General features: G+C 31.1%; 31 protein-coding genes (2 of these 31 cut by a window edge). 15 read left to right on the top strand and 16 right to left on the bottom strand.

What is annotated here, in order from left to right; all coding sequences use genetic code 11:
- Nucleotides 1-153, bottom strand: partial view of a bacillithiol biosynthesis cysteine-adding enzyme BshC gene (bshC, locus tag KV700_RS00270; protein ID WP_218598671.1) — the 5' end (the start) only. The gene continues 1440 nt to the left of window position 1, outside the view; only the first 153 of its 1593 coding nucleotides appear in the window; it begins with the start codon at nt 151-153; the stop codon falls past the left edge of the window.
- Between the two features lie 199 nt (nt 154-352).
- On the opposite strand from bshC, the gene KV700_RS00265 reads away from it, so the two are divergent.
- Complete coding sequence (locus tag KV700_RS00265; protein ID WP_218598670.1) at nt 353-2830, top strand: M14 family metallopeptidase; 2478 nt, start codon at nt 353-355, stop codon at nt 2828-2830.
- 65 nt (nt 2831-2895) lie between these two features.
- Here KV700_RS00265 and rimO read toward each other — a convergent pair whose 3' ends face one another.
- From rimO to KV700_RS00250, 3 genes are all read right to left on the bottom strand, one after another.
- Nucleotides 2896-4248: a 30S ribosomal protein S12 methylthiotransferase RimO gene (gene rimO, locus KV700_RS00260; protein WP_218598669.1), complete on the bottom strand. Its 1353-nt coding sequence runs from the start codon at nt 4246-4248 to the stop codon at nt 2896-2898.
- 165 nt (nt 4249-4413) lie between these two features.
- Nucleotides 4414-5229: a 1-acyl-sn-glycerol-3-phosphate acyltransferase gene (locus KV700_RS00255; protein WP_218598668.1), complete on the bottom strand. Its 816-nt coding sequence runs from the start codon at nt 5227-5229 to the stop codon at nt 4414-4416.
- 53 nt (nt 5230-5282) lie between these two features.
- The gene (locus KV700_RS00250) at nt 5283-5909 is read right to left on the bottom strand and encodes a CoA pyrophosphatase (RefSeq protein ID WP_218598667.1); all 627 of its coding nucleotides are present in this window, start codon (nt 5907-5909) and stop codon (nt 5283-5285) included.
- A gap of 93 nt (nt 5910-6002) precedes the next feature.
- On the opposite strand from KV700_RS00250, the gene KV700_RS00245 reads away from it, so the two are divergent.
- A complete protein-coding gene (locus KV700_RS00245; RefSeq protein WP_218598666.1) occupies nt 6003-6272 on the top strand; it encodes a hypothetical protein in 270 nt (89 codons plus the stop codon).
- Here the strand turns inward: KV700_RS00245 and KV700_RS00240 are convergent.
- From KV700_RS00240 to cysS, 5 genes are all read right to left on the bottom strand, one after another.
- On the bottom strand, nt 6269-6580 hold the full coding sequence (locus KV700_RS00240; RefSeq protein ID WP_166387325.1) for a DUF6787 family protein: 312 nt from the start codon (nt 6578-6580) through the stop codon (nt 6269-6271). The two genes, KV700_RS00245 and KV700_RS00240, sit on opposite strands and share 4 nt — an antisense overlap.
- Nucleotides 6581-6620: 40 nt before the next feature.
- Nucleotides 6621-10385, bottom strand: a complete 3765-nt coding sequence (locus KV700_RS00235; RefSeq protein WP_218598665.1) for a beta-propeller fold lactonase family protein — start codon at nt 10383-10385, stop codon at nt 6621-6623.
- Between the two features lie 97 nt (nt 10386-10482).
- On the bottom strand, nt 10483-11328 hold the full coding sequence (lgt, locus tag KV700_RS00230) for a prolipoprotein diacylglyceryl transferase (RefSeq protein WP_166387321.1): 846 nt from the start codon (nt 11326-11328) through the stop codon (nt 10483-10485).
- Nucleotides 11329-11475: 147 nt separating this feature from the next.
- Entirely contained in the window at nt 11476-11709 is a 234-nt protein-coding gene (yidD, locus tag KV700_RS00225) for a membrane protein insertion efficiency factor YidD (protein WP_166387319.1), read from the bottom strand.
- A 112-nt stretch (nt 11710-11821) separates the two neighbouring features.
- The gene (gene cysS, locus KV700_RS00220) at nt 11822-13300 is read right to left on the bottom strand and encodes a cysteine--tRNA ligase (RefSeq protein ID WP_218598664.1); all 1479 of its coding nucleotides are present in this window, start codon (nt 13298-13300) and stop codon (nt 11822-11824) included.
- 177 nt (nt 13301-13477) lie between these two features.
- Here cysS and KV700_RS00215 point away from each other — a divergent pair, with 177 nt between their 5' ends.
- Together KV700_RS00215 and KV700_RS00210 are read left to right on the top strand one after the other, a co-directional pair.
- Nucleotides 13478-13804, top strand: a complete 327-nt coding sequence (locus KV700_RS00215) for a multidrug efflux SMR transporter (protein WP_166387316.1) — start codon at nt 13478-13480, stop codon at nt 13802-13804.
- A gap of 163 nt (nt 13805-13967) precedes the next feature.
- Complete coding sequence (locus tag KV700_RS00210) at nt 13968-15122, top strand: MFS transporter (RefSeq protein ID WP_205860449.1); 1155 nt, start codon at nt 13968-13970, stop codon at nt 15120-15122.
- 54 nt (nt 15123-15176) lie between these two features.
- Here the strand turns inward: KV700_RS00210 and KV700_RS00205 are convergent, their stop codons facing one another.
- From KV700_RS00205 to KV700_RS00190, 4 genes are all read right to left on the bottom strand, one after another.
- A complete protein-coding gene (locus KV700_RS00205) occupies nt 15177-15761 on the bottom strand; it encodes an MCP four helix bundle domain-containing protein (protein ID WP_218598663.1) in 585 nt (194 codons plus the stop codon).
- A 105-nt stretch (nt 15762-15866) separates the two neighbouring features.
- Nucleotides 15867-18422, bottom strand: a complete 2556-nt coding sequence (locus KV700_RS00200) for a DUF559 domain-containing protein (protein ID WP_218598662.1) — start codon at nt 18420-18422, stop codon at nt 15867-15869.
- Nucleotides 18423-18611: 189 nt separating this feature from the next.
- Nucleotides 18612-24743 carry a T9SS type A sorting domain-containing protein gene (locus KV700_RS00195; protein WP_218598661.1) on the bottom strand — a complete coding sequence of 2044 codons (6132 nt, stop codon included), beginning with the start codon at nt 24741-24743 and terminating at the stop codon, nt 18612-18614.
- Between the two features lie 238 nt (nt 24744-24981).
- The gene (locus KV700_RS00190) at nt 24982-25203 is read right to left on the bottom strand and encodes a hypothetical protein (protein ID WP_166387309.1); all 222 of its coding nucleotides are present in this window, start codon (nt 25201-25203) and stop codon (nt 24982-24984) included.
- Between the two features lie 912 nt (nt 25204-26115).
- Here KV700_RS00190 and KV700_RS00185 point away from each other — a divergent pair.
- The 8 genes from KV700_RS00185 (at nt 26116) to KV700_RS00150 (ending at nt 51247) form a co-directional block, all read left to right on the top strand.
- On the top strand, nt 26116-37923 hold the full coding sequence (locus tag KV700_RS00185) for a cadherin-like domain-containing protein (protein WP_218598660.1): 11808 nt from the start codon (nt 26116-26118) through the stop codon (nt 37921-37923).
- 789 nt (nt 37924-38712) lie between these two features.
- Nucleotides 38713-39660 (top strand): T9SS type A sorting domain-containing protein, encoded by a 948-nt coding sequence (locus tag KV700_RS00180; protein WP_218598659.1) that lies wholly within the window; start codon nt 38713-38715, stop codon nt 39658-39660.
- A gap of 453 nt (nt 39661-40113) precedes the next feature.
- Complete coding sequence (locus tag KV700_RS00175) at nt 40114-40272, top strand: hypothetical protein (protein WP_218598658.1); 159 nt, start codon at nt 40114-40116, stop codon at nt 40270-40272.
- A gap of 215 nt (nt 40273-40487) precedes the next feature.
- The gene (locus KV700_RS00170; protein ID WP_166387301.1) at nt 40488-41699 is read left to right on the top strand and encodes an RsmB/NOP family class I SAM-dependent RNA methyltransferase; all 1212 of its coding nucleotides are present in this window, start codon (nt 40488-40490) and stop codon (nt 41697-41699) included.
- An 82-nt stretch (nt 41700-41781) separates the two neighbouring features.
- Entirely contained in the window at nt 41782-43989 is a 2208-nt protein-coding gene (locus KV700_RS00165) for an endonuclease (protein ID WP_218598657.1), read from the top strand.
- A 33-nt stretch (nt 43990-44022) separates the two neighbouring features.
- Nucleotides 44023-46086, top strand: a complete 2064-nt coding sequence (locus tag KV700_RS00160) for an endonuclease (RefSeq protein ID WP_218598656.1) — start codon at nt 44023-44025, stop codon at nt 46084-46086.
- Nucleotides 46087-46244: 158 nt separating this feature from the next.
- Nucleotides 46245-49928, top strand: coding sequence for a phosphoribosylformylglycinamidine synthase (purL, locus tag KV700_RS00155; protein WP_218598655.1), 3684 nt, complete (start codon nt 46245-46247; stop codon nt 49926-49928).
- 92 nt (nt 49929-50020) lie between these two features.
- Nucleotides 50021-51247: a threonine/serine exporter ThrE family protein gene (locus KV700_RS00150; protein ID WP_166387293.1), complete on the top strand. Its 1227-nt coding sequence runs from the start codon at nt 50021-50023 to the stop codon at nt 51245-51247.
- A gap of 85 nt (nt 51248-51332) precedes the next feature.
- On the opposite strand, the gene KV700_RS00145 is transcribed toward KV700_RS00150, so the two are convergent.
- The 3 genes from KV700_RS00145 to KV700_RS00135 form a co-directional block, all read right to left on the bottom strand.
- Nucleotides 51333-51794, bottom strand: a complete 462-nt coding sequence (locus KV700_RS00145; protein WP_166387291.1) for a hypothetical protein — start codon at nt 51792-51794, stop codon at nt 51333-51335.
- A complete protein-coding gene (locus KV700_RS00140; RefSeq protein ID WP_166387289.1) occupies nt 51785-52348 on the bottom strand; it encodes a hypothetical protein in 564 nt (187 codons plus the stop codon). Before KV700_RS00140 ends, KV700_RS00145 begins: the two co-directional genes overlap by 10 nt.
- 287 nt (nt 52349-52635) lie before the next feature.
- Nucleotides 52636-53382, bottom strand: coding sequence for a DUF2807 domain-containing protein (locus tag KV700_RS00135; RefSeq protein ID WP_218598654.1), 747 nt, complete (start codon nt 53380-53382; stop codon nt 52636-52638).
- Nucleotides 53383-53687: 305 nt separating this feature from the next.
- Between KV700_RS00135 and KV700_RS00130 the strand changes: the two genes are divergently transcribed.
- From KV700_RS00130 to KV700_RS00120, 3 genes are all read left to right on the top strand, one after another.
- Nucleotides 53688-54521: a helix-turn-helix domain-containing protein gene (locus KV700_RS00130; protein WP_218598653.1), complete on the top strand. Its 834-nt coding sequence runs from the start codon at nt 53688-53690 to the stop codon at nt 54519-54521.
- Nucleotides 54522-54772: 251 nt separating this feature from the next.
- Nucleotides 54773-55567 carry a pentapeptide repeat-containing protein gene (locus KV700_RS00125; RefSeq protein WP_218598652.1) on the top strand — a complete coding sequence of 265 codons (795 nt, stop codon included), beginning with the start codon at nt 54773-54775 and terminating at the stop codon, nt 55565-55567.
- Between the two features lie 349 nt (nt 55568-55916).
- Nucleotides 55917-57671 carry the 5' portion of a long-chain fatty acid--CoA ligase gene (locus KV700_RS00120; RefSeq protein ID WP_166387281.1) on the top strand. The gene runs 21 nt beyond the window's last position, so 1755 of the gene's 1776 nt are visible here — the first part of the coding sequence; the start codon lies at nt 55917-55919; its stop codon lies off the right edge, out of view.

Raw genomic sequence — 57671 nt, 5'->3', positions numbered from 1 at the left:
TGATTTTTGCTTTTCCTCTATCTGATTATGAAAGCCAGAAATATCAGGAAAATTATTATAAAATGGTTGTATAGACTCTTTTTTCTCTAAATAATCTAGCATTGTAGAAGAGAAAAAACCGGTTTTTTTAAAAGGTATCTGTGTTACTTTCATCTTAAAGAACACTTTTTTGGCAACAATCAGATTCTGAAGTAGAATTCATTTAGTTTGATTAATTTTCGATAAAAATACGAATAATTTTTTCTTTGTCATAAACACCAATCCAATCTAACAAAGTTTTAACAAGATAAAGAATCAATCTACTGAAAAACAAAAAAATATATTCTTACTTTTGACTCTCAAACGCATCTTTATGAAAATTAAACTACTTTTTATCACTGCTTTTTTAACACTTGGAAGCATTTATTCTCAATCTTTACAGTCTCCATCTGAATTTTTAGGGTATGAAATTGGATCTCGCTTTACTAGAAATTATAAAGTTGTAGATTATTTTAAATATGTAAGCACTAATTTATCTAATGTAAAATTAGAGAAATATGGAGAAACCAATGAACACAGACCTTTGTATTTAAGTTATATTTCTTCCGAAGAAAACATAAATAATTTAGAAAATATTAGAGTCGCTAATCTTACTCAAACTGGCATTATTTCTGGGAATTCTAAAAATAACAAAGCCATTGTTTGGCTAAGTTATAACGTTCATGGAAATGAAGCCTCTAGTACAGAAGCTGCCATGTTAACACTCTATGAATTGGTTACTAAGAAAAAAACATGGTTAGAAAATACAGTGGTAATTATAGATCCATCTGTAAATCCTGATGGACGAGACAGGTATGTAAATTGGTATAACCAAGTAAAAAGTACTCCTTTTAATACCAATCAAGATGCAAAAGAACATGCAGAACCTTGGCCTTCTGGAAGACCAAATCACTATTTATTCGATTTGAATAGAGATTGGGCTTGGGCAACACAAGTAGAATCTGCGCAACGTATAAAAATATATAATAAATGGATGCCTCATGTGCATGTAGATTTTCATGAACAATATATTAATAGTCCTTATTATTTTGCACCTGCGGCGGAACCTTTTCATGAAATTATTTCTGATTGGCAACGTGAGTTTCAAACAGAAGTAGGAAAAAATCATGCTAGTTACTTTGATAAAGAAGGTTGGTTATATTTTACCAAAGAAAGTTTCGATTTATTATACCCAAGTTACGGAGATACCTACCCAACTTATATGGGCGCAATTGGTATGACATACGAACAAGCAGGTCATGGAATGGCAGGTTTAGGTATTAATACAGATGAAGGCGAAGTGCTAACCTTAAAAGACAGAGCTATTCATCACCTCACTACTGGTTTGTCTACTGTAGAAATTTCATCTAAAAATGCAGAAAAATTAAATACAGAGTTTAGAAAATTCTTTAAAAACACAACTTTAGGTTATAAAAGTTATGTGTTAAAAAATGAGAATGAAGACAAAACTAATCGTTTAAAAGCGTTATTAGATACACATGAAATTAAATACGAAAACGCAAAAATCGGAATTGTAAAAGGATACGATTATACAACTCAAAAAGAAGCAAAAATGAATGTTTCTGCTAACGATTTAGTAATACACACAGATCAACCAAAAGGAAAAATGGTAAAAGTTTTGTTTGAACCTAAAGCAAAATTAGTAGATTCTTTAACCTATGATATTACTGCTTGGTCGTTACCGTATGCACACGGATTTAAAGCGATTGCTTCTAAAACGAAAGTAAACGCTACTATTGGTAAAAACGAAAATGTTATTACCAATTCTATTGATAAAAATGCGTATGCTTATATTTCTAAATGGAATAGTTTAGACGATGCTACTTTTTTAGGAGCTTTATTACAAGCTGATATTACGCCACGTTTTTCTGAAAAACCTTTTTCTGTTGAAGGTAAATCGTACAAAAGAGGAACTTTAATTATTTTAAGAAACGACAATAGAAATGATAATTTTGATACTAATTTAATAGACATTGCAAACAAACACCAAAGAGAGTTAACGAATATTTCTACAGGTTTTGTTTCTTCTGGAGTAGACTTTGGGTCTTATTCTGTAAAACCAATTAACCAACAAAAAGTAGCGGTTTTATCTGGTAAAGGAACTTCTTCTTTAAGTTTTGGTGAAGTTTGGCATTTCTTTGAAACACAATTAAAATATCCAATAACCAATATCAATTCTAATAACTTTGGTTCTTTAGATTATTCAAAATACGATGTTATTATTATTCCTGACGGACGATATAATAGTATTTTAACAAAAACTACTTTAGATAAATTAAAAACTTGGACACGTTCTGGTGGTACTTTAATAGCCATTGGAAATGCTTTAAATAGCTTTGCTGATAAAAAAGAATTCTCTTTAAAAAAGAAAATATCCGAAGAAAAAATAAAAGAAACTAACTTAACTCCTTATGCAAATAGAGAGCGAGAAGATGTTGCCAATTTAATTACCGGTAGTATTTTTAAAAGTACTTTAGACAATACACATCCGCTAGCTTTTGGTTATGGAAATTATTATTTTTCTTTAAAATTAGGTGGCACTACGTATGAGTATTTAAAAGAAGGAAATAACGTTGCTTATTTTGATGAAAACGTTAAGAATGTATCTGGTTATGCAGGAAGTAAAGCTGTAAAAAACGTACCAAAATCAGTTTTATTTGCTGAAGAAAAAATGGGTAGTGGAAGCATTATTTATATGGTAGACAACCCTTTGTTTAGATCGTTTTGGCAAAACGGAAAACTATTTGTTGCCAATGCTGTTTTCTTATTAAATTCTGATAAATTAAAGTAGCATCATTTTATTTTAATAACATAAAAAAACCACTCATTAGAGTGGTTTTTTTATGCTTTATATTATTACTTCCTTTTTTGATTTAAAGAAACTGGTTTCTCTTGTTTTACGGTTGGTGTACCGTATAAATCGTAATCTCCAGCTTCATGAATTTTGATATCTATAAATTCACCAATTTTAATATAATGTTCTTTAGCATCTACAATAACATCGTTATCTACGTCTGGTGAATCAGATTCTGTTCTTCCGTAGAAAAATTCTCCATCTTTTCTGTCGAATAAACATCTAAATGTTTTTCCTATTTTTTCTTGATTCAATTCCCAAGAAATTTGAGATTGAATTTCCATAATCTCATTAACTCGTCTAAACTTTACGTCTGCAGGTACGTCATCTTCTAAAACATAAGCACCTGTATTTTCCTCATGAGAATATTCAAAAGCTCCCATACGCTCAAAACGCATTTCTTCTATCCAATCTTTTAACTCTTGAAACATTTCTTCTGTTTCTCCAGGATACCCCACAATTAGTGTAGTTCTAATGGCCATTTTAGGAACCATTTCTCTAAACTTATGAATTAACGCCGTTGTTTTTTCATGTGTTGTACCACGCTTCATAGATTTTAACAACTCGGTATTAATGTGTTGTAAAGGAATATCTAAGTAATTACATACTTTAGGTTCGCGTTTCATCACTTCTAAAACATCCATAGGAAAACCAGTAGGAAAAGCATAATGCATTCTAATCCATTCAATTCCGTCTACTTTAGCCAATGCTTCTAACAATTGTGCTAAAGAACGTTTTTTGTAAATATCTAATCCGTAATATGTTAAATCTTGTGCAATTAACATTACTTCTTTAATACCTTTTGCGGCTAATTTTGTTGCTTCTGTAACAATATCTTCAATTGGTGTAGAAACGTGTTTCCCCCTCATTAAAGGAATTGCACAAAAAGAACAAGGTCTATCGCAACCTTCTGCAATTTTTAAATATGCATAATGTTTTGGAGTCGTCGTTAAACGTTCACCTATTAATTCGTGTTTATAATCTGCTTCTAATGCTTGTAAAAGATTTGGTAAATCGTGCGTACCAAAATACTGGTCTACATTGGTAATTTCTGCTTCTAAATCTGGTTTATATCGTTCACTTAAACAACCAGAAACAAAAACTTTATCAATTTCACCAGCTTCTTTTCTTTTGGCATAATGTAAAATGGTATCAATAGATTCTTCTTTGGCTTTACCAATAAACCCACAAGTATTGATTACGACAATATTTCCATCATCATTTTCATCTTCATGAACAACATCTTTTCCGTTGGCTTTTAATTGCCCCATTAATACTTCTGAATCGTAAATATTCTTAGAACAACCTAAAGTAACAACGTTAATCTTATTTTTTTTGATGGTTTTTGTACGCATATCATTTTTTTCTGACTGCAAATATACAGCTTAATTAGGGTTTATCTATATAGTTTTTATATGGTTATTAATTAAGGTTTCTAAGAATCTTTAATCTTGTTTTTTTTGCATAAAAAAACCTCGAAAAATCGAGGTTTAATATGTATTATTTTCTAATTGGATTTATCAACTCCAAAACTCTCTTTTCTTATTCAATTCTTCTTCTTCTACTGTTAATGCCTCTAATTCTTTTACAGACAAAACCTTTAAAAAAGATTTGTGTTGTTCTATAGCAAACTCTATCTTAGTTACTATGTCTGCCACACTTTCATTTTCGTAATCTATATCTAATGGTTCTTTTATAACCATAGATTGCAAAACATTACGTTTTTTTATACTTAAGCCTTTTTTATCAAAAGAACGTCTAAAACCATCAATTACAATTGGTACTACAACTGGTTTGTAGGTTTTAATAATATGTGCTGTACCTCTTCTAATTGGTCTAAAAGGGGTTGTTGTACCTTGCGGAAAGGTTATTACCCAACCGTCTTTTATAGCTTTTCCTATATTAGAAATGTCAGAATTTTTAACTTGTCTTTTTACATCTTTACCTCCACTTCTCCATGTTCTTTCTATAGAAACAGATCCCATGTAAGCAAATATTTTAGGTAATATACCAGATCTCATAGTTTCTCCTGCCGCAACAAAATAAACATTTAACTTCGGTTTCCAGATATAACCAATATTCTTTATAGAATCATCTCTACCACTTAAAGTAGCATTAAAAACATGATACATAGCAGCTACATCTGCAAAATAAGTTTGATGATTAGCAATAAATAAAACTCCTGAATCGGGTAAGTTTTTAAGGTTATCAGACCCTTCTATCTGTAAATTATTAAATTTACGATATCTACCGTGAGACACAATTCCAAAAATTCTTATAAGCCATTTTTTTAAGAATAAAATGTGGCCAAATGGATTCCTTTTAAATAAAGGCATTCTATATTCGTTTTAGTTATTTTAACAAACTTACAAAACAATTAAGAAAGATGCTATTTAAAGAGTTCTTTAATTTCAGAAAGCATCATAGCTGTTGCTCCCCAAACAATATAACCTACTAATTTAAAGCAAGGTACTTCTACATTATCCATATAAGAAGTATTCATTTTTATAGCCGTAAAATTCGTTTCACATAACAAATCTCTTAATAAAACTTCAATTGTTTGCTCAACTTCATAATTTAAATTAAAATTTGGTTGTTGATTTGCATACCCTAAAAAAGGCGTTGCCAAAAAATTACTTGGAGGAATATATACATCTGTTAATTCTCTAATTATTTCAATAGATTCCTCAGCTACTCCAACTTCTTCAAAGGTTTCTCTTAGGGCTGTTTTTAAAAGATTTGAGTCTGTTTTATCTTTCTTACCTCCAGGAAAACTTATTTGTGCAGAATGTATACCTTTATAACTTGCTCTTTGAGTTAATAGAAAACAGGTTTCATTTTTTAAATTTGGATAAAACAATGCCAACACTGCCGCTTTTCTTGGGTTATTCTCAGTAATTTTATCAGCATCATATTTTAACCGAATTTTAGGTGCTAATTTAAATTGTGCATTTAAACCTCCTAACTCGGTTGTTTTAAGTTGTGTTATTTTATTTTTGAAATCGTTAAAATTCACTTATAAAAATTTAATTTTAACAAAATTATTCATTTCAACTTTAAATAAACCCTATTTGGCAAGAATTTTGAATGATTCTATTAAAATACAACTATGACTAAAAAATACAAAAAACTAATTTTAAGCATCTTATTAGACCTTATTGGTATCATTCCAATACCTTTTATAGATGTACTTTGGGCTCCATTATCTAGTTATTTAATGACCAAAATGTACAAAGGTAAACAAGGTAAAGTTGCTGCTATAGTTAGTTTTATTGAAGAAGCACTCCCTTTTTTAGATATTATACCAACATTTACAATAATGTGGTTTTATAACCATGTAATTAAAAAGGAAGAAGTAGAAGAAATTATAACGTTTTAATTTCCTTTTTTAAATAAAAATCCGAGTCCTAATCTGCCTAAAAACTTTTTTTCGAAAGCCCAGAAGAATTTAAATTGTCCGAAAAACCAACCTACAATTGGAAGTGTAGCTTGGTAAATAGGAAAAATTAATAAAATTCTTAAAGGCCAAAATACCCAAGGGTTTGTTGTTTCTTGAGACAAGCCGATATAACTTGTTATAGGTTTAGCTACCCAAGTAGCAAAGGAACCGTTTATAGAAAATACTAAAATAATTGCTACAATAGACCAATTATTTTTTACTCCCCAACGTTGTTTTAATTTCTCCATATTTTTGCGAAATTACAATTAGGAAACCAATTAAGGAAATTTAGTAGACACTAATTTTTTTACTAAAACTTCCCTTAGAATTTCTTACTCTAATAATATAAATTCCTTTTTTAAAATTAAGTATGTTCACTTTTACTTCAGTCTCTTTTAAATGGTTCTTTTTAGAAGCAACATTTTGCCCTAATAAATTATAAACCTTAACATCTTCTAATATTTCTTTTGATGAAATAACGAGTTGTTTATCCTGATTTTTAACCGTAAATTTATTTATCTCACGAACATCTAAACCAAGAACTGTTTGATTAAAAGTTATAAAAAAACGATCATTATACACACCGGCATCAAGATTTACTATTGCGTCAACTGAAGTAATATCAAAATAATTTTGAGTAACGTTGTCATATAAATAAACCTCAGAGTCTATATCTGTCATATTATCTATCTTAAAAGTAACTTCTCTATTTAAATTAGTTTGCACTTTTAAAGGAATCATTAAAGATTGATCAAAATCTTCTATACCTGTAATTGCATAGGGAAAATCTTTGTTTTCAATTTTTAACGCCATATCTGTAGATTTATAATCCCACATTTCTGCTTCATACCCATCTTCATACTCAGCCGTAAGTCCTCTAAGACCTACACTTACTTGTCTGTGATATGTTTGGTCTGTTAATAAGAACTCAAAACCTATTCTTAAAATAGGGAAAAATTTTTTCTTTGCAACTGCATTATTTTTATGAAATGTTTCGGTGTCTGAACCAGCAATATCAAAAACTCTTTGTGCGTTGTTAAAATTGATAGTTCCACCAGTAGCAGATGCTTCTACAAAAAATCCTTGTCCTATATCTATATTTTCATCTGGAGTTTTAGTTCTTACTCCTCCTAGGCCAGAAGCCGGAGCTCCAACACCTGAAGTTCTCGTAGCATAACCGCCCAAATATTCTCCTGTATAATGAGATGTATCATCTCCAGAATCATAAAAATAAAGCGTACCAACAATAACTCCTGCATTATCAGAAATAAAGGTATCTGCTTTTATTGGCGTTGGATACGGATTTCCTAATACACTCCATGTACCAGAACCATAAGCAGCTATTTCACTCGTATAATCTCCATCGTTTGGTTTACCTACAAAAGTATAATTTTGACCAGTGGAATTTCCTGTACTTTTTTTATTAAAACCTTCTACAGGGTTTAATAATGTTGTAGATTCATTTATTTGCCTTGTCCAATCGCCACTATTTACAAATTTAGCCAACCACCTTGTACTTAATGTTATTGGTGAAGTAGTGTAATCTCCGTCAAAATCTGCAGAAAAATTAATATCTAAAGGTGTATTGGTCTCTGTTAAAGGAGTAGTTCCGTCTTTTAAAACGCCTTTTATATTGTACGTTTCTCCATTTGTTGTTACTGGTGACGACCAATAACTTGATTGGTAAACGTTTTTTAAATTGCCTTTTACATCTTTATAAAGATTTCCGGCACCAGATGCATTTTTAACGCCTGTATGTGTTTGTTTTAATTGAGCGGTTCCTAAAAGTCTTAAGTCTCCTATTAACTCTAAAGACCCCGAAACATTTAACTCTAAATCCGTTGCTACAGATAAAGTATTACCAGCCTCTATATTTAAACAAAAACAATCTACATCTTCAGTTAAAGTAACGTCAGATTGAATGAGAACTCCTTTTGTTGCATCTGCTATTGTTGGTTGGCCACTTGCTCCACTTCCTCCAGACCAAGTTCCATTATAAATAATATCATTATAACAACTTATAAAATTGACACCAACAAAACCTGAAAATGCTACTGCATTAGTAACTGTTGCTGCGCTAGATGATGTAAAAGCTGCATCTGTAAAATTAAAAACTAAATCTGCCACATCATCAGTATCTAAATGAGATTTTACGACTCCTGTAAAAGAAAGTGTTGCCACAGTATCTCCATTAGATAATGTAAAAAAAGGTGTTAATCCTTCTGGTAAATTGGTAATTGTAAATTCTGTAGTTTCATCTAATAAACCATCTCCGTCTATATCAGCAAAAGTATCACCGCTAATACTTACAACTAAAGGATTAGAAGTACTTAATGTTCCGTTGTTTGTTATTGCAACTTCTGGTAAAAAACCTTTTGTTAAATTAAACTCATTAACATTATCATTTTCGAAACCGACTATATACATTTTAGCCCCTGAATTATTAAATGTAATGCCTGTTGGACTATTTTCTATTGAAGATATTAAATATTCGTTTGTTAAAATCGGTGTTCTGGTTATTAAATCGAATGGAGTAATTAAAGTATATTCAAAAACTTTGTTCTTTTGATCACCTGTAATAAAAAACTTTGTTCCATCATTATTAAAAGATAAACCTGTAGGTGTATCATCATCTGCATTAACAGAAAAACTACCTAAAGGACCAGATGCAATACCTGATAAATCATAATTAGTAGAAAGTGAATAAACAATTACTCTATCTGTACTGTTTCCTAAAACAAACAACAGACTACCATCATTATTAAAAGTAAAACTAGATGGATTTGAATCATCTACATTTACATTATAACTATCTAAATGAGTAACTGTAGAAGATAAATCAAAAGGTGTAGAAACAGCATACTCTTCTAAATCATCAGATTGAGAACCTATAATGTAAAACCTATTTCCAGTATTGTTAAATTGTATACCTCTAATAAAAGTTTCTTCTGTACTAATAGATAAAGCATCTTCAAAGGTAATTGTTGAAATGTCATACGGAGTAGATAAGGAAAACTGTGACACTGAATTTAAATCATCTCCTGCAACATACATCTTAGTTCCATCTGTATTAAATAATACATCATGTGTTGTTTTTTCTATTGTTTCTAACTTATAACTATCTAAATAAGTTACTGTAGATGTAAAATCGAAATTAGCAGATAGCGTATATTCATCTACATCTGCACCAACTCTACCAACAACATAAAACTTAGAACCAATATCATTAAAAATTACTTCTTGAGGTTCTTTTTCATTCGCTTGTATTGAGTAGTTAGAGGAATAAGTTGCAAAAGATAAATTAAATTCATTACCTGATGTAAATGTGTAAGTATTTATATCATCACCAGTCATCCCAATAACATAAAGTTCACTTCCATCATTATTAAATGCAAGACCTCTAGGATTTGTTTCTTGTCCGGAAACGTCTAATTCTGCGACAACACCTGTTGTTGCAGTAGAAACATCAAAAGCAGGGCTTAAATTAAATTCATACACTTTATCTGTATCTCTTTCTAATACATATAACTTAGAACCATCATTATTAAAAGTAATACCATGAGGCCTTGTTGCAGAAGAGCCGTCATAAGAAAATATAGCTGTCGAAATATTAAAAGTGTCATTAATTGTGGCAGAAGAAACATCCCAATTTATAGATAAATCAAACTCTGTAATATCCTCATCATCTTCTCCTGTAATATACATTTTAGAGCCAGATGTGTTAAAAGTTACATCTTGTGGATTACTTTCTACACTCGATGCTATAAAAAAGTATTTATCTAAATGAGACATTGTAGATAAATCGTAAGGTATAGTTAGGTTAAATTGACTAACAAAATTCCCACTAGAACCAACTGTATAAAACTTTGTTCCTCCGTCTCCAAACGCCATTCCATTAGGCGTTGTTTCGTATGAAGTTATACCGTTTGTAGCTCTTACAAAATCGACTTTTGTAATATCGAAATGGTTAGGACCTGAATAGGATAAACTTTGTGCATGTAAAGGCATTTGCAAAAATGCAAATAGAAAGAATAAGCAAATTAAAAATTTCATAGTTGAGTTAAACTTATTAGGGTTTTGAATAACTGAACAGTAAACTTACAAAAAAGAGGTTAATTTTACTAAAAGATTAAATAATAATAAAATAAAATTATTTAACCTTTCTAAACATTAGCCAAACACCAATTAGAACGAGTGGTATACTTAATACTTGTCCTGTATTTAAGGAGTTAAATACCCAATCTTCTCTACCATTTACTTGTGCTTCTTTTAAGAATTCAATAAAGAAACGTAGTGACCAAAGTACTACCATAAAAAGACCAAAAAGATATCCTGTTTGTTTCTTTTTATCCGTTTTCCAATATAAATGCCACATTACAAAAAACAATGCTAAGTAACTAAATGCTTCATATAATTGTGTTGGATGTCTTGGTACCGTTTCTCCTGCTGCTTTAAAAATAACTCCAAAATTAGAATCTGTTGCTTTTCCATAAATTTCTGAATTAAAAAAGTTTCCAAAACGGATAAAGAAACCTCCTAAAGCAACCATAATTGCCAATCTATCTAAGATAAACAACCAAGGTTTTTGTAAGTGTTTTTTTGCATAAAAATATAAAGCTATTGGAATACCAATTGCAGCTCCATGACTTGCAAAACCTGTAAAACCTGTAAATTTCCAACCTTTTATAATTCCGAATAAAGAATCTGTTGCACTTTCTTTTATCGGTAAAAATATTTCTAATAAATGGTTCTGATAATAGTCCCAACTATAAAAGAACACATCCCCTAAACGCATACCTACAAGCATAGAAACAAAGACATACATAAATAATACATCTAACTTTTCTTCAGGAATTTTATCTTCTACATAGATTTTTTTCATTAGTCTTAAACCTAATAAAAATGCTGCTACAAACATTAAACTGTACCAACGTACAACAAAAAATCCTAAATCTATTCCTATTGAAGGATTCCAAGTAATTGCTAAAAAGCTCATATATTTCTTATTCTATGTCTGGTCGAGCGCAGTCGAGACCTTATTATAATACGTACTATTAAAAAAATCTCTCGACTGCGCTCGAGATGTCAATTGTATTTCTTTTTTAGTCATAAGTCAAAAAGTCTTATGTCTATTTTTTTTCTATTATTCTTTTTTATCCGGAACAGGATCATAACCACTTCCTCCCCAAGGATGACAACTAAAGATTCTCTTTAATGCCAACCATCCACCAGAAAACAAACCATGTTTTTGTAAAGCTTCAATGGTGTAATGAGAACACGTAGGACTATACCTACAAGTTGCTGGTGTAAATGGTGATATTGCGGTTTGATAAAAACGAACCAACAATATAAATGGAAAAGACAGTATTTTTTTCAATGATTAAACTTTAAGAATTAAAAAAAGTTCTCGATACAATTCTGATAAAAAATCGGAATCACTCGAACTGACATATTTGTAATTCATAATTTTCAATTCGTAATTATTTTTTTTAATTGATTAAGAAAGTGGTGCCTTCTTTACCATCTTTTAATTGAATTCCTAAGGTTATTAGTTCATCTCTAATTTGATCTGATAATGCCCAATCTTTATTTTCTCTTGCTTCTTTTCTTAACTTAATTAACAACTCTACAACACCATTAATTTTTTCTGAATTGTCTTGAGAGTTTTCATTCATCAACCCTAAAACATCAAAAACAAATGCATTAATTGTGGTTTTAAATTCAGCTAGATCTTCTGCTGTTAAACTTGCTTTATGTTCTTTTATTTGATTGATAACTTTTACTGCTTCAAATAATTGCGGAATTAACATTGGTGTGTTAAAATCATCATTCATGGCAGCATAACATGCTTTTTTCCAATCTTGAACATTAAAAGTAGATGTTTTACCAGCTACAATTTTATCTAAGAAATTAACCGCTTCCATCAATTTAGCATGTCCTTTTTCTGATGCTTCTAAAGCATCTCCAGAAAAATCTAAAATACTTCTATAATTAGCTTGCATGTTAAAGAAACGAACAACACTTGCAGAAAATGGTTTTGGTAAAATGTTGTTTTCTCCAGTTAAAATTTCATTTGGTAAAATAAAATTTCCGGTAGATTTAGCCATTCTCTGTCCGTTTAAAGAAAGCATATTTGTGTGCATCCAATAATTTACAGGAGTTACACCGCTACATGTTTTAGATTGTGCAATTTCACATTCGTGATGCGGAAATTTTAAATCCATTCCACCTCCATGAATATCAAAACTTTCGCCTAAATATTTTGTACTCATTACAGAACATTCTAAATGCCAACCTGGGAAACCATCACTCCAAGGAGAAGGCCAACGCATTATATGCTTTTCATCCGCTTTTTTCCAAAGTGCAAAATCTTGTGGATTTTTCTTATCAGATTGTCCGTCTAAAGTTCTGGTATTATGTAATAAATCTTCTACTTTTCTACCAGAGAGAATTCCGTAATTTTCTTTTTTGTTATACTCATGTACATCAAAATAGACAGAACCATTTACTTCATATCCAAAACCTTTTTCTATGATTTCTTTAATCATTTCTATCTGCTCTACAATATGACCTGTGGCAGTTGGCTCTATACTTGGTGGTAAAAAATTATAGTTTTTTAAAACATCATGAAAATCTACCGTGTAACGTTGTACAACTTCCATCGGTTCAATTTGTTCTAAACGTGCTTTTACAGCAATTTTGTCTTCCCCTTCGTCTGCATCATTTTCTAAATGCCCTGCATCGGTTATATTACGCACATAACGCACTTTATAGCCTAAATGCAATAAATAACGATACACAACATCAAAAAACATAAAGGTTCTAACATTTCCTAAATGTGCGTTGCTATAAACGGTTGGACCACAAACATACATACCTACGTATCCGTCTGTTATGGTTTTAAAATTCTCTTTAGATTTGGTTAAAGAGTTGTATACTTTTAGTTGATTTTCTTTGTACAGTTCCATTAAATAAGTGACTAATTACAGCCGATAAAGATAGACACTTTAAAAAGAATGACGAAATGGAATTTGTTAGAAGTTTACTAAGATTTAAAGTTGGTCTAAATTAAATATATTTAAATTTACATTTTTATTAAAAAAAGACATAAAACATTAAAGTTGCATAAAAATAATACATTATAAATGAATTGGATACTATTAATTATAGCCGGACTTTTTGAAGTTGCTTTTGCTGCTTGTTTAGGCAAAGCAAAAGAAAGTACCGGAGCAGAAACCACCTATTGGTATATTGGCTTTTTGCTGTGTTTATCTATTAGTATGCTTCTACTTTTAAAGGCAACACAAGAGTTACCAATTGGAACAGCTTATGCCGTTTGGACAGGAATAGGTGCAGTTGGAACGGTGTTAATGGGAATTCTTATTTTTAAAGAACCCGCAACTTTTTGGCGACTATTTTTTCTTTCTACTTTAATATTTTCTATTATTGGGTTAAAAGTAGTTTCTAATTAAATAGAAAAAACAATTAAATATTCTTTATTGCTATTGCATATTTAAACTTTTTTAAGAATATAAAATAACATTAAAAATGTTTATAAATCTATCCTATTTGATGTTTTTTAGTACTATAACAAATAGTACTTTTACCAACTTTTAAAGGTATCAAAAAAATTATATGATTAAAAAGAGTTTATTATCATTAGCTATAGGAACTTTTGCCATAGGAATGACAGAATTTACAATGATGGGTATTTTGCCTGATATTGCAAAAGACTTAAATATTGATATTCCTTCGGCAGGGCATTTGATTTCTTTGTACGCTTTAGGCGTTGTTATTGGTTCTCCTATTCTAGTGCTATTTACCGCTAAGTATTCGCCTAGAAAAGTATTAATATTTCTAATGCTACTATTTGCTGTTTTTAACCTATTATTTGCGGTCTCTCCAATATATTCACTTTTACTTGTTTCTAGATTTATGTCTGGCTTGCCACATGGTGCTTTTTTTGGTGTAGGTTCTGTAGTGGCTGCTAAATTTGCTGATCCTGGTAAAAAAGCACAGGCAATTGCCATAATGGTTACCGGTATGACCATTGCAAACCTTCTTGGAGTTCCTTTAGGTACTTATATTGGGCATCATTTTTCTTGGAGATACACATATTTAATAATAAGTCTATTTGGTTTATTATCCATGATTTCTATTTATTTCTGGATCCCTAAAATGCAACCGCTTTCACAAGTTAGTAAGAAAAGTCAATTGCGTTATTTTAAAACAAAAAAAGCTTGGGTTATTATTGGTATGGTTTCTATAGGAACCGGTGGTTTATTTACTTGGTTAAGCTATATAGCTCCTTTAATGACAGAAATTACCAAGGTTAATGAAGACTCTATTCCGTATGTAATGGTTTTGGTTGGCTTAGGAATGCTTATAGGAAACCTATTAGGTGGAAAGTTATCTGATATCATTACACCTCAAAAAACGGTAACCGTTTCCTTTATATTTATGATGCTCTGTTTAATTACTATCTATTTTACCGCACACATACCGTTTATGAGTTATTTAATGGCATTTATTACTGGTGTTGCTGCATTTAGTTGTTCATCTCCAATACAAATGCTTTTAATAGATTCTGCTGAAGGTTCAGAAAGTATTGCTGCTGCCGGAGGTCAGTCTAGTTTTAATTTAGGAAATACGATGGGGGCTTTTTTCGGTGGGTTGCCAATTACCTATGGTTATGCATACAATTCACCAATTCTTATTGGAGTTGGTATGGTTGCAATAGGTATTTGTTTTTCTTATTACTATTTAATTTTACTCAAAAAAAAGGATTAATATAAATGTACTTAAAAAAATATTGAAGTATACAAAATTTAAAATTGAGTCTTCTTACCTTTCTCTAGGTTTATAAATTACAATAATCTGGACTATAACAGCTAAAAAAATCAACACATATATTTCTAGTTGTGTAAAAAGTTCTATTGAATCTATTGCCCTTTTACTTATAGACATTTGTCTTTTGCCTTCATTCATTTGAATTTCAGACAATTCATATAAGTTTTCTTTTACACTTAAGATATTGCTATTATAAGAACTTTTTTTAAAAGGTTTAGAGTCTTCTAATTTTGTTAAAACTGCCAAATTATTTTTAAAATCATTAAAAACTTTAGCTTCTTTTGTGGTTAATTTTGTTCCTTCAAAAGAAGTAATAGCTGTTTCAATATCACTATTTACTTGTTTATTTCTACCTAAAAAGAAAGTAGAATCTAATTTAGCTGCTGCCAATTCTTTTTCTTGAACAGATTTAGATATTTTAAAAATTAAGTCTTTAGCAATTAGCCTATCTTTATAAATAGCTTCTAAAGAATCTTTAATTCTTACAAAATTATTTCTATCAATTAAATTGGTAGCAATAATTAGTATAAAAATCATTAAAATTCCAAGAACCCATTTTACTTTATTATAAAAGCCCATATTTTCATTTTTTTTAAGATTAAAACAAACGATAACAAATATAAAAAAACAATATTTAAAAACCACTATAACGGCAGTTTAACGTTTAACTAAGCAAATTAAAGACTAACTAATTTCACTCCAAATTTTAGAGTTTTTAGACATCTCTACATATGCTTTTTTAATATTGATATTTGCCGGTTGCGATAAATTACCATCTTCTTGCAAAACAGCAATTGCTGTATTTCTAGCGGCAACTAAAATTTTAGAATCCTTTACAACATCGGCAATTTTAAGATTTAAAACACCACTTTGTTGGGTACCCATTAAATTACCTGGTCCCCGTAATTTTAAATCTACCTCAGCTATTTTAAAACCGTCTGTAGTATCTACCATGGTTTTTAAACGTGTTTTTCCTTCTTCAGAAAGTTTATAACCAGATAGTAAAATACAATAACTTTGGTCTGCACCTCTACCAACTCTTCCTCTTAATTGATGTAATTGAGATAACCCAAAACGTTCTGAGCTTTCAATAATCATTACACTGGCATTGGGCACATTTACACCCACTTCTATTACAGTAGTAGCAACCATAATTTGCGTTTCTCCTTTTACAAAACGCTGCATTTCGTCTTCTTTATCTGCAGGTTTCATTTTTCCGTGCACAATACTAATTTGATATTTTGGCGTAGGAAAATCTCGTGAAATACTTTCAAAACCATCCATCAAATCTTTATAATCCATGGCTTCAGATTCTTGAATTAAAGGATACACCACATATACTTGTCTTCCTTTTTCAATTTCATCTCGCATAAATTTAAAAACAGATAAACGATTTTTATCAAACCTGTGTACTGTTTTTACTTCTTTTCTTCCAGGTGGTAATTCATCAATTACAGAAATATCTAAATCTCCATACACAGACATTGCCAAAGTTCTAGGAATTGGTGTTGCTGTCATTACTAAAATGTGTGGAGGAAGAGAAGAAGCCCCACCAACCTCCCCGAAGGGGAGGCTTTTATCACTGTTGTGTAATTCTTGTGTTATTTTCTTTGTTACATTTTCTATGTTTCCAATAACCTCTTGGTTGGTGAATCTTATTACTTTAAAACCTAATTCTTGTAAAATCTGTGTTCTTAAATTGTCTGCTTCTTGTTGTGCTGTTGTGTTGTGGTACTCTCCATCTACTTCAATAATTAGTCTTTTTTCAATACAAATAAAATCGACAATAAATTCATCAACAAGGTGTTGTCTTCTAAATTTAGAATCTAGCTTTTTTGCCTTTAATTGTTGCCAAATAACTTGTTCTGCTGGTGTGGTTTGTTTTTTACGTTCTACTTGTAATTCCTTCATTAAAGCATACACAGAAGGACGAGCAGTTTCATAACGATTTAGCACTGCTTGAGCTCCTTCCCTTCGGGAAGGTTGGGATGGGCTTTTTCCTCCTTTTTTCCAAAGTTGAGCTCTTTGTGCAACTCCGAATCTATGTTGCTCATCAATAATTGCAATACCAAGATTTTTAAACTTTACTTTATCTTCTAACAAAGCATGCGTACCTATTAAAATATGCAAGGTTCCGTCTTCTAAATTCGCATGAATTTCTCTTCGCTTTTTTATTCTAACAGAACCTGTTAATAAATCGACATTAATGTTCATGTCTTTTAACATTTCTGAAATAGCATGATAATGTTGGGTTGCCAAAATTTCTGTTGGCGCCATAATTGTTGCTTGAAAACCGTTGTCTATTGCCAATAACATGGTTAATAAAGCAACAATGGTTTTACCAGAACCAACATCTCCTTGTAAAAGACGATTCATGTGTGCACCAGATGCAACATCTTTTCTAATTTCTTTTAAAACTCTTTTTTGAGCATTTGTTAAATCGAAAGGTAAATGGTCTTTATAGAAAGTATTAAAGTAATCGCTCACGTTTTCAAAAACAAAGCCTTTTATTTTTGTTTTGTTGATGAGTTTCTTTCGCAATAGCTGCAACTGAATAAAAAATAATTCTTCGAACTTTAAACGATTTTGTGCTTTGGCTAAGTTTTCTTGACTTTTAGGAAAATGTGCATTCAGCAAAGCATCACGCTTAGCCATCAACTTAAAATCGTCTATTATTTCTTGTGATAATGTTTCTGTAATTACTTCAAAAAACTGCTGTAATAAATGCTGAACATAATTGCGCATTAACTTATTAGAAACACCAGAATTTACTAACCTTTCGGTAGATGGATATACGGGTTGCATTTTAGATTGCAACTTTTTCTTGTATTCCGTAACCAATTCTAACTCTGGATGTGGAATACTAAAATTGCCATTATAATGGTTCAGCTTGCCATAAACCACATACGGTTCGTTAATTTTTAAAGAATCTTTAATCCATTTTTGACCTTTAAACCAAACCAATTCCATAGATCCTGTAGCGTCTTGAAAAGTTGCCACTAACCTACTTCCTCTTTTTTGAGCTACCGATTTTACGCGGGTAATTTTACCAACAATTTGAACTTCAGAAGAATTTGGTTGTAAGTCTTTTATCGCATAAAATGCGGTTTTATCAATATATCTAAACGGAAAGAAATTTAATAAATCATTACATGTTTTTATACCCAATTCGGTGTACATAAGCGTTGCTCTTTGTACACTAATTCCTTTAATATATGTTATGGGATAGTTTAAATTCAATTTTAAAAAATATAAAGAACGAAAATACAGAAATCAATAAGAATAAAGTATAAAAAATTAATTTTTGAAGCTGATAAAATTTATCGATGTATTTACAATGCTAAAAACAAAAAATAATCCCAATTGATTTAATATTAAAATCAATTGGGATTATTAAATAAACACCAAATACTTATCTCTTCTTGTTTTCTAATCTAAAATCACTTTCTTAGAAACTTTACCGTTTTCTGTTTCTATATTAATAATATAAATAGCATCAGATAATTTACTTGTTTTTAATCGCTGTTGCTTAGTTTCTTGTTCTAAGTTGTTCCATTGACCAATTGTTTGCCCTAAAAGGTTAAACAACTTCACTGTTTTCAGTTGTAAATTATCATTGTTATTAATTACTATTTCCTGAGTAGTATTATCTAAGAAAACAGTAATGTTTTTATTTAAAACAATAGCATTGTCTGAAACATCTAAAACCGTGGCGTCACTTTCTTTAAATGTTAAGAAAAAACGATCTGTATAGTTTCCGGCAGATAAGGTTAACGAGAATTTTCCATTATTAATTAAGTAAGCTTTACCTGTTAATTTGTCTTTTATAAATACATCTCTATTAATAGCTTCCCATTCATCTACACCAATAGATACAGTACCATTTTTAACTAAAGAAACAAATAAAGGAACTTCTAGATCGTCTGTAATAGCTTGTACTCCAGTAATAGCGTATTTATCATCATTATTAGGGAATTTCCAGTAAATATCTGTTTCTCCAACATCTAACATTGCAGCATCATACCCTTTTTCATATCCAAAAGAATTGTTATGTTTAAATGAAATTCCTATTTGTCTGTGCAATCCTAAACCTTCTTCATTTACATAATCCATACCCAACTTAATTACCGGAAGTTTATTTACAGTTATAGTTTTTTCTTTAGAATCATTATTACTTTTATAGAAAATAGACTCATCTCCTTCTTTTATATATTCTCTTTGAGAGTTATTAAAATTAATAGTACCTCCATCGGAATCTCCATCAACAAAAAACCCTTGCCCCATAGCAATATATGCTTTAGGCTCATGATAATTTCCATCTCCTAAAGAAGGAGCTCCTTTAGTTGTAACACGCCCTTTTAAAGTAAATAAATCTAAATATAAGCCTACTGTAGACTGACTAGAGTACTTAATTTTAATGATATCTCCTACTTTAACATCTGCTTGAAAATTAGCTTCTGAATATTGATCTACTCCAGAAGAAACTAATTGAAGCTCTTGTACAACTCCCTCGTTTACCTGAAGACTTATTGGAATATCTCCGATACTCTTATAAGAAAAATAAATTTTATCTGCATTAATAGAACTTTCATAAGAAAAACCTTCATTAAATGACGTTAAACGTAAACCACTAACCCCTATATTAACAGGATCTGTATATAAAATAGCTCCATCAAAAGGAATACAAGTCTCCGCTTGAACCACACTAATTACCGACTCTGAACCATTATTGCTCATTACCTGATTAGCAGATAATCCCATAGAAATATTTCTAATAGCATAACCACCAATGTAGCCACCAAAATTATGCCCTGCGGTTCCTGAGCCACTTTCTTCTCCTGCATGTTCCCAGAAATATAAATCACCTGTTATAGAACCTGTTGCATCATCTATATTATCTTCTATAAATTTCTTTGCACTTATTGCTCCTGCAAAAGGGTTTCCTACTAAATAAGATTCATTTGCCCCAACTGTTGTGCTCATATCTCCATCTTTTGGAGTACCTACAAAAGTATAGTTTTGCTCATGATCTGGTCCTTTAAAAATAAAACCATCCGTCTCAGAAATTTCTTCATTTTTGTATTTATGTTCCCAATTAGATCTACCTCCATTACCATTGGCATAAGTATACACCCAGTAATCTGCTATAGAAATAGGATCTGTACTCCAAGTACCATTATAGCCACTTATAAAAGTTATATCTTTTGCTATTTGAGTACCTATTGTAGAAGTAGCATCTAAAACATTGGATCCATCTTTTAAAACGCTTTCTATAGTATAAGTAGTTTGTCCAAAAGTATTTACAGGAGAACTCATGTAGTTATATCTATACATACTAGGTACCATAGATTTTTGATCTACCAATAACTTACCAGAACCTGTAATTTGACGAGTACCTTCATGTGTTTGTACTAATTGCGCTTTGTTAGTTTCATCTGCACTTATTAACCTAATTTGCCCATCTAAAACAATGTTATTAGTTACTACTAATAAATGATCTGTAACACTAAACACACTACCACTTGTAACTTCTAATTTACGTGCACTTAATTTTTCTCCATGATTGTAATTTTCCGAAATTTTCACCTCTCTAGACCTATCTGGATTACCGTTAGACCAATCTCCACTTATTCTATCTGTTAAACCAAACCTATGCAACCCTGGCTTTATATTAGCATCTTCCGAAACACTTGTTGTTGTAATTTCTGATAATAATGGAGCATGCGCATGACGTTCATCATTAACATCAGCAGCATCATTTGCTAAATCTGTATAGGTAATAATATTATCGTCTATAAATGCAACCCACTCAGAAGGTGTTACGTCTCTGTTTGGTGACGATACATTATCTATACGCACATAACTTGTATTATCTACAATGTCTTTTATTGCATCTGTTCTTAAATTCCAAGCTTTTAAACCTGTACCTTTTGTTAATGCAATAATGTCATCTGCTTCACTAAAATCTGTAGCAGCGGTATTAATAATCTCTAAAGCAGTTGTTAATTTGTTAGCAACAGTCTTAGAAGCTATTAATACAGATTCTCCAGGACCAATAAATGAACTATTTGTAACTTCTTCCGTTGGTATTATGCCTAATGGAGCAGCCGTATTTTTAAAGAAAGCAATATTTGCCGTATTTGGAGCAACGCTATTAATAAGATCAATATTTGTTACTTCTATCCATCGTTCTGCAGCTGTTTGATATACTTGCGTAATCATTGCTGTTCCGCACGCTTTAATGCTTTTATCCAAGGCGTACGTTATATAAGTTGATGGATAAATGGTAATTGCTCTTGCAGTATCATCTGTTTCTATACTTGCTACTAAACCGTTACTACCAACTTCTTGACCAGTAATAGATATATCTATCACTGAGTTAGCCACACTTGTTGTAGTATTTGCAGAAACATCTGTTCCGTTACCATTGGTTACATTTGTCGTTTTTAAAATACCAGGTACGCCTGCCTCCATAACATCTGGACACCCATCCCCATCAGAATCTAAGTCTAAACTATTTATAATACCATCATTATCTTCATCATTAAATTCTGCAGGGCATTGTAAAACACTAAAAACAATATTATCTACCCCAACATCATTACCTGCCCCACCATTAGGTTGATCATTATAAATTACAATATCTACCTCATCAGTACTACCTGTAAAATCTAAAATAACCCTTTCCCACTCATCATTATTAGTTACTCCTACCGAAGAAGCAGTTTTTAAAGTTGTTCCACTACTATCTTGTACTTCTAATCTAAAAATAGGTGTATCAGGACATCCATTGCATAATCCAGACATATCTAAACGAAATCTATAATCTGCACCAATAACTAAATTATTAAGAGTATGACGATAAAACTCCTTATTTCCTTCATTAATCATGTTAATAGACAAATACCTACCGCTTGATGAACCTCCTGTAGGACCATTAAACTCATCTATATTTGCATCTAAATTTCCATTTTGATCTGTACGGTTGTAATGCCCTAAACCAGAATTTAATGAAGATACAACAGCATAAGAACCATCTGGAATAGCTCCCCCAGTGTCATAAAAATGATTTAAAATATAAGGATTATCTGATCTTCCGGTACCTGTACCAAAGTCTTCACTATACAATTCTACAATTTCTACTTTATCTTCAATCGGACAATTACCATTCTCTATAATATCTATAATACCATCATTATCATCATCAATATCTAAACTATCATCAATTCCATCATTATCTGTATCGACTAAACAACTAGCAAAACTTCCTTCTGTAGCTCCTCTTGTATCTACGAAAGCTCCAAAAACTTTAATTTCATTATCTAAAGAAACACCTACCAATGCTGAAGCAGAAATTTTTATTCCTGAATAAGCCTGCGTCGTTTTAAAGCCAAGATTAAGATCTCCAGAACCAGATACCCCAATAATATTTGTTAACAACTCTAACCCGATTAAGTTACCTGCGGTACTAGACTCCAACTCTACTCCAGTAGCACTTAAAGTAGTAATCGTTAAACTATTTTGTAAAATACTTAAGCTTACTAAAGCATCATTAAAATTTAGTGAGAAACCAGCATATGATCCTGCAGGAAAACTATTCGTTGCATCCCTTACTGCTAAACTAGCTGATCCACCAACACTTGCTAAAATATTAATTGTTGCATAATCTGTATCGTCACTTGTTATTACGTTATCTGCATTAGCAACACTACAACCTACACACGCTAATCCTGAAACACCTGTTTGTTTAAAATCTATATAGGTAGAAAACGTTGGTGCGTTTAAAGCGTAAGAAGTATTACACTCTAAAGTTGTTGAACACATTTTTTGAATAAAGCTATTGTAAATTTTAATGGTACCTAAATTAACTGCTGCTAATGGCGCTGCAAATTTAATACGAACCTCATCAAAAGTTTGTGTAGCAGAAAAACCAATAGTTTGTTTGTTTTCTGAAGCTAACAAAGGAGCACCTACTAAAAGAGGACCTCCAGACTTAGACTCTACCAAAGTTCCATTTAAATAAGTAGAAATAGTGGTATTACTTAATACATCTATTGCTACAAGAGATTCTGATTCTATTACAAATCCTACATAATAAGGGTTCGTTGTTGTAGCTACATAATTGTCTAAAACATCGTAAACACCAATTTCTAAAGCTCCTAAAAGATCTATATTTAAACCTAATTCTGCATAATCTTCTGTGTCTGAATTTATAATATTCTCCAAACCACCTATATTAACACCTGCGCTTACTAAACCAGTACCTACTGTCTTAATTTCTACCGGATAATCTGTATTTGTCAAAGCTACTTGCGTATTACAATCTAAAGTATCTGTATTACTACAATATTCTTTTATAACAGGATAATTTACATTAAAATCACCTAAACTAACACCAACGGTATCTGAAAGCTCAATTTTAATTTCATCATAAGGCTTAGTTACATCTGTTACAAAACCTACATTTCTTGTAGCACTTGTTAAAAGCGGAAGTCCCACAAGAGCATCAGTAATATTTATAGACTGTTGTTCTACATTACCTAAATAAGTGGTAATTTTTAATGTACTTAACACACTTAAATCCACAGCAGCATTTGTAGTTATATTAAAACCTGCATAAGTACCTCCTGCAAAAGGAACTACTGCACTAGTTTGAAAATCTCTTTGTTTTTTTACTGATAAATATACCGTTCTTAATACTCCTACAGAAAGTACACCTCCTGTTAAATTAGCATGAGTGCTAGCGTTACCATCTAATACATTTTCTGGGTTAATACCTGTTGTACCTAGAAGATTAAGACTAACACCAACCTGACCAACATCATCTACTTCCATAGCATAACCTTTTCCTACAGAAACTTCAGACATTGTATTACAAGATAAAGCACTACTTGTGTCTTTATAAATTTTCACAAACGGATAGTTCACAACTAAAGTTGTAACCAAACCACCTACAGAAATTCTCATTTCATCAAAAGCAACTGGAGATACAAAACCAATATTTGCACTTGAACCAAAACCTAAATTAAGTGATAATACATCACTCGAAGGAGTATAAGTAGCTACTGCTGATGAGTTACCATCCTTATATAATTTAATTTGTATTGTACTCCCCACACCTACTGATGTTCCAATATTAAAACCAGCATAAGTTCCTGCAGGAAAATCTCCTAATGCAGAAGGTGCTGTAATTGTTAATGTATTAGTTCCTAATACAGTCGCTAATGTAGAAGTAGAATTAGTAGTTGTATTATTATCTACAGCATCTGCTCCATCTCCAGTCCAGTCATGTGTACATATTTCTGGTGTTACAAAAGTTGCTGGTATGCAAGAAGTTCCGGAACCATCTGCAGTTACCCCACTAAAATTTCCAGTACCATTAACTAAAGGTACAATTACATTTTTAGGCAGATCTATAATGGTATTTACTGCAAGAGTTTTTGTTGTTTTTGCCTTATCATCTGTAAGACCTTTTAAACCTTTATCATTGGTAGCATAAACATTTATGATGCTTAAAATGAATAAAAAGGTGAACCATTTTTGAGTTGTTTTGGTTTTCATTTTTCGGGGAATTAAAAAATTATAAACTTTTGTATATTGTTCCTCTAGATTAAAATTATATACCTATAATTTTATCCTGAGAATAATTATTCTAACGATTATGTTATTTGAATTTTAATAAATAATTGAGTAAGTATCTTATAAGTACTAAAACTTTTTAAACACTTGTAAATTACCTATTATAGTAACTATAGCACTCTATGCATTGTCTTATTGACCTACAATAGAAGGGCATTTGCTACTTGCTATCATAACCAAACTTAAGAAAAGTGTGATTATTAATAAAAGATACTACTTGGTTCTCCGGAGGTTTACCAAGAATATCAACAGTAAGTGTTGTTTTAGTCGTTGTAGACTTGTTAGTAAGCCTTTTCACCTGTTTATTATTCTCTGCAAAAGTATTTAAAATACTTAAAACGAATAAAAGGGTAAACCATTTTTGAGTTGTTTTTCTTTTCATTTTTACGGGGGATTAAAAAATTCATAAACTTATTTATACCATTACTTAAGGTTAAAATATAATTCTTACCTAAAATAACTACACAATGATGTTTGTTCTTATTTTAGTAAAATAACATAGCAATTATCTTAAAATATCTTACATAAACCTCTAAAGACTAATTTAGTAAATTTGATTAGACATATCAATAATATATATTTTTTTTCATAAAAACAAACTTTAACCTATTAAATATCTAATATTTAATCAAAAAACATAAACATAACCTTAGCAAAACATTAAATACACAAACAATTATTCAAAAGACTATTCCTTATTCTTTTTTAAGCGCTTTCATAGTTAAAAAATTATTCTTTATTCCTCAAAATATAGTCCTTCAAATCAAAGTCAAAATAACTGCAATCACTGCAATTTCTCGTAACACAAAAAAGCAATTCAAAAGCTAAAAAAAGACTCTGCTTATTTATTAAAATTCATCTAAAAAAAAGATCAATTTTAATTTTTAAAATATTCTAAAAGATCAATTTTAATAATTAATTATTAAAATAAATTGAGTACTACACTCTACAAATAAACACAATAAAAACACCAATATCAATAAGAAAACACTAAATGAGTAGTAAGTGCGTAGTGATATGAAAGAAGTTTTAATAAAATACTTTTTAAAATTAATTTCTATTTAAAATACTATATATAATTTCGCACTTCTATTTATTTATTATATAGAAAAACCCCTACATTTTTTTCCCCCACAAAAAACACACCTTTAAAAAATGGTGTAATACAGTTATGTGAAACCTATCCATATTCCTATAGAATTTAGTTATGGTTAAGTTAAACGTGCGAAAATAAATTTTATGTTCATAGTTATATAATATGAGCATTTTTAGTGTGATTAATATAAAAAAAATTATGAAACAGCTTTATTTTAACAAAACTAGTATTTCTTTAAAAGTTACTACTAAATTCAGCATCTATAAGTTTATGCTACATACTTTTTTAATGTTTGCTCTATTGGCTTTACAAAATACAACTGCACAAACAACAGCCACACCAAATAGTATTAAACTTAGACATCCTCATCACGTAAAAGGAAAAACAGAAATAGACACTAATTTTTCTGAAGTAGAAAAAATCACATCTTCTACCTCAACGACTCCTCTTATATATAGGAGTGAACCATCTACGGTAGCCCCCCATTTTAATCCTTCTGTAAACTTTTTGGGCTATAAAACAGCGTATACTGCAGCATCGATCTCTCAAACTACAGTTACAAAACAACTCTATCTTACTAATACAAATGCATTAGATAGAATAGACCCTGTAGCTACAAACGATTTAACGACGGCATCAAGTGCTACTATTTCTCAAACTGCACCCCCTGTTTCTGTAGCTAATAAAACAACATATATAAATGCTACTAACTCTAAAACAAGTCATTCTTTTACACATAATACAACGGCTGCAAACCAATATTTAATTGTTGCTGCATCTTATGAAGGTAAAACTTGGAATTCTCAAAGTTCACACTCAAACATTACTTCCATGACTTATAATGGAGTATCTATGACTCGTTTAGGTTTAAATTATGTTAATTATGATAATTATTTTGTTGAAATATGGGCCGTTAAAAACCCTGCAATAGGACCCCATAAAGTAGCTTTTAATGTCGATGAAGGTGGAAGTCTAAAAATGTCTGCCGGAGCTATTAGTTTTAATGATGTAAATCTTAACAATCCTATAAGATCTTCTTCCAATAGATATGGAAGCGGTAACTCTTTTTCACAATCTATTAATGTACCAGCAAACGGAATGGTGTTTGACGCTATTGTTTGGGAAAGAAATTTTAGTAATCATACTCAATCTGTTGGAACGGGACAAACAAAACAGTGGGATTTAGGTCCAGATAACAATCTTTTAATTGGTGCAGCAAGTACAGCAACAGCACCAGCTAATAGCACCATGACTTGGTCTGGTGGTGGTGGTCAATTTGCACATCTTTCAGTTGGTTTAAACCCAAGCTCAACAACATCTGCAACATCAGTATCCTTTACACAATCATTGGCAGTTTGCAGCCCTTTAATAATCGACAACCTTACCCCTATTGATGTATCTACTTATGTTAGTGTAAAAAGTGGTACAATGCCAGCAAACCCTAATATAACAGCGATTTTAAAATATGGTGCAACCAACATAAAAACATTAACAAACCCAACGTATAGTGGAGGTATCTTAACATGGAGTGGCTCTTTGGGCACAAATACAACGATACCTGCAGGACAGGCAATAACCTTAGAAATTACATCGGCACAGACTGGTGTTACTTTTGCTATAGATTACGACAGCAAAACAAAACCTTCAAAAATTAACCTACCTCTTTCTACCTATATAGATATTACATCGTATGCCGTTTACGATGCACCTTATCCAGGTGGTAACATTATAACAAGTGCTTCAGCTGGTACCAAAGCTTATTTAAGAGCCATAGTAACCAACCCGTTTGGAGCTGATGATATAAAAGGTTTAAAAATAAATATTTCAGGTAGCCCTGTAACGGCAACTCCTGTAGCTAACGCTGGTTGTTCTCGTACTTACGAATATGTTTGGAATACTACAGGGTTAGGTGGTACATACTCCATACCTGCAACAGCAGAAGAAGGGTTTGCAGGTAACGGAACAGCTACAAAAGCACTTAGTTTTGATATTTGTTCTCCTATCGTCGATGCTCCAGTATTTTCGCTAGGTGCAACTTCTGATCGTTGCCAAGGTGCAGGAACTACAACTCATACTGCTATATCTATACAAGCTACAAGCATTACATATAGTCTAGATACAGCAAGTAAAACAGGTGGTAACTCTATAAACTCCACAACTGGTCTAGTAACTTATGTTGCAGGATGGTCTGGTACATCAACAATAACTGCAAGTGCAACAGGTTGTGGTGGCCCAAAAACAGCTACACATACCGTTACTACAAAACCATCTGTAGAAACACCTATGTTTACTACTAGTGCTTCTTTAGAAAGATGTAAAGGAGCAGCAACAATAACTTATAGTGCTAAAGCAGCCAATACAACAGGCATTACATATACGTTAACTCCAGCTTCTGCAGGAACAATTAATACCGCTTCAGCAATCGTGGCTTGGGCATCTAACTGGAGTGGAGATGCAACAATTACTGCTATTGCGGCTGGGTGTTCTGGACCTAAAATTAAAACATTAATAGTTTCAAGTAAGGCTATAATTGCAAATGATGATGCTGTTACCGGACTACAAGGAAGACCGATTCCGGTAAACGTATTAGCCAATGATAAATGTGATATAGATATTAGTACTATATCTATAACCGTTAAACCAGTTAATGGTAACGTACAAGTAGGTAATAACGGAAACGTAGTATACCTACCAAACGGTAACTTTTCCGGTACAGAAACATTTACCTACCAAGTTGGTAGTACTGGGGCTCCAGTAGTTTACGATACTGCCGTGGTAACAGTAACTGTACAAGCAGTAAACGGAGACCCGTGTTTGGAAGCAACCAATAATAAAACATTTTATTTACCGTTTCCGGAAGATAAAAATATGTTAAGGAAAGCACTAATTAGTGCTGCTAGTACTAATCAATTAAGTGCTAACATTAGAACAATTTTGGCCATTAAATTTCCTTACCCTAATACAACTATAATCTACGATCATTGGGAAGATGGATATGAAGCAGATATTAATAACCCTACACAATCCACCACAACAATTTGGGGAGATGGAAACCTTACCAATGGTGTAGCTCCTGGCTACCCAACCGATAAAATTCCTGCGGGAGGTTACATAGATATTGATGATACGTTTCGCTATAATTCTAGAAATTCGGCAGAAATTAAATATGATGGAAAAGATAAACTTTTAGCTTCATCTGACGTTGCCATATCAAAAATATCTGGAGATGCTGGCCCAAATGGTAATAGTGGGGGTACTATATTTGACGTTCAAAATACAAAAACCAATGTATTCGATACGAGTCGTTTCGGAGAGCTTTTTGTAATTCCATTTGGAGAGGATATTTCAGGGACAAAATTTGATAATGTATCTGCATTTAAATATACTGCCTTGTTTATTAGGGCAGAAAAAGATGGTACTGTAGTTAGTTTAGATTACAATGGAGATAATAAGGTTGACGTGACACATAACCTTGATGAAGGAGAAGTTTGGCTTTATGACGGAACAGCTAATAGCCCAGGGGTAAATAATGATGTAAATAATGCCAATGATATTAAATCTGGAGCCATTGTTACTGCAAACCATCCAGTAGGTGTAGACTTGCTGTTTGGAGGGATCGATTTTTACGGAACACGTAACTTAGCACTTTTACCTGGTGAATTTTATAGTGATACTTATTATACTCCAGTATACACAACTCTAGATGATGCGCCTGTTTCTGTTTTTTTTACAAATAGTATAGCAACTCCTATGACCATAAAGTGGACTTCTGGAACAAATGCTACCGGAAGTGTTGTACTGCCTGGTAAAGGTTCAAATTTTCTAGAATTACCTAAAACAGCAACTGGTTATAAATTTGAAAGCACAAATGGTAAAGCTTTTACGGCTATTTCTGTTACCGATGCAGATGCAACAGGATCTCAATACGATTGGTCTTACAACCTTATTGCAGCCAATCGTTTAACAACTTTTGCAAGTGTTGCTTGGGCACCTGGTTCTAATGATAAATCAGCAAATTATAATCCAATTTGGATTACGCCAACTGAAAAAACCACTATTTATATAAAATATGATGGTAACTTAACAACTAGCCCAAATACACCTGGAAATAGTTGTAATCTACCTTTTGATAAGGCAGTAGCTTTAAATGCACTCCAGTCCTATCAAATTTATGCCCCAGGCAACGACCAAACCGGAGTAGCAGTATACACATGTAATGATGTACCGTTTGCTGCCGTTTGGGGACAAGACCCTAACGCAAATGGCAGTGTAACACCTGTTGGATCACCTGCTCAAGATGTGGGATATGTGTTGGAACCAAGATGTTTACAACAAATTTTATTTGCAAACGACGATTTAAAAGGTACTTTAATAAATACGCCAGTTACAATAGACTTAGATAATAACGATGTAGGTTTTCTATGTCTTATAGACCCTGCTTCCATTTCTACATTAGGAGTCTTACAACCTGCTAACGGAAAAGTAGTTACAAATGGAGATGGAACTATTACGTATACCCCTAACCCTGGTTTTTCTGGTATAGATGTATTTGAATATAGAATTTGCGCTAGCGATTTTCCAGATGTCTGTGATGTTGCTAAAGTAAGAGTACCAGTTGGTTGTTCCATAACAAATCCTGGAAAAAACAATATAAACGGAACGGTATTTATGGATGATTCTTTAAATGCCACTTTTGATACTGGTGAAGTTGGTAAAAGCGGAATCAAAATTAATTTATATGAAGACAGTAATAAAAATGGTCTTGTAGATACTGGAGAACCACTTAAACAAACAAGCACAACAGATACTAATGGAAATTATTCACTAGAATTTACGGTACCAACAGCACCTATTACAACTATTACTAAGAGTGTTTTACAAAGTTCTGATGATATTGAAGAAGATTCGGCTGGAGGAACACCACTTCTTAACACTAACAGTCTAGATTTAGGTACCTTTAATGGAACTCCACGAATTGTAGGAATGAGATTTCAAAACATGAACATTCCTAAAGATGCAATTATAACCAATGCGTATATAGAGTTTACAGCAGAAGCAACTAATAGTGGATCTACGAACCTTATTTTTTCTGCAAATGCTGTAGATAACGCTCCTACATTTACTGCTACAGCAAATAACACTTCATCACGTACAAAAACAACGGCTACTGTACCTTGGACTTCCGTACCAAATTGGAATACTGTTGGAGGAAAACATAACTCCCCTAATATTGGAAAAGTTGTTCAGGAAGTAGTAAATAGAGATGGTTGGTCTCCAAACAATGCTATTGCAATTTTAGTGGTAGGAGATGGTACTAGAGTCGCTCAATCATTTGATCGTAACTCAAGTAACGCTCCAAAACTTGTAGTGAATTATAGATTACCAATAACCACAAAATATCTTGTAAAAGTTGATGAATCTAGCTTACCAGCAGGTCATACTGTAACAACATCAAATATCCAAAATGCTATTTTTAACAATTCTGATGTTGCCGATTGTGAAAATAATTTTGGTATTGCTAATTATTGTACCAACCCAAATTTACCGGATAGCGATAAGGATGGTATCAATGATATTTGTGATTTAGATGATGATAATGATGGTATTTTAGATACAGATGAAGATACAGGTACAAGTTGTAAGGTTCCTTTAAATTTAAAGGTATCTTGGATTGGAAGTGATTACGATTCGGGAGCTTTTGAAAAGAAAGTAGCAGGTGATGAAATTTATATAGATTTTGATTTTGGAATAATTGATTTTTCAGGCTTTACACTTGCAGATGTTTCTAAATTTAAATTTAATTACGCTACTCAAGGATTAACAAATATTTATCAAAGAATAGAAGTATTAGCTGCAGATTTACCTAAAACTATTGGAGTATCTTACGTTTTACAAGCAGGAGAAACTGGTGTAAATACTGGATTTACGAGTATTGATAAAGTTAGTTTTAGTTCAATTTATGTAGAACTTACTAATGGAATAACAATTCCTATTAGTGATATTGCTGCTATAAATCTTGTAGGTTCTGGTAATGAGACTTTTGGGATTAATGGTGTTAATTTTGATGCGTGGTCATATTATGATTGTGATGGAGATGGAATACCAAACAGTTTAGATTTAGACTCCGATAATGATGGTTGTCCAGATGCTTTAGAAGGAGATGAAAATGTAACCGCAGCGATGCTTGTAACCCCACCAAGCGGCACTTTATTAAAAGGTGGAAACGGAGTAGATCCTGTAACAACACCAACATCTGGTACTCATAATGCCTCAGTATTATTAAACTTAGGAAATTCAGTAGATGCAAAAGGTGTACCTAAAGTAGTTAACGCAAATGGTACAGCAGATATTGGTGGAGACCAAGGACAAGGAATTGGTACTTCAATAAATACAATTATTCAAAGTACGGAATGTAATACTGTTGTAAATGCAGTAAATGATATTAACCAAACACCAAAAGATACCGCAGTTAACGGTGCATTGTTAACCAATGATGAAAACGTAACAAGCGTAACTATTATAACAATTAATGGCGTAGACCATACTATTCCTGCAGGAACTACTGAAAACCCAGGAAGTGTAGAAATTACAAATGTACCTGGTGTTGATGAAAACGGAAACTCAGTTACAAATACTGGTTCATTACTTATTAAATCTGATGGTACGTATACTTTTACACCTGCTTTTGGTTTTACAGGTACTATTAACCCTATAGGCTATACAGGTGCAGGTGTAGAAGATGCAACAGATACCGCGTTATTATCTATTAAAGTAATACCAAACGTTGTCCCTGGTAATAATCCGCCAACGGCGCAAAATGATGTAAATACTACAGAGATAAATACAACAATTACTAATGGAAAAATACTATCTAACGATAGTGACCCTGATGGTGATACATTAACAGTAACTAGTATTACCACTAATATTACTAATAATTCTAATGGTACAAGTACGCCAACTACCGTAAATACGTTTCCAATTGCTGGAACTGGACAAACATTGTCTGGTAAAGATCTAAAAGGAACCAAAGTTGATGTAGCTGGTAAAATAATAATGGCTGCTGATGGAACTTATACCTTTACTCCTGCAAACGGATTTATAGGTACTGTAAATAATATTACTTATACAATTAGTGATGGTAAAGGTGGCACAGATACAGCAATTCTTAGTATATCTGTAAAACCAGACTTTGGTAATACTACATTTGCTAATGACGATGCAAATTCTGCTCCACAAGAAACCAATATGACGGGTAATATTTTGGACAATGATTTTGATCCAGAAGGTAATCTACAAGTGGTTACTGCAGCTTCTGCAAATGGAATAGATATTACTCCCGGAACTGCTATTGATATTCCTGGTGTAGGAAATATTAAAATAGATACCAATGGAGAATATATTTTTATTCCAATAGCGGGTTATATAGGTACAATTCCTATAACCTATACCAAATGCGATACAGGCGTAACGCCACAAGCATGTGATAAAGCTACCTTATATCTTACTTCACTTCCTATTTCTGTAGTGGCTAAAGATGATATAAATCAAACACCACAAGACATTACTCTTAACGGACAATTAACAACCAATGATAAAGGCGTAACAAATGTAACAGCTCAACGTTTTGTTTTAGGAACTGCTAAACAGGTTTCTGGTAAAGATAAAAACGGAAATAACGTTGCAAATGCAGGTAAGTTAACAATTAATAGTAATGGTACTTATGTCTTTGTTCCTGCTACTGGTTTTACAGGAACTGTTGATCCAATTACCTATACAGGAAATGGTACAGGAGGTGCTACAGATACTGCTATATTATCTATTGAAGTAATTCCAAATGTACTGCCTAACAACAATCCGCCAACGGCGCAAAATGATGTAAACACTACAGAATTAAATACCCCAATTACCAATGGAAAAATACTATCTAATGATAGTGATCTAGATGGAGATGCATTAAATGTAATTAGCTTTACAACCAATGTAACAACTAATTCTGGTAGTAATACTACTTCAACTACTGTAAACACGTTTCCTATTTCTGGAAGTGGGTTAACAATTTCTGGAGTAGACATTAACGGAAATACTGTAGATGTAGCAGGTAAAATATTAATGACTGCAGACGGAACCTATACCTTTACTCCAGAAACTGGATTTACAGGTACTATAAATGAGATTGTATACACAATTAGCGATGGTAAAGGTGGCACAGATACTGCGATTCTTAACATAAATGTGATTCCTAATTATGGTAACACAACATTTGCTAATGATGATGCTAATTCTGCTCCGCAAGGAAATAACATGACTGGAAATGTATTGACGAATGATACAGATCCAGAAGACAATAACCAAACAGTTACTTCTGCTTCTGCAAACGGAACGACTATTACTATTGGAACAGCTATTGATATTCCTGCTATTGGAAACATAAAAATAGATACAAATGGAAACTACACATTTATTCCACTTGCTGGTTTTGTAGGAACGATCCCTGTAACGTATACTAAATGTGATAACGGAACTCCATCTGCATGCGATACGGCTACGTTGTACCTTACTTCTATTCCTACTGATGTTATTGCAGAAAATGATATAAATCAGACTCCGCAAGACATTCCGGTAGATGGACAATTAACAACCAACGACCATGGTGTAATAAGCGTTACAGCTGCAGGATTTACTTTAGGAATACCGAAACAAGTTGCAGGTAAAGATAAAAATGGAAATGACGTTAATAATGCAGGTTCAATAATTATTAACAGTAATGGAACATACACTTTTACTCCGGTAGCTGGTTTTACAGGAACTATAAACCCTATAACGTATACAGGAACTGGCTCTGGTAATATTACAGATACGGCAACATTATCTATTGAAGTAATTCCGAATGTTCTAACTAGCAATAATCCGCCAACGGCGCAAAATGACGTAAACACTACAGAGTTAGATAAAACTTTAAATTCTACGGTACTTTCTAACGATAGTGATCCTGATTCTGAAGATATATTAATTGTAACATCTGCAACAGGCTTATTAATTAATACAGAAACAACCGTTAATGGTATAGATGAAAATGGAAATAGCGTTACTGCCGGTACCGTTAAATTAAATACTAATGGAACGTATACTTTTGATCCAACACCAACTTTTGTGGGTACTGTAAATGACATTATTTATACCATTAGTGATGGTAATGGTGGTACAGATACAGCTATTCTTAGTTTAAATGTGATTTCTAATTACGGAAACACAACATTTGCGAATAACGATGCGAACTCTGCCCCACAAGGAGAAACAATGACGGCTAATGTATTAACAAATGATACTGACCCAGAAGATGATAAACAAACAGTTACTTCGGCTTCTGCAAATGGAACAGCTATTACTATTGGCGTTGCTATTGATATTACAGATATTGGAAACATTAAAATAGATGCCAATGGAAAGTATACTTTTGTACCAGATGCTAATTTTACAGGAACGGTTTCTGTAATATATGAAATTTGTGATAATGGAACTCCAAAAGCCTGCGACAAAGCCACTTTGTATTTAACTTCTATTCCTGTTATTCTTGCGGCAGACGCAATGATTACACAAGTATATCAGTTTGGTAATGAAAGATGGATTGAAATTACAAATATTGGAAAAACAGAAATTCCTGCAAATACCATTAATGTTCAATTGTTTCAAAACAAAACAATTGCAGAATTGGTTACACTACCTAACATAACTGACAATATTCCGTCATTAAAAATAGGTATGCCATTAGCTGCAGGTAAATCTGTATTAATTAAAAACAGCGGATCTACTACTCTTAAAAATCTTGGAACTGCAAATATTATTGAGAATGAAAGCTTAACTGCGTTAGACGATACCGTTAATGATATCATTATACTTTCATCTACTACAGGAATTACTTCATGGCTTAATAGATATGATGTTGTTTCTAATATTGCTAACAAAACATCGATAGTAAGAATAGATGAAAGGTTAACACCTAATAAAGAGTACACAGCAAACGAATGGGTGGTGTTTGTAAATGATATTGAAGGCGATAAAGATTATATTTCTCCTTATGCAGAAATTAGCAATACAATAAAAGGTACTCCGAGACATCCACAAGCTCCTGTAGTATCAGAAATACTAAATTCTAATAAAGAAGCAAACACTCTGTTGGGTTTACATAGAATAGATAAAACTATTTCTAACTCTAGCAACGATAAAACTTGGACAAATGGTTACCCAGACAGGTCGCGTGAAGTAGTAATTGATAAAGATTTTGAATATGCAGATAGTAGATTAAGTGCTAGAAAACTAGAAGTAGCTGCAACTAAAAAGTTAACAATAAAAGATCAATTATTAGTAGTTACAAATAATATTATATTAAATGGAGATATTCGTTTAAGAGGTCCTTTAGCTCAATTGGTGCAAACACATACTGATGGCAGTATGGTTTCTGGTACTGGTAAATTATTAGTAGACCAAAAATCTATGGTGCCTAGTTTATATAGATATGGTTATATGAGTTCGCCAGTTACATCAACATCTTTGGTAGACACGTATTCTTTATTTGATGTACTTAGAGATGGTACAGATATAGACAACCCTAAAACGATTACTTTTAATCAGAATACTTATGACGGTTCTTATACATCAACAGGTATAACAATCGCAGATTACTGGGTATACTCCTACTCGCCTAGTTCTAACGGAAGATCTAATTGGATACACCAACGTAACGATGGAGATATTAAAAGAGGTGATGGTTATACTTTTAAAGGACCTGGAAAAAAAGATGGCCAAATCTATACTTTTATAGGAACCCCAAATGATGGAGATTTTAACACTATAAAAAATATAGGTGCTAGTGAAGATTATTTAATAGGTAATCCTTTCCCTTCTGCTATGAATGCTAGAAAATTTATTGAAGACAATAAAGATCAAACTACGGCGACACTTTATTTCTGGGAACATAAAAAAAGTGCTATTGGAGAAGGTAATGGAATTGATGGCCATGTATTTGGCGGATATATCGGTGGATATGCAACGGTTAACTTAGCTGGTGCAGTTGCTGCAGATGCTGTTGCTGCTAATAGTAATAGCGGTACTTCTGGATTAGGTAGTGAAACTTATACAACACCACTTCCTTACATAGCAATTGGTCAAGGTTTCTTTATTCAGGGAGATCCAAAAACAGGAGGCGAAATTAAATTTAACAACAGCCAAAGAGCTTATGTTAACCAAGGTACAAAATCTGTTTTCTTTAAAGGTAATAAGAAAACCAATAAATCTAAATCTTTTGATAACATATTACCTTTTATTAAATTAGGTTTTGAATATAAAAATGATGAAAACCTACTGATACATCATCAAACAGGAATCTCTTTTCTTGAATCTAATTCTTTTGAATTTGATAAAGGATATGACTCTGAAATATACGAAACAGGTAAAACAGATATGTATTGGAAATTCCCTAATGATGCTAAAAAATATGTAATTGCTGGTGTACAAGAAATTTCGAATGAACTAGAAGTTCCTTTAGAAATTACAATGAGCAATTCTGGAACGGTAAATATTATGGTAGATGAGGTAAAGAATGTATCTAACCACCTATTTATTACAGATAAACTTACAGAAACTTCTTATAAAATTACAGATGGTAAAATTACGTTAACCTTAGAGAAAGGTGTATATACAGATCGTTTTGTACTAGCTTTTAAAGAAGCTGCAGTACTTGGTTTAGATAAAGATGTCTTAGCGGCATACACTAATATTTATGCAGACAATGAAAACCAACAAATTGTAATTTCTAAAAACAATGAAATAGAAATTAGTAAAGTAGAATTGTTTGATATTATTGGTAAAAAAGTAAGTATTTGGAATATTAAAGAACAAAAAAATACTTATCAATTAGATATCAAAAAACAAATACCAACCGGTTTTTACATTGTAAAAATGAGCACAAATAAAGGCATTATGAATAAGAAAGTAGTAATAGAGTAATTTAATTCCGTCTTCTTAGTTTGCTAAATAAGGAGATAAAATCATTTAAGGCTTAAAATAGAAAAGATTATTTAAAAGAGGTTTTTAAGAAAATTTTTATCTTTTATTATAATTATTAGTTGCGTCCCCACAAAACTAATCTCTTTTCTATTTAAGTCTTTTTTAAATAAAACTTTTATACATTCTTATTAAAATTAAAAGGTAGACTTAAGGTAAACTCTTAAGAAGTACACAAGACCACAGTAGTAGAATTAAATTTCTTATACTGTGGTCTTCTTATTTTTACCCATTAAAAAAGAACTAAAATAGATTACCTCAATAATAACATTTTAAGATATCAGATTCATATCCAACAAAAAAAAGGATATAAAATAAAAAAACAACAGCAACAGTTGTATTTCAAAAACCTTACTGTACGTTATTACATTTAAAAGAATTATTTTATTTGAGGAAATAAACCGTTCTATATTAATGATAATTTATCTTATTGCTGAAATTTTAAAAAGTAGAAATATTTATAATCCAAAAGAAACCTTCATTAATCGATAATAATTTAATAATTCCTTACAAGAAACCGTAACTTCTAAGAACCAATAGAAAACACTTGATACAGATTTTAATTATTGGCAGGAATAATCTTTTTATTAAATCACCAACAAAAACAACAGTTTAACAAGAATACACTACAGTTAAACAACGTATGTTCATTTATAAATAAAAAAATAGCAAATAAAATATTATTTTGCTATATTTGAGAGAATATTTATTTAAACTAATCCCCCAAAACAAATGAATAGCACAAAAAATACCCAGGAATTATTATTTCAAGTATCTAATTTTTTTAAAATTCAATACTCAAAGAATAAAAAAGGAATTGTATTTTTAATACTTATCTTATCAACCTTTTTTAATGCCAAAGCTTACGCTTACTACTCCATACCAATTAACGAAACCACTACAGTAGGTTGTAAAGACAACATCCCTTTTAAAAACACAAAAAATAATGAAACTAACATTGCTAAAACAACAAAAATTATAGAGTTGTTACCTGTTATTAAATTAGGGTTTGAATATACAAATAAAGAAAACTTAAGATTACATCATCAAATAGCTATTTCTTTTCAAGCAACAAATTCATTTGATTATGATAAAGGTTACGACTCGGAGTCATATACAGATAATGAAACTGACATCTATTGGAAATTTAAGGATGATCATAGAAAATATGTAATTACTGGCGTACAACAAATATCTGATGACTTAGAAGTTCCGTTAGAAATTACGATGGGATATTCTGGGCATGTCGATTTAATGGTAGATGAAATTCAAAATATTTCTAAAGAATTTTACATAAAAGATAAACTTACCGAAAAAGTATACAACCTAAAAGATGGTAAAATTAACTTAACCTTAGAGAAAGGTGTCTATTCTCATCGTTTTGTTTTAGCTTTTAAAAAATCGAACACACTTAATATAGAAAACGATGCACTAATAACAGAAACTACTATTTATGCTGATAATCAAAATCAAAATATTATAATTTCTAAAAATCAGGAAATAACAATACATAAAATAGAACTTATTAATATACTTGGTAAAAAAGCAGACTTCTGGAATATTATAGAACAGAAAAACAGCTACCAGTTAGCTCTAAAAAATGAAATACCAATGGGAGTATATATTGTAAAAATGAATACGAATAGAGGTATGATAAACAAGAAAGTTTTAATTCAATAAGTTCTAAAAAAGAATGAAAGGTATTAACCAAAAGCTGAATAATGAAAACATTACTCAGCTTTTTTTGTTTGTTTTTTCTATAATAAGTTTTTATATAAAACGAGCACTTGAGACAACAAATATTCAATTTGAATATTTTTAAGAATATTTTTTTATTAAATTCATAATAGAAATCTAATTTTTAAAAGAATGCATAATAATCAGTGATAATTGAAGGATTTGTAGCCTAAAAGTCAGTAAAAACAAATATTCTTTTGCTATATTTGATAGTGTGTTTATTTAATTTAATTCCCCAAAAAAATGAATAATACTAAATACATAGCCAATTAATACTCATAAAATAAATTTCTATAAGAAATTATATTACAAGAATAAAAGTACAATAACTAAAAAAGTTTTATTTTAAAAAAACAAATGATATATTCAATCAATAACTAAACAAACTAATTAAAAATGATTGCACTACTAATTCAAACTCCACCAATTAGTCCACCTCCACCTCCACCAGGATTACAAATAGATACAAGTATTTTAACACTAACTATAATAGCCATATTATATGGTGTTTTTACAATAGTAAATGCTAAAAAATATTTTTTAAAGAATCATTAAAAAAGGAAAAGTTAAACTTATATAAGTTTAACTTTTCCTTTTTTAATATAATAAATCGCATTCACATATATAAACAATTGCCTAAAAAAAGTAAGCATAAACCTTTATAAAAACTACATAACATTCATAAAATGAATCCTTGTTTAAAAATGAATCAAAACTACTGATTCGTTGCTCAGATTTTGTACCTTTGTGCCCTATATTCAAATGAAATAATGAGATTACACAGAAACTTAACTTTTGCAGTTATTGACAGCATAAGAGATATATTTAATGAAGGTGTTTATGCAGACAAAGCTGTAGAAAAAGCTTTAAAACGGGATAAACGTTGGGGAGCAAGAGACCGTAAATTTGTAGCAGAAACCATATACGACATTGTTCGTTGGAACAGGTTATACGCAGAAATTGCAGAAGTAAAAGCACCGTATGATAGAGATAATATTTGGAGACTATTCTCTGTATGGTGTATTCTAAGAGGAATTGCTTTACCAGATTGGAATCAAATTGGAGATGTACCAGAAAGAAGAATTAAAGGCCGTTTTGCAGAATTATCTACTACAAGAAAATATAGAGAATCTATACCAGATTGGATGGATGAAATGTGTTCTAAAGAATTAGGTGAAGAAATTTGGACGAAAGAAATTGCGGCTTTAAATGTACAAGCAAGTGTAATTTTAAGAACCAATACCTTAAATATTACTAGAGGAGCACTTCAAAAGAAATTAAGAGCAGAAAATGTATTAACAGAATTTGTTCCTAATCATCCAGATGCTTTAATTCTACCAGAAAGAGCAAATGTTTTTAAAACGGAAGCTTTTCATAGTGGTTATTTTGAAGTTCAAGATGCATCATCGCAACTTGTTGCTGCCTATTTAGACGTAAAACCAGGTATGAAAGTTATTGATACTTGTGCAGGTGCTGGAGGTAAAACTTTGCATTTATCTGCTTTAATGGAAAATAAAGGACAAATTATTGCCATGGATATTTACGAAAGTAAATTGCGTAAATTAAAAGTGAGAGCAAAGAGAAACAAAGCACATAACATAGATATGCGTGTAATTGATTCTACAAAACCTATTAAAAAATTACAAGGTAAAGCAGACAGAGTTTTAATTGATGCTCCTTGTTCTGGTTTAGGTGTTATCCGTAGAAACCCAGATTCTAAATGGAAATTACAACCAGAATTTATAGAAAACATTAAAAAAATTCAACAAGACGTATTACAGCAATATTCTACAATGGTTAAACCAGGTGGAAAAATGGTGTACGCTACTTGTTCTGTATTACCTTCTGAAAACCAAGAGCAAGTTAATCATTTCTTAACATCAGATGCCGGAAAAGACTTTACCTTTGTCTCAGATAAAAAAGTGTTAGCGCATATTTCTGGTTTCGACGGATTTTATATGGCACTTTTAGAAAGAAAATAATACAACAAAGGGTTATATTTATTGCTGATGTAACCCTTAAATTGCTAAAAAAGAAAGTATTTATTTTTTAATTTCATTATAGATGGTAAAAAAACTACTTTTTTTTATTTTAACAGTTACATCTTTTATATCTTTTTCTCAAGAAGATTATTACGACGATGTAAATCTACAACTAACTGGTATTGCTTTAAAAGACGCTTTAGCTGCAAAAATTATTAGCACGCATTCTAATATGTTAAGCTATACACCTGGTGTTTGGGAAGCTTCTAAAATTACAGATCTAGATACCGCAGAACCAGACAATGTTGTTTTAATTTACGGTTGGGAAGATGGTATTGATGACGATGAAACTAATGATAAATCAAGAAATAACACTTTGCAAGATGGTGCTACAGGTGCTACATTTGTATGGAACAGAGAACATGTTTTTTCTAAATCACTTGCAATTCCTAGCTTAGAAACCAATAACCCCGGTCCAGGTACAGATGCGCATAATCTAAGACCAGCGGATAAAAGTAGAAACTCAGCAAGAAATAATTACAAATTTGCTTTGGGTTCAGGTAACTCTTCTCGTTCAAATATTACTTACAATGGTCCTGATGGTCCAAAAACAAGAGGTTGGTATCCTGGAGACGAATGGAAAGGTGATGTTTCTAGAATAATAATGTACATGTACCTTCGTTATGGTAGTCAGTGTTTACCAACAAATGTTGGAGTTGGTGACACTCAATTTACACCAGATGAAATGATCGATTTATTCTTAAAATGGAATAGAGAAGATCCTGTTTCAGGTATTGAAAAAAGGAGAAATATATATCACGAAAACACGTCTAATACCTACGCACAAGGAAATAGAAATCCGTTTATAGACAATCCATTTTTAGCTACTAGAATTTGGGGAGGAGATAATGCAGAAGATACTTGGGGAATCTACACAAGTAGCGATACTGAAGCACCAAGCAAACCCAAGAATGTTACTTTAAGCAACATTACTTTAACAACAATAGATATTTCATGGGCAGTTTCTACAGATAATATTGGTGTTACAGGATATCAAGTTTATGTGAATGATGTTTTAGCAAAACAGACATCAACAACTTCTGCTACTATTACTGGTTTAGAAACAAATACTACCTACAATTTTAAAGTAATCGCTAAAGATTTAATTAATAAATCTGAAGCAAGTGCTATTGTTTCAAGTAAAACCTTAGCAGATACTACTCCACCATCGGTGCCTACAAACATCACAATTACAGATATAACCGATAGTTCTTTTAACTTAAATTGGTCTGCAGCTACAGACAATAATGAAGTAGCTGGTTATGATATTTTTGTTGATGGTACTTTCAAAGCTACTTCTGCAGCAACAACCTATGCTGTTACTGGTTTAACAACATCAACTACCTATACTCTTACTGTTTTAGCTAAAGATAAAGACAATAATAAATCTGAACAAAGTGCTTCTGTAAATGCTACTACAACAGACGGTATTTCTGGAGGTGTTGCTTCTGAATTATTCTTTTCTGAATATTTTGAAGGTGATGGAGGAACAAATAAGGCCTTAGAAATTGTTAATTTAACAGGAGGTACCGTAGACCTATCTGGTTATGTTATAAAATTAGACAGAAATGGTGCATCTGACTGGACAACTCCATTAGCATTAGATAATGGAACAGTTAAAAATGTTGTTCCCGGAGACGTATTTGTAATAGGAAACGGTAAAAATGATATACCTCAATTGCAACCTTACTCTACCTCTAATCCAAATGGTCAAGTAGACTTAGTACAGCCAGTTATAGAAGATAATGTTTGGGGGCAACCTGTTAACTTTACGGGAAATGATGCCATTGGTTTGTTTAAGAACGACGTATTAATAGATATTATAGGTGTATTTGGTAGCGATTCTAGTTTTGCCACAAATAAAACTTTAAGAAGAAATGGAAATATCAGTGGTCCAAATACCACTTTCGATTTACAAGAAGAATGGACTTCTTTTCCTGCAAACACTGCTGATGGATTTGGTAGTTTTACTTCTACTTTAAGTACTTCTAAAAATACTTTTAAAACTTTTAAAATGTTTCCAAACCCAACAGATGGAAATAGCATCTATTTTAGTGTTAAAGAAGATGCTACGATTCATATTTATACTGTTTTAGGAAAATTAGTAAAATCTGTTAATGTTACAAAAAGTAAAAATAAAATTGACATACCTGCCTTATCTAAAAGTGTTTACTTACTTAAAATTAATTCTGACAAACAATTTATCACTAAAAAATTGATTAAAAACTAAATTATTTTTCAAACTCAATAAAACATAAAACACATGAAAAAAACATTACTTATACTTTTATTATTCTCTTCATTTTTAATAAATGCACAAGCAGAATCTTATTATAACGATGTAGATTTAACAAAATCTGAACTAGAACTAAAAGATGAATTAGCTGTAAAAACAGCTGCTGCTCATACAAACTTTTTAAGCTATACTCCTGGTATTTGGGAAGCCAGTAAAATTACAGATGTAGACCCTACAAATGAGGATAATGTTTTACTTATTTACGGATATAATGATACTGATGGAGACTATATAACAGATAGAACCAGAAGTAAATCTTTAAATGGTGGTAATACGGGTACAGATTGGAACAGAGAACATACTTATGCAAACTCATTGGCAAACCCAAAACTTGAAAAAACTGGTAAAAGCGGCCCACCTTATGCGGAAGCATTCAACTTACGTCCTTCTGATGTAAAAATGAACTCTAATAGAGGTAATACTAAATTTGCTGATGGTTCTGGTAATGCTGGTAACCAAAATGGCGGTTGGTATCCTGGTGATGAATGGAAAGGTGATGTTGCTAGAATAATTATGTACATGTATATTCGTTACGGAGACCAATGTAAACCAACGGGTGTTGGTATTGGAAACTTAGTTGGGCCAGATGATGAAATGATCGATTTATTCTTAGAATGGAACGTAGAAGATCCTGTATCAGATTTTGAAAGACAAAGAAATGCTTATCATGATTCTAATGCAGCTTACGCACAAGGAAACAGAAATCCTTTTATAGACAATGCCTATTTAGCAACAAGAATTTGGGGAGGAGAAAATGCTTTAGATTCTTGGGGTATATACTTAACTCCAGATACAGAGGCACCAACTGTGCCAACAAGTGTTACACTAAATAATATTACATCAACTTCTATTAATGCTTCTTGGACAGCTTCTACGGATAATGAAGCGGTAACAAAATATGAAGTTTATGCAAATGGTGTTTTACAAGGTAACACCGCAAATACAACATACTCTTTAACTAGTTTAACTACTGGTACAGCTTACAGTATTACTATTTTAGCTAAAGATATTGCAAATAATAAATCTGCTCAATCAATAGCTGCAAACGCAACAACTTTAACAGATATTACACCTCCAACTGTACCAACAGGTATTACTATTACTAATCAATCTGGCTCTAGTTTTAAAGTTAGTTGGTCTGCTTCCACAGATGATTCTTCTGTAGAAAGTTATGCTGTTTATGTAGATGGTGCTTTAAACGGAACCAGTACAAATACAACTTATACAGCTATTGGTTTAGCACCAAATACAACTTATAGTGTAACAATTTCCGCAAAAGATATTGCAAATAATGTATCTGCTAAATCTACAGAAGTAAGCGCTACTACAACAGTAGCATCATCAACTTGTGCTACTGAGACTTTTGATAAAGTGCCAGACAAAGGTAGTTCGTACTCTACTTTTACGTGGACAGGAGATAATGGTATCGATTGGACTGCTGTAAAATCTAGATCGGATAAAGAAGCTACTTTAAACGGTAAAGCTGTTGCTATAGATGTTAGAGATTCTAAAATAGGATCTCTAACATCATCTACCTTTGCAAATGGTATTGGAAGTTTAACAGCTTCAACTTTACGTGCTTTTAGTGGTGGTACTGGAAACTTAGATGTATTTGTAAACGGAGTTAAAAAAGGTACATTACCTTATGGAGATGAAATTCAAACAACAACAATTTCAAATATAAATATATATGGTAATGTTATAGTTTCAATTAGTGAATCTACTTCTGGAGGTGATCGTGTAATAATCGATGATTTATCTTGGACGTGTTATTCTACTTTAAGTACAGAAGAAGACGTATTTAACTCCTTTAAAATGTACCCAAACCCAACAGATGGTAATACAGTTTATTTTAAAATAACAGAAAGTGCAGAGGTTAAGATGTACAATGTTTTAGGTAAGTTGATAAAAAAAGCGACTCTAAACCAAAAAAATAATAGTGTAGATACTTCTAATTTAACTAAAGGAATCTATTTAGTAAAAATAAATTCTGACAATCAATCTATTACAAAAAAATTGATAAAGAATTAATTTCCCTATCAACTTAAAAAAAGACTGCTTCGGCGGTCTTTTTTTTTGGTTTATAACCTCGTGAATAACTCTTAAATTTCAGTAAATTAAATCATTAGTATTAAATTGAAAAAAAGTAAATTTGCATTTTTACAACAACACCCAAATAAAATATAATAATGATTCATTTCTTTGGAAATATAAACAGCAAAGTATTCGCTGTTCAAACATCAGAAAAATTAACTACAGAAACTATTGCTAAATTGACTTGGTTATTTGCCGATCAACCAAAAATAGAAGAAACAACAATAAATGCATTTTTTGTTGGCCCAAGAGCTGCAATGATTACTCCTTGGAGTACAAATGCTGTAGAAATCACTCAGAATATGGGGATTTCAGATATTATAAGAATTGAAGAATTTACAGCTTCTACAGAAAAATTTTCTGATTTTGATCCAATGATTTCTGAGAAATTCAAGAAACTAACTCAAGATTCATTCACAATAGAAATTAAACCAGAAGCAATTTTAGATATTGAAGATATTGCTGCCTACAACAATCAAGAAGGATTGTCTTTAAGTAACGAAGAAGTTGAATATCTAGAAAGTGTTGCTACTAAAATTGTTAGAAAATTAACAGACTCTGAAGTATTTGGTTTTAGCCAAGTAAACTCAGAGCACTGTAGACATAAAATATTTGGCGGAACATTTATTATTGATGGAGAAGAACAACCTTCTTCCCTTTTCAATCTGATAAAAGAAACGTCTAAACAGTTTCCTAACGATATTGTTTCTGCATATAAAGACAATGTTGCCTTTGTAAAAGGACCTAAAGTAGAACAATTTGCACCTAAAACGGCGGATAAACCAGACTTTTATCAAACTGAAGATTTTGAATCTGTTATTTCAATAAAAGCAGAAACGCATAACTTCCCAACAACAGTTGAACCTTTTAACGGAGCAGCAACAGGTGCTGGTGGAGAAATTAGAGATAGACTTGCTGGTGGAAAAGGATCTTTACCTTTGGCAGGAACAGCAGTTTACATGACTTCCTATTCTCGTTTAGAAGAAAATAGATATTGGGAGCATAAATTTGAAGCTAGAGATTGGTTATACCAAACTCCTATGGATATTTTAATAAAAGCATCTAATGGAGCATCAGATTTTGGAAACAAATTTGGACAACCATTAATTACTGGTTCTGTATTAACTTTTGAACATAAAGAAAATTCTTCTGTAAGTGATTCACCTGCAAGAAAACTTGGTTTTGATAAAGTAATTATGCAAGCTGGTGGAATTGGTTATGGAAAAGCAGATCAGGCTTTAAAAGACACACCAAAAGAAGGTGATAAAATTGTAATTCTTGGTGGAGAAAACTACAGAATTGGAATGGGTGGTGCTGCAGTTTCATCTGCAGATACTGGTGCATTAGATTCTGGTATCGAGTTAAACGCCGTTCAACGATCTAATCCAGAAATGCAAAAACGTGCTGCAAATGCGGTTCGTGGAATGGTAGAAAGTGAAGAAAACTTTATTGTTTCTATTCACGATCATGGAGCTGGTGGACATTTAAATTGTTTATCAGAATTAGTAGAAGAGACTGGTGGTAAAATAGATTTAGACGCTTTACCTGTTGGAGATCCTACGCTATCTGCAAAAGAAATTATTGGTAACGAATCTCAAGAAAGAATGGGCTTAGTTATTGCTGAAAAACATATAGATACTTTACAGAAAATTGCAGAACGTGAGCGTTCGCCAATGTACACTGTTGGTGAGGTAACTGGAGACAATCGTTTTACTTTTGAGTCTAAAACAAAAGGTGACAAACCTATGGATTTAGCCTTGGAAGACATGTTTGGTTCTTCTCCTAAAACTATTTTAACAGACAAAACAGTTGTTAGAAATTATAAAAATTCTAGATATAAAGTTAAGAATTTTAAAAACTATTTATCTCAGGTTTTACAATTAGAGGCAGTGGCTTCTAAAGACTGGTTAACAAATAAAGTAGACCGTTGTGTTGGTGGTAAAGTTGCCAAACAACAATGTGTTGGTCCGTTACAAATTCCGTTAAATAACGTTGGTGTAATGGCGTTAGATTATAAAGGAAAAGAAGGAGTTGCTACTTCAATAGGGCACTCTCCTATTGCTGCATTAATAGATCCTGCTGCAGGAAGTAGAAATGCAATTACAGAATCTTTAACCAACTTAATCTGGGCACCTTTAAAAGATAATTTAGATTCAGTTTCTTTATCTGCAAACTGGATGTGGCCTTGTAAAAATGAAGGTGAAGATGCGCGTTTATACAAAGCTGTAAAAGCAGTATCTGATTTCTCTATAGAATTAGGAATCAATGTTCCTACCGGGAAAGATTCTTTATCTATGAAACAAAAATATGGAGACGATGAAGTAATTGCACCAGGAACAGTTATAATTTCTGCTGCAGGAAACTGTAACGCAATTAGCAAAGTTGTTGAACCTCTTTTAAAAGTAGATGGAGGAAATATCTACTATATTAATATTTCTCAAGATGAGTTTAAATTAGGAGGAAGTTCTTTCCACCAAGTTTTAAATACTATTGGAAATGAAGCTCCTGATGTTAAAAACAGTGCTTTTGTAAAAAATACATTTAATACAATTCAAAACTTAATTAAAGACGATAAAATTACTGCCGGACACGATGTTGCTTCTGGTGGTTTCATTACAACGTTGTTAGAAATGTGTTTTGCTGATGTAAATTTAGGAGCCGATTTTAATATTACTGCTTTAAATGAAGAAGATTCTATTAAAGTATTATTTGCTGAAAATTCAGGAATTGTTTTCCAAGCAGATGCTTCTGTAGAAAATATTTTATCAGAAAATAATGTTGAATTTTTTAATATTGGTACTGCTAATAATTCAGGAACAGTAAACATTAAAAACAACGAAGATAATTTCTCTTTTGATGTTACAGAAATGAGAGATGTTTGGTATAAAACTTCTTTTTTATTAGACAGTAAACAAACCGCTAATAACTTAGCTCAAGACAGATTTGATAATTATAAGAATCAACCTTTAACGTATAAATTTCCTGAGAACTTTACAGGTAAACTTCCTGTCATTGCGAGAGGAACGAAGCAATCTCGTCCAAAAGCTGCAATTATCCGTGAAAAAGGTTCAAATTCTGAACGTGAAATGGCTAATGCAATGTATTTAGCTGGTTTTGAAGTGAAAGATGTACACATGACAGATTTAATTTCTGGTCGTGAAACATTAGAAGATATTCAATTTATTGGTGCTGTCGGTGGTTTCTCTAACTCAGATGTTTTAGGTTCTGCAAAAGGTTGGGCTGGAGCATTTAAGTACAATGAAAAAGCAAATACAGCGTTAAAGAACTTCTTTAAAAGAGAAGATACCTTGTCTGTTGGTATTTGTAATGGAGCTCAATTATGGATGGAATTAGATTTAATAAATCCAGATCATAAAGTACATGGTAAATTAGTTCATAATGATTCTATGAAGCATGAAAGTTCTTTTACTTCTGTAAAAATTCAAGAAAATAACTCTGTTATGCTATCTAGTTTAGCGGGTACGGAATTAGGTGTTTGGATTTCTCATGGTGAAGGAAAATTTAACTTACCAGAAGCAGAAGCAAATTATAATATTGTTGCAAAATATGGTTATAAAGGATATCCTAATAACCCAAATGGATCAGATTTTAATACTGCAATGTTGTCTGATAAGTCTGGTAGACATTTAGTTACAATGCCTCATATAGAGCGTTCTACTTTTCAATGGAACTGGGCAAATTACCCAGCCGGAAGAAAAGATGAAGTATCTCCTTGGTTAGAAGCTTTTGTAAATGCTAAAAACTGGTTGACAAAATAATACCTCAAAAAAAGTATATAAAAAAGGGCTTTTTTAAAGCCCTTTTTTTGGCTCTAATAATCAATAAAAATAGCACTGTTTAATTAGTACAAATGAAAGTTCCAGAAAAATATCAATTTATAGTAGAAATTGGAAAAGCGTTACATATATACGGTATTCCTTCCTATAAAATTCAATCATATTTAACACAGGTTGCCAAAACAAAAGGTATTACAGGTAGTTTTATGGATTTACCTACTTGGGTAAATTATGTTTTTTATGATGAAAACAATTCTTACAATTATGTTGAATGCATTCCGCCTGGATCTTTAAATTTAGGTGCTTTTTCTAGAATTGATGAACTAACCAACAAGGTAATTGATACAGAGATTGAGGTAAGTGAAATAGACAAAGAATTAAAGATTATTCATGCTAAAACCAAAGAGGTAAATCATTTAACATTAACTTTAGCATATGCTTTTGCTGCTGGATCTTTTAGTTTAATGATTGGTACAAACTGGATCTCTTTTATCTTTTCTTTACTTCTAGGTACACTTACTTATCTATTTGTATATTTAGCTAACAAATCTAAATATGTAGAAAGTGTTTTTGAGTCTTTATGTGCTTTGGTAGTCACTATTTTTGCTTGTCTTTTAACATTTATTTTTCCAGATTTTAATTTAGGGTTAACCATATTAGCTTCTATAATTATTTTTATTCCAGGATTGGCAATTACAACAGCGTTAGAAGAAATAACCTCTAAAAGTTTGGTTGCTGGTGGCGCAAAACTATTTGATGCAATGGTTGTTTTATTTAAACAATTTTTTGGTGTAATACTAGGCTTAGGCTTAATGACTTCTTTACTTGATATTGATTTAACTCATTATGTGTCTGATATGCCACAATGGACTATCTTTTTTGCAATACCCATATTTTCTATTTGTATTTTACCAATATTTCAAGTAAGAAAGAAGGATATGTTTTTTGGCGTTTTAACAGGTATTTTTGCCTTTTTTATAACCGTATTTTTATCATCTGGTTTAGGTATTCTAGTAAGTACTTTTATTGGTACTTTAAGTGTTGTTGGTATCAGCCGTATATTTGGTAGAATTTCTAAAACACCAAAATCGGTCTATTTAACGCTAGGTATTATTATGTTGGTACCAGGTAGCAAGTCTTTTATGGGCTTAAGTAGTTCCTTTTTTAATCCGTCTATTACTGCTTCTGCAAACTTATTTGAAGAAGTTACTTTTATATTAATGGCAATTATTGGTGGTCTACTTTTTGCAGGTACTTTTAGAGAAAGAAAACCTAAAGAACATCATTATAAATCTCATTAAAACATATAATTATATTGGTATAAAAAAAACAGTTTTTAGAAAAATCTAAAAACTGTTTTTTTTATATATTTTTTTGAATTTAAATTTATTTGTAATTTTTCTTTTTCATTCTAGAACGCATTTGCCTTCTTAATAATAAAAACCCATTGCTTAATTTTCTTTTTTTCATTAATACCGGGATACTTAAAGTTACTAATAAGGCAATACAAGCGGCAGATCCTAAACCACCTCCAAAGCCACTAAAATAATTACTTGTATTAAAATAAATAAGTGTAAAAACGACTCCTGAAAAACCTATTAGCAAATAATCTGACATAATTTTTGAAGATACCATACCTATAAAAGAAGCTCCAAAACAAACTAGTGGCAAATTTTCTGTTAAGTAAGTTGATAATAAATTAGGAAATACTAAAACAAATACACCTACTAAAACACCAACCAAAGCAGAAGACCTAACAGGTCCTTGTTTGTATTTTATTTGCAAAAGAAATGTAATTATAGAAGATAGACCTCCTACAATTAATAATATAAAGTTATCTAAAGCCATCTAGAAATTATAAAAGTGATAAAAAAAGCAAGGGTAACACCTCCAAAGGCTAAGGTTCCTAATTTACCTCCAAAACCATGAAAAGCATCTTTTGTACCTACTAACAGAAAACCTGTTATAACACTTGCTAGTGCTATAAATATATAATCTGGAGCAATATTAACATTTGTCATACCAACAAAAGCACCACAATAAACTGCGGTAGGCATTCCTTTAATAAAGTTATTTTTTGTAAAAAATGTAGGAACAAAACTAAAAACCAAACCGACTAAACTTGCTGCTAAAACACTACTTAATTTAAATGAAACACTTAAAACGTAGGTAATAATGGCTCCAAAAAAAACAAATGCAACAGTTAATACATGTTCTAAATCATGATTTTTGGCTTTTAATGAAGTTTTTTTATATCTGATTAGAAGTAATATAATTACCAATACAACAAATATGGAAACATAAATGTTTTGCTGTTTTTCATATAAAATAGCAGCTAAAAAACCTAAATGGCTTAATAATATTAAACTAAACGAGAGCTGTTTTACGTGCTTTTTAAGCATAGAGTGTATTAAATTTATACACTGCAAAAGTACTTAAATTACTTGTTTAAGCTTCGCTATATAAAAGCAATTTATTAAAATTTTAAATAATTTGTATCTATCCGTTCAGTGTAAATACTTTGAATAATTTCTTTTATTTTTAAAATAAAAACAAAACCATTTAAATAAAAAAACAGCTTTTAGAAAAATCTAAAAGCTGTTTTGCGTTAGGGATTAAAGCGGCATCCTTTTTACTTTTTCTGTAAAAAGATATAGCGGAAAGCCCGACCTTTGGAAACGCCCTAAGTCTAAATTAATTTTCTAATGGTAGATTCGCCAATAACAATTCCTTTTTTAAGTTGTGCATTTCCCTTATACAAAATAGTTGCTTCTCCATAAGAATTTACCTTAATTCGTTCTGATGTATTTAATTGAAAAACGCCATTTCCATAGGCTGTAATTTTAGTTTCTTTTGCAATAACACTTGTTGCCATTATTTTACTTGCTCCGTAGGCCGTAATTTTTTGCTTTGTTACATGTCCTTTATTCATCTTTAAAAAACTATCCCCATAAATAGAGATATTTAATTTATCAACTTTAATTGTAGGAATGGTAACTTCAGATTTTCCATATAACCTTAATGTACATTCTTTTTGAGTTAAAGGGGTTTGAAATGTAATTTTTTCTTCTCCTCTTATAGAAAACAAGGATACATCTGCATAAGTGATAAGTACTTTAACTACCCTATTATTATATAATGGAACCTTCTTTTGGTAATTTTTAGTTACTATTTTTTTATTTTTTGTATAGGTTTTAGCACCTTCTAAATAGACTTGTAATGTTCCTTTTTCTATTTCGTATTTAAATTTTTCTAAAGGAACACTAATATCTTCTATTACAATACCTGGGTTAGTTCCTTTTATAAAAACAGCTTCTATGTGAGGACTCACTATAATTTTGTTAAAACTAGAACTTAGCTGAATAGTTGCTTGTGCTTTGGTATTATTGTTGAAAAATAGTAGGCTTAAAAAGAAAATAATTGATTTAAATTTCATGGTTTTTATTTTAGATTTGAGTATTACACGTACTTAATAGTTTTATTACTACGCTATGACTACGTAAAAGACTATTCTGTTTTTAATTTGTTACTGTTTTATCTATTTTTACTAAAAAAAGAAAGAATAAAAAGAGTTCAAATAATCTTACTTTATAATTATACGTTACTTTTTTAAAGATAATTCTTCTAAAAAATCGAAAGTAGTACATAAACAAAGTGATTAAATTTCTATTTTTTAGTCAAAAAAATGATTGTAAATAAATTGAGACTCCAAAAATTATTAGAGTTGATAAAGTTATCCTTATGAATTTAAAATATTATAATACAGAAACAGCTTCTCATTTAGTAGATGAATTCTATAGTATTGAATACTCCAAAAAAGATACGCCTTTTACAACTATCATAATTCCTATGGCGTTTTCTAGCATTTCTTATATTTATTCTGGTAACCAATATACCATACAAAATAAAAGTAAAAAAGAATTAAAAGGGCTAACTATATTTGGACAATTTATAAAATCATATCCTGTTGTTGTAGACAATGTAGGTTTGTGTTGTGGAATTAGTTTTAAACCTACTACACTATTTAAATTAACCAATATTGATCTTTCTAAAATAACAAACCAACATCTTCCGTTAGATTCTTTAAAACCAAATTTATCAAAAAAATTAAAAACTATCTTTTTAAATTACCAAGATAATTATGAAAACCTATTTAAAGAAATCTCTATTTTTCTAAACTCTTTACCTATCCTAGAAGATAAAAAGACTATAATTATAGATCATGTTATTCTACTGATAAATAAAAAAGAAGGGTTAATTTCTGTAAATGATATTTTAAAGACCATTCCTTTTGGGCAAAAGACATTAGAAACTGAGTTTAAAAAAATGGTTGGTATAACACCTGGTAAGTATATTCAAATAAAACGTTTTCTAAATTTAATGAGAAAATATGAAAAAGGTCAGATAGAATTAAAAGACTTAATATTCATGTACGATTATTATGATGAATCTCACTTTGCTAAAGATTTTAAATTATTTACTTCAAACTCTTTTAAAAATTACTTTAAAGAAGATTACATAATTGTAAAGCAAGCTTTAAAAAATAACTATTACGATTTATTACAAAAAAATTAGTTCTACTATTTCTATATTTGCCTACTTATATACTATTATAAAATGTTTTGGGGGAAATATTTTAATTATATTATACAAAGTATATTTGCTATGGAGTTTAAAAAGATCAAATTTAATTATTTGGTCTTTTTTGCATTTTGTAAATAACGCTGTACTCCTGTAATTACGAGTTTAAAATATTTATATGGTTAAAGTGTCACAATCTATAAAAAAAAAAGTCATTATTATGTATAACAATTAATATTCATAAAATGAAAAATAAAAAAGTTCTATTTGCAATCACATTATTTTTAATCTCTACTATTAGTATTGCTCAAAATAAAATTAAAGCCGCTACTATTATGGAAGATATAAAAGCAGGAAAATCAATTTCAATAAATAATTCGACTATTATTGGTGTATTAGATTTTACTTTTAAGAATGAAGCTCTTAAAAAAAAATCTAATAAAAAGAAAAGTAGCTGGTTTAATTGGAATTCTGAAAACTCAACTAACGAAATTAAAAAAATAATAGATGTAAATATTTCTTTTATCAACTGTACTTTTAAAGATGATGTTTTAGCCTATATACCAGATAAAGAATCTGAACTAACTTTTACAGCTAGTTTTGAAAATGAAACTATTTTTAAGAACTGCATATTTGAGCATAAAGCAATGTTTAAATACTCTCGCTTTGAAAAAAACACTGATTTCTCTGGAAGTACATTTAAAGATGATAGCACTTTTAAATATGCTAAATTTGATAGCAAAATTAATTTTACAAATACAACCTACTATGAAATTGCTACTTTTAAATACGCGAAGTTTAATAGTAATGTAAGTTTTAAAGATGCAATATTTAAAGAGGTAGCAACATATAAATACACGCAATTTTTAGATGGTGTGTCTTTTAAAAACACCAATTTTAAAGAAGACTTAAACATCAAATACATGAAAGTCTCTGGTGAATTTAATATTACAAATATGAAAGTTGACTACGAGATTGATTCCAAATACACTAAAATTAACGGAAAAAGCTTTAATAAACACCTGATAAATGCAAAATAGGTATTTATACCTGCTATAATTTATACAATTAATTATAGATTGCACCCATAATGGAAGAGGTTGGAATTAGGGGGCTAACCAAAACCGTATACAGCTAGCTTTTTAAAAAAAGCTAGCTTTTTTTTTTCTAAATATCACAATAATAGATTTCTATGAGAAATATAGAAGTCCCTTTAAATAAAACAATAGTTAGAATACAAGACTCACAAACAAATATTATATTAATTAATAATATGAATATATTGTTGTATAAAAATTAAATTATTCTTAATAAAAAACTCTTATAGTAAGTATTTGTTAAATCAATCTAAAATTCATAATTTGCCTACTTCAATTATAATATGAATATATGGCAGTAGAAGTTACAAGATTATTCGATTTTCCTTATTACCAATTAGAAACCTATAATTTAGAAAAAGCATTTAGTTCTAAAACCAATGGTAGTTGGCAATCTATTACAACGCAACAATATATTGATCAGGCCAACCAAATTAGTAGAGGGTTAATTAATTTAGGCATAAAACCAAATGATAAGATCGCTGTAATTTCATCTACAAATAGAACAGAATGGAACATATGTGATATTGGAATATTACAAACCGGTGCACAAAATGTACCAATTTATCCAACGATCTCAGAAGAAGATTACGAATATGTTTTAAATCATTCAGAATCTATTTATTGTTTTGTTTCAGATATAGAGGTTCTAACAAAAATAAATAAGATAAAAAGTAACACCAGTTTAAAGGCTGTTTATACATTTGATGATATAATAGGTGAAAAAAGTTGGAATGAGATATTAGAGTCTGGTAAAGACACTAGTAATCAAAACATTGTTGAAGAAAGAAAAAACAATGTAAAAACAGACGATTTAGCTACTTTAATTTATACATCTGGTACCACAGGTAAACCTAAAGGAGTTATGTTATCACATAGAAATATAGTTAGCAATGTTTTAAGTTCAGAAAAACGTGTTCCTTTTGATTATGGAAAATCTATTGGTTTAAGTTTTTTACCGATCTGTCATATATTTGAACGCATGATTTTATATCTATATCAATATTGTGGAGTTTCTATTTATTTTGCAGAATCAATTGAAAAATTATCTGAAAATGCACAAGAAATAAAACCAAATGTAATGACTGCGGTACCTCGTTTGTATGAAAAAATTTACGATAAAATAATTTTAAAAGGAGAGGCTCTAACCGGTATAAAAAAAGGATTGTTCTTTTGGGCAGTAAATTTAGGATTAAAGTATGAACCTTATGGTGTAAATGGTTGGTGGTATGAAACACAATTAAAAATAGCTAGAAAATTAATTTTCTCTAAATGGCAAGCGGCTTTAGGAGGAGAATTAAAAATAATGGTTTCCGGTAGTGCTGCACTGCAACCCAGATTAACAAAGGTATTTGCAGCAGCAGGAATGCCAATAATGGAAGGGTATGGTTTAACAGAAACATCTCCTGTAATTTCTGTAAATGATCAAAGAAATAAAGGTTTTAAAGTTGGTACTGTTGGTAAAGTAATAGATAACGTTGAAGTAAAAATTGCAGAAACTGGAGAAATTTTAGTTAAAGGATCTAATGTAATGCTAGGTTATTACAAAGACTTAGAAAGAACTGAAAATGTATTAAAAGGAGGTTATTTTTACACTGGAGACAAAGGAGAACTAGATAGTGAGGGCTTCTTAAAGATTACAGGTAGAACTAAAGAAATGTTTAAAACATCTGGAGGTAAATATGTAGTACCACCATTATTAGAAGGTGAACTAAAACAATCCTTATTTATAGAACAAGTGATGGTTATAGGAGAAGGAGAAAAAATGCCAGCTGCTTTTATACAACCAAATTTTGATTTTATCAAAGAATGGATTAAACATAAAAATTTAAATATTGGTACCACAAATAAAGAAATAGCTAACTCAGATATTGTAATTGAACGTATTCAGAAAGAAGTAGATAAATGCAACTTAAACTTTGGTAAATGGGAACAAATAAAGCGTTTTGAACTAACACCAGACGTCTGGTCTATTGAAGATGGACATTTAACTCCAACCATGAAAATGAAACGAGCAATCATCAAAGAAATCTATAAAGACTTGTTT

Source organism: Polaribacter sp. NJDZ03, from assembly GCF_019263805.1.
Taxonomy (GTDB): domain Bacteria; phylum Bacteroidota; class Bacteroidia; order Flavobacteriales; family Flavobacteriaceae; genus Polaribacter.
The sequence above is the reverse complement of the archived record's forward strand: the minus strand, read 5'-3'. Positions and strand labels throughout refer to the sequence as shown.

Coding starts and splice junctions, on each gene's coding strand:
- KV700_RS00265 (WP_218598670.1), top strand. CDS start 353: ATGAAAATTAAACTACTTTTTATCACTGCTTTTTTAACACTTGGAAGC.
- rimO (WP_218598669.1), bottom strand. CDS start 4,248: ATGCGTACAAAAACCATCAAAAAAAATAAGATTAACGTTGTTACTTTA.
- KV700_RS00255 (WP_218598668.1), bottom strand. CDS start 5,229: ATGCCTTTATTTAAAAGGAATCCATTTGGCCACATTTTATTCTTAAAA.
- KV700_RS00245 (WP_218598666.1), top strand. CDS start 6,003: ATGACTAAAAAATACAAAAAACTAATTTTAAGCATCTTATTAGACCTT.
- KV700_RS00240 (WP_166387325.1), bottom strand. CDS start 6,580: ATGGAGAAATTAAAACAACGTTGGGGAGTAAAAAATAATTGGTCTATT.
- KV700_RS00235 (WP_218598665.1), bottom strand. CDS start 10,385: ATGAAATTTTTAATTTGCTTATTCTTTCTATTTGCATTTTTGCAAATG.
- lgt (WP_166387321.1), bottom strand. CDS start 11,328: ATGAGCTTTTTAGCAATTACTTGGAATCCTTCAATAGGAATAGATTTA.
- cysS (WP_218598664.1), bottom strand. CDS start 13,300: ATGGAACTGTACAAAGAAAATCAACTAAAAGTATACAACTCTTTAACC.
- KV700_RS00215 (WP_166387316.1), top strand. CDS start 13,478: ATGAATTGGATACTATTAATTATAGCCGGACTTTTTGAAGTTGCTTTT.
- KV700_RS00210 (WP_205860449.1), top strand. CDS start 13,968: ATGATTAAAAAGAGTTTATTATCATTAGCTATAGGAACTTTTGCCATA.
- KV700_RS00205 (WP_218598663.1), bottom strand. CDS start 15,761: ATGGGCTTTTATAATAAAGTAAAATGGGTTCTTGGAATTTTAATGATT.
- KV700_RS00195 (WP_218598661.1), bottom strand. CDS start 24,743: ATGAAAACCAAAACAACTCAAAAATGGTTCACCTTTTTATTCATTTTA.
- KV700_RS00190 (WP_166387309.1), bottom strand. CDS start 25,203: ATGAAAAGAAAAACAACTCAAAAATGGTTTACCCTTTTATTCGTTTTA.
- KV700_RS00185 (WP_218598660.1), top strand. CDS start 26,116: ATGAAACAGCTTTATTTTAACAAAACTAGTATTTCTTTAAAAGTTACT.
- KV700_RS00180 (WP_218598659.1), top strand. CDS start 38,713: ATGAATAGCACAAAAAATACCCAGGAATTATTATTTCAAGTATCTAAT.
- KV700_RS00175 (WP_218598658.1), top strand. CDS start 40,114: ATGATTGCACTACTAATTCAAACTCCACCAATTAGTCCACCTCCACCT.
- KV700_RS00170 (WP_166387301.1), top strand. CDS start 40,488: ATGAGATTACACAGAAACTTAACTTTTGCAGTTATTGACAGCATAAGA.
- KV700_RS00165 (WP_218598657.1), top strand. CDS start 41,782: ATGGTAAAAAAACTACTTTTTTTTATTTTAACAGTTACATCTTTTATA.
- KV700_RS00160 (WP_218598656.1), top strand. CDS start 44,023: ATGAAAAAAACATTACTTATACTTTTATTATTCTCTTCATTTTTAATA.
- purL (WP_218598655.1), top strand. CDS start 46,245: ATGATTCATTTCTTTGGAAATATAAACAGCAAAGTATTCGCTGTTCAA.
- KV700_RS00150 (WP_166387293.1), top strand. CDS start 50,021: ATGAAAGTTCCAGAAAAATATCAATTTATAGTAGAAATTGGAAAAGCG.
- KV700_RS00145 (WP_166387291.1), bottom strand. CDS start 51,794: ATGGCTTTAGATAACTTTATATTATTAATTGTAGGAGGTCTATCTTCT.
- KV700_RS00140 (WP_166387289.1), bottom strand. CDS start 52,348: ATGCTTAAAAAGCACGTAAAACAGCTCTCGTTTAGTTTAATATTATTA.
- KV700_RS00135 (WP_218598654.1), bottom strand. CDS start 53,382: ATGAAATTTAAATCAATTATTTTCTTTTTAAGCCTACTATTTTTCAAC.
- KV700_RS00130 (WP_218598653.1), top strand. CDS start 53,688: ATGAATTTAAAATATTATAATACAGAAACAGCTTCTCATTTAGTAGAT.
- KV700_RS00125 (WP_218598652.1), top strand. CDS start 54,773: ATGAAAAATAAAAAAGTTCTATTTGCAATCACATTATTTTTAATCTCT.